The organism is Deinococcus psychrotolerans (genome assembly GCF_003860465.1).
Lineage (GTDB): Bacteria > Deinococcota > Deinococci > Deinococcales > Deinococcaceae > Deinococcus > Deinococcus psychrotolerans.
In genome coordinates this window covers 2,187,501-2,244,932 of record NZ_CP034183.1, presented here as the reverse complement: position 1 = coordinate 2,244,932, position 57,432 = coordinate 2,187,501, and the positions used below count along the sequence as shown (strand labels likewise).

The 57,432-nt window shown below is 59.7% G+C and carries 50 protein-coding genes and 1 tRNA gene (2 of these 51 running past the window's edge); 17 read left to right on the top strand and 34 right to left on the bottom strand.

Going from position 1 to position 57,432, the window contains the following annotated elements; all coding sequences use genetic code 11:
- The 10 genes from EHF33_RS11080 to EHF33_RS11035 form a co-directional block, all read right to left on the bottom strand.
- On the bottom strand, positions 1-197 hold the beginning of the coding sequence (locus EHF33_RS11080; protein WP_124871331.1) for a tyrosine-type recombinase/integrase. 988 nt of this gene lie to the left of the window's left edge; 197 of the gene's 1,185 nt are visible here — the first part of the coding sequence; it begins with the start codon at positions 195-197; the stop codon falls past the left edge of the window.
- A 462-nt stretch (positions 198-659) separates the two neighbouring features.
- Positions 660-944 carry a helix-turn-helix domain-containing protein gene (locus tag EHF33_RS11075; protein WP_164473458.1) on the bottom strand — a complete coding sequence of 95 codons (285 nt, stop codon included), beginning with the start codon at positions 942-944 and terminating at the stop codon, positions 660-662.
- Between the two features lie 391 nt (positions 945-1,335).
- On the bottom strand, positions 1,336-2,046 hold the full coding sequence (locus tag EHF33_RS11070; protein ID WP_124871325.1) for a M48 family metallopeptidase: 711 nt from the start codon (positions 2,044-2,046) through the stop codon (positions 1,336-1,338).
- Positions 2,043-5,225 carry a type I restriction endonuclease subunit R gene (locus EHF33_RS11065; protein WP_124871322.1) on the bottom strand — a complete coding sequence of 1,061 codons (3,183 nt, stop codon included), beginning with the start codon at positions 5,223-5,225 and terminating at the stop codon, positions 2,043-2,045. Before EHF33_RS11065 ends, EHF33_RS11070 begins: the two co-directional genes overlap by 4 nt.
- Positions 5,222-7,168 carry an AlbA family DNA-binding domain-containing protein gene (locus tag EHF33_RS11060; protein ID WP_124871319.1) on the bottom strand — a complete coding sequence of 649 codons (1,947 nt, stop codon included), beginning with the start codon at positions 7,166-7,168 and terminating at the stop codon, positions 5,222-5,224. The genes EHF33_RS11065 and EHF33_RS11060 overlap by 4 nt, the downstream gene beginning before the upstream one ends.
- Complete coding sequence (locus EHF33_RS11055; RefSeq protein WP_124871316.1) at positions 7,165-8,337, bottom strand: restriction endonuclease; 1,173 nt, start codon at positions 8,335-8,337, stop codon at positions 7,165-7,167. The genes EHF33_RS11060 and EHF33_RS11055 overlap by 4 nt, the downstream gene beginning before the upstream one ends.
- A complete protein-coding gene (locus tag EHF33_RS11050; protein ID WP_124871313.1) occupies positions 8,334-10,298 on the bottom strand; it encodes a restriction endonuclease subunit S in 1,965 nt (654 codons plus the stop codon). Before EHF33_RS11050 ends, EHF33_RS11055 begins: the two co-directional genes overlap by 4 nt.
- Positions 10,288-12,714 (bottom strand): type I restriction-modification system subunit M, encoded by a 2,427-nt coding sequence (locus EHF33_RS11045; RefSeq protein WP_206431580.1) that lies wholly within the window; start codon positions 12,712-12,714, stop codon positions 10,288-10,290. The genes EHF33_RS11050 and EHF33_RS11045 overlap by 11 nt, the downstream gene beginning before the upstream one ends.
- Before the next feature lie 528 nt (positions 12,715-13,242).
- On the bottom strand, positions 13,243-13,575 hold the full coding sequence (locus EHF33_RS11040; protein ID WP_124871309.1) for a hypothetical protein: 333 nt from the start codon (positions 13,573-13,575) through the stop codon (positions 13,243-13,245).
- A 45-nt stretch (positions 13,576-13,620) separates the two neighbouring features.
- Entirely contained in the window at positions 13,621-13,881 is a 261-nt protein-coding gene (locus EHF33_RS11035; RefSeq protein WP_124871306.1) for a helix-turn-helix domain-containing protein, read from the bottom strand.
- Between the two features lie 496 nt (positions 13,882-14,377).
- On the opposite strand from EHF33_RS11035, the gene EHF33_RS11030 reads away from it, so the two are divergent.
- The 3 genes from EHF33_RS11030 to tkt all read left to right on the top strand — a co-directional run bounded on the left by EHF33_RS11030 (position 14,378) and on the right by tkt (position 19,656).
- Positions 14,378-16,024 carry a hypothetical protein gene (locus tag EHF33_RS11030; protein ID WP_124871303.1) on the top strand — a complete coding sequence of 549 codons (1,647 nt, stop codon included), beginning with the start codon at positions 14,378-14,380 and terminating at the stop codon, positions 16,022-16,024.
- A gap of 1,407 nt (positions 16,025-17,431) precedes the next feature.
- Positions 17,432-17,508, top strand: a tRNA-Met gene (locus EHF33_RS11025).
- 171 nt (positions 17,509-17,679) lie between these two features.
- Positions 17,680-19,656, top strand: a complete 1,977-nt coding sequence (tkt, locus tag EHF33_RS11020; protein ID WP_124871300.1) for a transketolase — start codon at positions 17,680-17,682, stop codon at positions 19,654-19,656.
- A 58-nt stretch (positions 19,657-19,714) separates the two neighbouring features.
- Here the strand turns inward: tkt and ilvA are convergent, their stop codons facing one another.
- A complete protein-coding gene (ilvA, locus tag EHF33_RS11015) occupies positions 19,715-21,220 on the bottom strand; it encodes a threonine ammonia-lyase, biosynthetic (protein WP_420889960.1) in 1,506 nt (501 codons plus the stop codon).
- A 298-nt stretch (positions 21,221-21,518) separates the two neighbouring features.
- Positions 21,519-22,163, bottom strand: coding sequence for a nucleotidyltransferase family protein (locus EHF33_RS11010; protein ID WP_124871293.1), 645 nt, complete (start codon positions 22,161-22,163; stop codon positions 21,519-21,521).
- Between the two features lie 63 nt (positions 22,164-22,226).
- On the opposite strand from EHF33_RS11010, the gene EHF33_RS11005 reads away from it, so the two are divergent.
- A complete protein-coding gene (locus EHF33_RS11005) occupies positions 22,227-23,138 on the top strand; it encodes an AAA family ATPase (RefSeq protein ID WP_124871290.1) in 912 nt (303 codons plus the stop codon).
- 46 nt (positions 23,139-23,184) lie between these two features.
- Here EHF33_RS11005 and EHF33_RS11000 read toward each other — a convergent pair whose 3' ends face one another.
- The 4 genes from EHF33_RS11000 to EHF33_RS10985 form a co-directional block, all read right to left on the bottom strand.
- Complete coding sequence (locus EHF33_RS11000) at positions 23,185-24,360, bottom strand: mechanosensitive ion channel family protein (protein WP_124871287.1); 1,176 nt, start codon at positions 24,358-24,360, stop codon at positions 23,185-23,187.
- Positions 24,361-24,461: 101 nt separating this feature from the next.
- Positions 24,462-25,514 (bottom strand): phosphate acyltransferase PlsX, encoded by a 1,053-nt coding sequence (gene plsX, locus EHF33_RS10995; RefSeq protein WP_124871284.1) that lies wholly within the window; start codon positions 25,512-25,514, stop codon positions 24,462-24,464.
- Positions 25,504-26,124, bottom strand: coding sequence for a LabA-like NYN domain-containing protein (locus tag EHF33_RS10990; protein ID WP_124871281.1), 621 nt, complete (start codon positions 26,122-26,124; stop codon positions 25,504-25,506). Before EHF33_RS10990 ends, plsX begins: the two co-directional genes overlap by 11 nt.
- A gap of 214 nt (positions 26,125-26,338) precedes the next feature.
- On the bottom strand, positions 26,339-26,680 hold the full coding sequence (locus tag EHF33_RS10985) for a DUF309 domain-containing protein (protein ID WP_124871279.1): 342 nt from the start codon (positions 26,678-26,680) through the stop codon (positions 26,339-26,341).
- 134 nt (positions 26,681-26,814) lie between these two features.
- Between EHF33_RS10985 and trxA the strand changes: the two genes are divergently transcribed.
- On the top strand, positions 26,815-27,147 hold the full coding sequence (trxA, locus tag EHF33_RS10980; RefSeq protein WP_124871276.1) for a thioredoxin: 333 nt from the start codon (positions 26,815-26,817) through the stop codon (positions 27,145-27,147).
- Between the two features lie 64 nt (positions 27,148-27,211).
- Here the strand turns inward: trxA and EHF33_RS10975 are convergent, their stop codons facing one another.
- Complete coding sequence (locus EHF33_RS10975; RefSeq protein ID WP_124871273.1) at positions 27,212-28,198, bottom strand: sugar-binding transcriptional regulator; 987 nt, start codon at positions 28,196-28,198, stop codon at positions 27,212-27,214.
- 138 nt (positions 28,199-28,336) lie between these two features.
- On the opposite strand from EHF33_RS10975, the gene glpK reads away from it, so the two are divergent.
- Positions 28,337-29,836, top strand: coding sequence for a glycerol kinase GlpK (glpK, locus tag EHF33_RS10970; protein ID WP_124871270.1), 1,500 nt, complete (start codon positions 28,337-28,339; stop codon positions 29,834-29,836).
- Between the two features lie 159 nt (positions 29,837-29,995).
- Complete coding sequence (locus EHF33_RS10965; RefSeq protein ID WP_124871267.1) at positions 29,996-31,558, top strand: glycerol-3-phosphate dehydrogenase/oxidase; 1,563 nt, start codon at positions 29,996-29,998, stop codon at positions 31,556-31,558.
- A 217-nt stretch (positions 31,559-31,775) separates the two neighbouring features.
- On the opposite strand, the gene EHF33_RS10960 is transcribed toward EHF33_RS10965, so the two are convergent.
- On the bottom strand, positions 31,776-31,991 hold the full coding sequence (locus tag EHF33_RS10960) for a hypothetical protein (protein ID WP_124871263.1): 216 nt from the start codon (positions 31,989-31,991) through the stop codon (positions 31,776-31,778).
- Positions 31,992-32,356: 365 nt separating this feature from the next.
- On the opposite strand from EHF33_RS10960, the gene EHF33_RS10955 reads away from it, so the two are divergent.
- Complete coding sequence (locus tag EHF33_RS10955) at positions 32,357-33,094, top strand: metallophosphoesterase family protein (protein WP_124871259.1); 738 nt, start codon at positions 32,357-32,359, stop codon at positions 33,092-33,094.
- Between the two features lie 134 nt (positions 33,095-33,228).
- Here the strand turns inward: EHF33_RS10955 and EHF33_RS10950 are convergent, their stop codons facing one another.
- The 4 genes from EHF33_RS10950 to pgeF are packed head-to-tail and all read right to left on the bottom strand — an operon-like array spanning position 33,229 to position 38,534.
- A complete protein-coding gene (locus tag EHF33_RS10950; RefSeq protein ID WP_124871257.1) occupies positions 33,229-34,476 on the bottom strand; it encodes a type IV pilus twitching motility protein PilT in 1,248 nt (415 codons plus the stop codon).
- 43 nt (positions 34,477-34,519) lie between these two features.
- Positions 34,520-37,186 (bottom strand): type II/IV secretion system protein, encoded by a 2,667-nt coding sequence (locus tag EHF33_RS10945; RefSeq protein WP_124871254.1) that lies wholly within the window; start codon positions 37,184-37,186, stop codon positions 34,520-34,522.
- On the bottom strand, positions 37,183-37,779 hold the full coding sequence (locus tag EHF33_RS10940; RefSeq protein WP_124871252.1) for a YqeG family HAD IIIA-type phosphatase: 597 nt from the start codon (positions 37,777-37,779) through the stop codon (positions 37,183-37,185). Before EHF33_RS10940 ends, EHF33_RS10945 begins: the two co-directional genes overlap by 4 nt.
- Positions 37,776-38,534, bottom strand: coding sequence for a peptidoglycan editing factor PgeF (gene pgeF, locus EHF33_RS10935; RefSeq protein WP_124871250.1), 759 nt, complete (start codon positions 38,532-38,534; stop codon positions 37,776-37,778). The genes EHF33_RS10940 and pgeF overlap by 4 nt, the downstream gene beginning before the upstream one ends.
- Before the next feature lie 104 nt (positions 38,535-38,638).
- Here pgeF and trmH point away from each other — a divergent pair, with 104 nt between their 5' ends.
- The 8 genes from trmH (at position 38,639) to EHF33_RS10895 (ending at position 46,225) form a co-directional block, all read left to right on the top strand.
- A complete protein-coding gene (gene trmH / locus EHF33_RS10930; RefSeq protein WP_124871247.1) occupies positions 38,639-39,319 on the top strand; it encodes a tRNA (guanosine(18)-2'-O)-methyltransferase TrmH in 681 nt (226 codons plus the stop codon).
- A gap of 166 nt (positions 39,320-39,485) precedes the next feature.
- Positions 39,486-40,061, top strand: a complete 576-nt coding sequence (locus EHF33_RS10925; RefSeq protein ID WP_124871244.1) for a TerD family protein — start codon at positions 39,486-39,488, stop codon at positions 40,059-40,061.
- 108 nt (positions 40,062-40,169) lie between these two features.
- On the top strand, positions 40,170-41,561 hold the full coding sequence (locus EHF33_RS10920; RefSeq protein WP_124871242.1) for a TerD family protein: 1,392 nt from the start codon (positions 40,170-40,172) through the stop codon (positions 41,559-41,561).
- Between the two features lie 7 nt (positions 41,562-41,568).
- Positions 41,569-42,840: a VWA domain-containing protein gene (locus EHF33_RS10915; protein ID WP_124871238.1), complete on the top strand. Its 1,272-nt coding sequence runs from the start codon at positions 41,569-41,571 to the stop codon at positions 42,838-42,840.
- 131 nt (positions 42,841-42,971) lie between these two features.
- A complete protein-coding gene (locus EHF33_RS10910) occupies positions 42,972-43,547 on the top strand; it encodes a TerD family protein (RefSeq protein ID WP_124871235.1) in 576 nt (191 codons plus the stop codon).
- A gap of 186 nt (positions 43,548-43,733) precedes the next feature.
- Complete coding sequence (locus tag EHF33_RS10905) at positions 43,734-44,777, top strand: DUF475 domain-containing protein (protein WP_124871232.1); 1,044 nt, start codon at positions 43,734-43,736, stop codon at positions 44,775-44,777.
- Positions 44,778-44,859: 82 nt separating this feature from the next.
- On the top strand, positions 44,860-45,423 hold the full coding sequence (locus EHF33_RS10900) for an RBBP9/YdeN family alpha/beta hydrolase (RefSeq protein WP_124871229.1): 564 nt from the start codon (positions 44,860-44,862) through the stop codon (positions 45,421-45,423).
- Between the two features lie 115 nt (positions 45,424-45,538).
- On the top strand, positions 45,539-46,225 hold the full coding sequence (locus tag EHF33_RS10895) for a lysophospholipid acyltransferase family protein (protein WP_241191144.1): 687 nt from the start codon (positions 45,539-45,541) through the stop codon (positions 46,223-46,225).
- Between the two features lie 20 nt (positions 46,226-46,245).
- On the opposite strand, the gene ahbA is transcribed toward EHF33_RS10895, so the two are convergent.
- The 7 genes from ahbA to EHF33_RS10860 form a co-directional block, all read right to left on the bottom strand.
- Positions 46,246-47,301 carry a siroheme decarboxylase subunit alpha gene (gene ahbA / locus EHF33_RS10890; RefSeq protein ID WP_124871226.1) on the bottom strand — a complete coding sequence of 352 codons (1,056 nt, stop codon included), beginning with the start codon at positions 47,299-47,301 and terminating at the stop codon, positions 46,246-46,248.
- Positions 47,302-47,407: 106 nt separating this feature from the next.
- Positions 47,408-47,926, bottom strand: coding sequence for an Rrf2 family transcriptional regulator (locus EHF33_RS10885; RefSeq protein WP_124871223.1), 519 nt, complete (start codon positions 47,924-47,926; stop codon positions 47,408-47,410).
- A gap of 97 nt (positions 47,927-48,023) precedes the next feature.
- On the bottom strand, positions 48,024-48,422 hold the full coding sequence (locus EHF33_RS10880; protein WP_124871220.1) for a RidA family protein: 399 nt from the start codon (positions 48,420-48,422) through the stop codon (positions 48,024-48,026).
- A 79-nt stretch (positions 48,423-48,501) separates the two neighbouring features.
- Positions 48,502-49,590 carry a PP2C family protein-serine/threonine phosphatase gene (locus EHF33_RS10875; RefSeq protein WP_420889941.1) on the bottom strand — a complete coding sequence of 363 codons (1,089 nt, stop codon included), beginning with the start codon at positions 49,588-49,590 and terminating at the stop codon, positions 48,502-48,504.
- A 341-nt stretch (positions 49,591-49,931) separates the two neighbouring features.
- The gene (locus EHF33_RS10870) at positions 49,932-50,189 is read right to left on the bottom strand and encodes an antibiotic biosynthesis monooxygenase family protein (RefSeq protein WP_124871218.1); all 258 of its coding nucleotides are present in this window, start codon (positions 50,187-50,189) and stop codon (positions 49,932-49,934) included.
- A 15-nt stretch (positions 50,190-50,204) separates the two neighbouring features.
- Positions 50,205-50,900 (bottom strand): Crp/Fnr family transcriptional regulator, encoded by a 696-nt coding sequence (locus tag EHF33_RS10865; protein WP_124871216.1) that lies wholly within the window; start codon positions 50,898-50,900, stop codon positions 50,205-50,207.
- Between the two features lie 115 nt (positions 50,901-51,015).
- Entirely contained in the window at positions 51,016-51,627 is a 612-nt protein-coding gene (locus EHF33_RS10860; RefSeq protein ID WP_124871214.1) for a DNA-3-methyladenine glycosylase family protein, read from the bottom strand.
- A 126-nt stretch (positions 51,628-51,753) separates the two neighbouring features.
- On the opposite strand from EHF33_RS10860, the gene EHF33_RS10855 reads away from it, so the two are divergent.
- Positions 51,754-52,248 (top strand): YbaY family lipoprotein, encoded by a 495-nt coding sequence (locus EHF33_RS10855; RefSeq protein ID WP_124871212.1) that lies wholly within the window; start codon positions 51,754-51,756, stop codon positions 52,246-52,248.
- A 33-nt stretch (positions 52,249-52,281) separates the two neighbouring features.
- On the opposite strand, the gene EHF33_RS10850 is transcribed toward EHF33_RS10855, so the two are convergent.
- From EHF33_RS10850 to EHF33_RS10830, 5 genes are all read right to left on the bottom strand, one after another.
- Entirely contained in the window at positions 52,282-52,572 is a 291-nt protein-coding gene (locus EHF33_RS10850) for a hypothetical protein (protein WP_124871209.1), read from the bottom strand.
- A gap of 10 nt (positions 52,573-52,582) precedes the next feature.
- Positions 52,583-54,310, bottom strand: a complete 1,728-nt coding sequence (locus EHF33_RS10845) for a copper amine oxidase N-terminal domain-containing protein (RefSeq protein WP_124871206.1) — start codon at positions 54,308-54,310, stop codon at positions 52,583-52,585.
- A 73-nt stretch (positions 54,311-54,383) separates the two neighbouring features.
- Positions 54,384-56,765: a transglycosylase domain-containing protein gene (locus tag EHF33_RS10840; protein ID WP_241191143.1), complete on the bottom strand. Its 2,382-nt coding sequence runs from the start codon at positions 56,763-56,765 to the stop codon at positions 54,384-54,386.
- Positions 56,766-56,808: 43 nt separating this feature from the next.
- Entirely contained in the window at positions 56,809-57,186 is a 378-nt protein-coding gene (locus tag EHF33_RS10835; RefSeq protein ID WP_124871204.1) for a response regulator, read from the bottom strand.
- A 62-nt stretch (positions 57,187-57,248) separates the two neighbouring features.
- Positions 57,249-57,432, bottom strand: the end of a protein-coding gene (locus tag EHF33_RS10830; RefSeq protein ID WP_124871201.1) for a long-chain-fatty-acid--CoA ligase. 1,556 nt of this gene lie beyond the right edge of the window; only the last 184 of its 1,740 coding nucleotides appear in the window; the start codon falls outside the window, past its right edge; its stop codon occupies positions 57,249-57,251.

Here is a 57,432-nt window from a genome sequence, read left to right as displayed (position 1 = left end):
CCATTACGGTGTTGTACCTCAAGGTCGCGCAGGTACTGCTGCGCTTGCTTCCGGCTGGCGAACGTGCGACTGAAACGCCTCGGCTTACCGCAATCATCATTGCCCAACATCACCTGGGCACGATACTTTCCTACGCCATTGCTGTTAACTTCAACGTTGATGCTGCCTTGTCCGTGAGATTTCTTTTCATTAACCATAACGAAAGCCTATAAGTTTTACATCTGGTAGTCAATATTGACATCTGTCAAGTTTCCTATCGTGTAACTGGTCAATCTCGTGAAATAATTATTCCACATTAACTAAGGCGACTCTTAAACGTGCGGGAACGTTTTAGCAACAAGCGCTGATTGGAATATTGAATGCGGAGTTGCAGTGAGTTGGTTGCGAAAGTCAGGTGGCTGGTTCTGCCAACAGGGCTGTAGTGATGACCTTTCAAATTTATTTCACCAACCACCTCTTCACTTTGCCCAATCACTTAGAGCAAAGCCGGTGACTGCGGTAGAGGTTGAGGAAGGTAGGAGGCGAAGACCGGGCGTTGGTGATTCTCAATGGGCGTCGGGGGGATGGATGCGGGTCTAGCGCCCCGACGCCTCTTCACACCGCTGTCCATCATGCAAGACAGCACGGCGGCTTAGCTGTTTGAGGCGTCGGGACACGGCTCAGCTCTGGGGAGCGGCTGCGTTGACTGCGCTGGGCCTGAACATGCAGCGCGAGATGTACAGCATCAGGTCATCGAAATCGACCCGGTAGGTGGCTCTGCGGGAGGCGCAGTCTCCGCTGGGCACAATGGTGCGTGACTGGAGGATTTCACGGCGGATGAGACGCCGAACTGTTCGTGCGCTGACGCCCAGGTATTTGGCCACCTGTGCCGTGCTGAGCAGTTCGTTGCTAATCAAGCTGACGGGATACTGGTCAGCGGTCGGAAGGGGGGGTTTTGTTTCCACATTAAAGCTTAGCGTGTTCACCGTCTGGACTGAAATGACTCTTCAGCGCGTGACGCGCAGCCCAGTGGACTCAGGCTTGGGCTTTCATCCGCCGCTGACTTGCAGAGTCTTTCAAAGCGTCGGAAAGGTGGTGGATTGGCGACAGAGACGACAGTCGCACGTTCAATCCTGTTGAGGCCCGTTAACGGCTCTCATGCGGTAGCACTCCAAGAAATCGTGAATGTCAGGAACGAAGGCACAGAAGCTGGCAGTGGGGCCAAGGTATGAATTCAAGATGCACAAATCGTCCAGCCTATGAAGCGGCTGCCTGGAATCGTTTACCAGCTTACACCAGCCAGCTCATCCTTTTTCCCCTTCAATTGTTCGTTTTCAACCTCTTCATGGGGTTTCTTCAGAGGTCATACTCTGCACCGTTCAAAGCCAGCCAAGCTTTCCGCTCGGCGTAATCTGGAAGTAAAACCTCCAGCCGCGACCAGAACTCGGCGCGGTGGTGATGATATTCCAGGTGAACGAGTTCGTGCAACAAGACGTATTCAGCCATCCGCCGAGGCAAAAGAGCGACGCGCCAGTGCAGGTATAATTCCTGACTACTGTTGCATGACCCCCAGCGTTGTCCGAGGTCTAAAACCCGTAAGGCTCTCGGCAAGCAATGCAGCCGGGAGGCATGCCGGGCAAGCGTGCCCTGTGCCCACGCTCTCAAGTGGGCTTTGTACCAAGCGATGAATGCTGCCCGGCCACTGGGAACGCGGTCACGGGTCAGTTCAAATCGGCCTTGATGGAGACTCAGCTCAGCCCCCTGAGCAGTGCGAGAAACCAGTTGGAGCCTGTACGAGCGTCCGGCGTACCAGAAGCCCTCTCCTGTTACGAATTCCCGCCTAGGGCGCTCGCGGTGGTGCTGTTTGAGGGCGAGCTTGCCATACAGCCAGTCCTGCTTGGCCTGAACCAGCGCTTCAAGTCTGCTCGGGCTGATGCCAACGGGCGCAAGGATAACCAATTGTCCGTCACGCTCCACGCCCAGGGACACGGTCGTGCGGCGAGGACTTTCCTTCACTGTAAAGGTCAGCTCGCCACGGCTCAATTCCCAGTGGGTAGCAGAGGTCATTGGGGCGTAGACCAACGGTTATAAAGATGCTTGGCCAGGTTCATTAGCTCGTCGGCGGTTTTAGCACACGCGTCATAAGGGACAAGGTCGTGCTGGTCAAGGAAAGCAAACAACCAACCCTTGACCTGTTTCTGTTGAACCGCGTTGCGCCAGAAGTCCGGTCTGACAGTGCGGTTGCGGAGTTCTTGCACTACAGTGACCGTCCCCTCAATCAAGCGCTCTCTTTGGGCTTCACTGAGGCCTTGAAGCTCCGCAGCTTGGGCCGCCAGCAGCAAACTGAACAGGGGCGCTTCGGTGAGGGGATTGAGGCCAGTGGTGTCGGCGGGCCTTCCAGTTTGCACTTCACCAATGAATGTCTTCAAGGCACTGACGAGAGCATCCCAGTGCTGAGCGTGCAGCTTGAGAAGCTCTTCAAGTTTTTCGCTGAGTTTTTGGTAATACACCGGGTCCTCGTCAGCATGCAGGGTAATGAAGTGCTTAGCGGCGTGTTCCATGGCAGCGGCCTGCGTCTGCTTGGAGAGGTAGCCGCCGACCTGCTGACTGAAATTCGGGTTCAGCACCTCAATGGGCGGCACCTTGACTTGGATAGCGCTGACATCCACGTATTGGGCTATAAGCGCCCGCACCTTTTCTCCGGCTCCAAGCATCTCGTCTTCATCGCCGTCCTGATAAACTTGCCGGGCCGTGGATTGAATGCGACTCAGCAGAGCGGCGTCTTCCACGTAGCGCAGCGCCTCCGGACGTGGCAACACGGTATCCAGCGCGTTTAAGAATAAATTGAGCTTGACCTTGAATTCCGCTCGCAGCTTGGAGTCATTCAGCGCGTTGACACAGTCTTCGCAGTCCGTCAGGGGAAGAGCCGTGCCACTGAACAGGCTCACCACGGCGTAGTGGGCCGTATCCAGCAGCGGCAGGCTGTCCTTGATGGAGGACATGACTCCCTGCACTTCTGCTTGCGTGTAATCGCTCAAGGCTTGGGCGAGGTGATGCCCTACCCCGTAGTAATCGACCACCAGACCGTGACGCTTACCAGGATGCGTGCGGTTGACGCGGGCGATGGCTTGGAGCAATTCGTGGTTGCGAATGTTTCGGTCGAGATACAGCACCTGCTCGACCGGCGCGTCGAAGCCCGTCAGCAGCATGCTCTTGACGATGAGCAGGCTCAGGGGATGTTCACGGGTCTTGAACTGTCCCTTCTCACCAGTACGCAGTTCCTGCTTGAGTGGGTCTGACCACTCGGTCCACTCCGGCGGGTCTGTGCCGTCAGCAGAGATGACGGCGGCAAATTCCAAGACCCGCAGGCGGTCCAGATATGGATATGCCATGACGAGGGCGCGGGTGTGTTCGTCCAAGCTGGCGAGTTTTGCTGGCAGCAGCCTCATGAACATGGAGTCGAGGTGTTCAAGCTCATCGACCAACTCCACCTGGGCTTTCCGGAAGGCGCGTTGGTACTCGACTGCCGCCCGGCGGCTGGGAGCCACCACCTGACCCTTTAACCCATTGGGCAGCACCTGGCTGGCGTAATGCAGCAGCATGTCCCGCGCCTTGAGGGCGATGAGCCTGGGAGATTCCAGGATGTCGCCCAACGTGCCGTATTTTTGTTGAAGCTTCAACCGTGCCGCTTTGCTCAGTTCACCGAAGAAAGTATCAAACAGGCTGTCCAAGTTCTGCCCATCTTTCAGGTAGGCATTCACGGTGCGGCCTTCGTAGAGAATGGGGACGGTAGCTTTATCTTCCTGACTCTCCAAGAGGGTGTAGGTGTCAAGCATCGGCCCGAAAATCTCGTGGGTCTTCTTCTTCTGGCCTGTAATGATGGGCGTACCGGTGAAACCAATCATGGCTGCGTTGGGTAAAGCGGCCCGCAGGTGTGCATGCTGCGTGTTGGTGTGTGAGCGGTGTGCTTCGTCCACCAGTACAAGAATGTTCGGGCTGGCGTTCAGGACGGCCTGCTGCGGGTCGAATTCCGTACCGATTTGCCCCCGCAGCTTCTGCACCATCCCGAAGACAAAGCCTGTTCCCTGCTTGGCCAGCTCGGTATTCAGCTTTTTGACTCCTTTGGCAACCGTAACTGGTTCGCCTGCAACCTGCGCGGTGTTCACGAGCTGTCTTTCCAAATCGCGCCGGTCGGTGACGACCACAATCTTGAATGTACGAAGTTCCGGTACTGTACGAAGGGCACGAACCAGAAACATCATCGTCAAACTCTTCCCAGACCCCTGCGTGTGCCAGACGATGCCGCCGCGCCCATCGACCTCCGCCCCCAGCAGCCGGGTCTCGCCGGATTTGAGGCGGGCTAGCGCTTTGTGAACAGCCCGGTACTGCTGGTAGCGCGCCACCCGCTTGCTCTCCGGGTCAGTGAGTGTGAAGTTTTCCAGCAAGTCGAGGAGGGTGTGCGGGTAAAGCACGCCTGCGGTTAGAACCTGCTGTGGATGAAGCTGAGGCTTGTCCAGCTTCTCTTGGACCTCCTGACGGGTCAATGGGTAGGTGTCCTTCCAGGTCAGGAATTCTTCAGCGGGTGCACCGACGGTGCCCAGCACAGCCTTGTAGAAGCTGGTACCGACCAGCAGTTGCACAGGATGGAAAAAGCGTTCCACGCCCTCGATTTCAGCGCTGTCACGCAGATTCTGGTAGCCCAGCAGGTCGCTGACGGCGTGTGCCATCGGTTCGGCGATGCCTGGCGACTTGCATTCCACCACGACCAATGGAATGCCATTCACGAATAGCACCACATCCGGAATGATGTATCCAGGTCCAGCCACGTACCCTGGGGGGTCTATGCGGAACTGATTGATGGCCAGAAAATCATTCCTGCTCAGTGTCCGGAAATCGATGAAGCGAAGAGTATGCCCTTTGCCGTCCGGCCCCGTGACTTGGACGCCCTCTAGTAGCAGGCTGGTTAGATGAGCATTGACTGGACGCAGGCCCACCAGCCCGGCAGGCAAGCGGGTCAACTGGCTCAGAGCCTCGTCCAGATGCGAGTCAGTCAGCCAGGGATACTCCGGTGCGTTGATGCGGCGCAGGGCCTCACGCAGGCGGCCTTTCAGCAACGTTTCCTTAAAGCTGTTGCGTTCCGTGAAGGCTGGGACGTACCTGTCTCCCACCAAGTGATTCCAGCCCATCCCGACCAGTTGACCGATGAACGGAAACTCGACCTCGTTGTACTCACGGCCCTGGGTCATGGTTGCTCCTCTGGCAGGGTAGGGGATACAACTGCGCGGTACGCCTGCCCCTTGCGCGTTGGGACGTTGGGATACTGCAACTCTAGAAGTCCCACTCTAACGAGCCTGGATAGGTAGTGGCGACTCAAGGTTTCTGCGGAGCGGTTGAGAGACTGGGCGAGTTCAAGAATGGTCTTGAACTCGCCTTGACAGGCTCGCAAAACAGCCTGCTCCATTTGGGCGCGGGAAGCTGCACGCCTGCCCAGATGCTCGGGAGACTTCTCCGGCACAGTGAGGACATCATCCGACACAAGGGTCTGCTCTTCCGACATAGGGGCAGGGTCATCCGACATAGGGGCAGGGTCATCCGACATAGGGGCAGGGTCATCCGACACAAGAGGATGTTCTCCTGCTACAACTTCTGCTGCCTGCCAGAGGCTTGGGATTCTAGACTCTCCAGTCTCCGGTAGACGGTATTTCGTCCACCGTCCTTTGCCTTCCGGGTGGAGCATACGCCGGGTCGTTAAGTCGGCCAGCAAACGGGTGATGTCCGCCGAGTGAAGCTTGGTAATTCCCTGGAGCCGCTCATTGGTAACAGCGTCCTCGACATCTGCCGTTACCAATGCCAACCGTTCGTCGTGACTCAGGGCTTCAAAATCGTTGCCGAAACGTCTGCGGAGGTCCTGAACAGCCGCTTCAGGCAACAAGCTCTGCATGGTCAACTGCAACGTCACTGTGTCGGGTTTGACGCCCTCGACTAGATTGGGCGCACGCCAATGCTCGTCATCCCAGGCTCCGAGAATCTTCGGGATACCGGAACCCGCCCGCTCGCCTGCGCCCACCATCAGAAACATCCGGTGGATGCTGTTGTTGCGCGGGTCGGTATGACCTCCTTCAAGAACGAGTTCTAGCGGCAGCCTCAGCAGTCCAGGATTCTTGAAACTGAAGCCGTCCTTTTCCTTGATGATGACCACCCCACCGCTACCCCAGTAATCTGCATGGGCCAGGGCATTGGCCAGCGCCTCCCGCAGCGCCTCGTGGACCGGTGTATCGTCAATCCGTTGCCCGTCCTGAACGCGGAACGGTACTTTCAGGTCACGTATCAGCCGACGATACACCTGACGGTAGAAGTCGTAAACGTTCCCTGACCACTTGCCGTCCATAGTCAGGCGGTCACTCCAGCGCGCGCTCGCGGGTAAAGCAGGGTCGACCTCACGGTAATCCAACCAGAAATTGGGGATGACTTCTCGAATCACCTCGTACTCGGAAAACATCACCAGTCCAGCGACCGTCAGTCCCTCTACCTTCGATTCTCTGTCATATCGCCAGCCGCCCAGCTTTTTCATCAATTCGAGGTCGTCCAAATCAAGGTAACGGTGATTGGGTTGTGCCGCTTTGAAGGCATTCCGATAGGCTTTGAGGCTGTCTCTGTTCAGGTCGTGCAGGCCATAGTTGGGCAAAATGCGACTGTCAGGCCAGCCATCGCCCTGCGCTTCGGCCATCATGCGCCGCACCTCGTCGGGTTCACATATGTAGTCGCCAGTGTAGTTGCGCCGGTAAGTGCCGGTCAGCGGATGCTGACCCACATAAACGGGACGCTGCTGCCGTGACGCTCTGGGGACCCAGACCAGAAGAAGAGACTTGTCGTCCTCTGTAAGAATCTGAACGTTCTTCTCTGTCAAGAGGTTGGCGCTGATTTTTTGACGGTTATTCAGCAGGTTCCACAAGTCGGTGCGCACCCGTTCGATGTCGGACATACCGAGAGGCTCAAACGAACCGTCAGACCGTTCCCTGACACCTAGCGCAATCAATCCTCCATCGGTGTTGGCCAGCGCCGAGTAGGAGGGCCAGAAATCGTGCGGCAACTCGCCGCGCCCGCTCTGTCCTTGTGCTCGCTTGGCCTCCACATCTACCGCTTCCCGGAGCAGCAGCAGTTCAGCAAAGGAATTGACGTGGGAGGTCATATGAGTTCTGCCGCCTCCTGGGTGGGTGGGGTGTCGGCGAAGAATGCAGACTCCACCGCCAGCAAGTTCAAAGTGGTCGATGTGACGCCGATTTTGTACTCCAGCAGCAAGTCCAGCAGCGTCTCGCCATCAATCAAGGTGATGGGCGCAGCGTTCAAAGGAAAGGCCATCTCTTTGGCTTCCTTGGAGAAGGTCCCCAAAGTTATCACCATGCCCTTGATGGCGTTCTGGGTGTGTAGGCTGCCCCTCAACTGGCTGATGACGGGCGCACCGGTAGTTCCAGCTACCCGTTTGACCTGCACCAATTCCTTGACGGTGGTGATGCCAAAGCGGGCAGTGGCCACCACATCTATCCCTTTGTCGCCGCTCTGCTTGGTCACGGTGACGTCGCTGTAATCCATCGCTTCCAGCAGCCCAGCTACCAGATGCTCGAAGCGGTAAGGATGCATCTTCGAGAGCAAGCTTCGGAGCAGTTCGCGCTGCTGCTTTTCGTATTCCTGTGCCAGCACCTTGAGTTGCCGGGCCAAGCTCGTGTCAGGGGACTGGAAGGTGTCGGCATAGGTTTTCCCAGAACCTGTCAGCTCATATTTCTGACCTTCACGCCGCACCAGACCGCGAGCGATGACGTTGTTGAGCCGTTCGTAGAGCTTACCCATCATCGTGGACTCGGTACGGAGTTCACCGGCAGGCGAGAGAAGTTGCAGCCACCCTGCCAGCAGCGCTTTACGTTTAACGCCCGCAGAACCGGATAGGGCCAGCAGCAGGGCCACCACGCCCTCCTCCTCGTCGATGTGACGCAGAACGTCAGACTTGCTGCGCTGGAATTGTTGGCCACGCTGAGTGACGACGTACTTGCCGTCTTGCTCGGCCAGCAATTGAAAGTTTTTGGCCAGCGCCAGCTCGCCGTCCATGTACCTTGGATTGAACGTCTTTCCACTGTCTTCCCAGACCCGCCGCGCTTGCTGATGCTGCTTACCAGTCAGTCGCTCGGTAATCCAGGCATCAGGCTCGCTCCAGTTGACAGGACTGGCCAAGGTACCCATCTGACCAGCGATAGCTTCTCGCAGCCCGTCAATTTCGGCCACGTTCTGACCGTTCAGCAGTTTGTAGAGCGTGCTGGCTGAGCTGTAAAGCGGGAACCAGGACGTTCGTGCTTTGTTGCTACTCATGGCATTAGAGTAGCGGCCAGCTCACGCAGCTCACGCTCGACGGTTGGCCGCAGGTCAGGTGCGTTGACAGCACCCCAGTTCCCCGTGTCATAGCCCACCCGTCCTGCCACCACCGCCGGATGACGACCCAGGCTCGTGGCCAACCGTTTGATACGTCCACTGCTGGGCATTCCATCGGCCAAGAAGGGCTGCCAGACGGCGGCGGGTATCAACAGTTCCCTGGCGAACGCATTCGCCGCCTGCTCATCGGCGCTGTATGGATTCTGGTCACCGGTTCCCAACGCCTCATCCAGCACGGGCGTGTGGTTGAGCCGGATGTGGCCCAGCTCGTGCAACAGGTTGAACCAGAACACGTCCAAGTAAGGCAGCCGGAGCGACAGCCCCACCACGGGTTGCGTCCGTCCTGGTTCGTCCAGGTAGAAGGCGGCTCCGTTGGCCCGGCTCCCTTTGGGGTGGGGCAGCAACATGAACCGCACGCCCGCACGTGCCAACAAGCTGGGAACGAGCTGGATACTTTCGCGGTCAATGGTGGCGGCCAGTAACTCCGGCAAGACCCCGTCCAAAGCTTCTGGTGAGTAGAGGCCCACCTGCTGCCCCTGCACGGCCTCCTGAAGCTCCCGCGTCCACTGACTTATGGCCTGAACGTCTGCACTAGAGGCAGTGCGGAACATGGCGTGAGGCTGTGGCACGACTGGAGGCGGCGGCGGCATGATGGGCAGGTCGGCGGGTGCATCAGGAATTACGTCAGAGCGAACACCAGCACGTGCGAGGCTGTCTTCATGCTTACTGACAGCCGCCTCCGGCACCCGCACCCGCCCCGTCAGCAAGTCATCCATCAACCCGCGCTTGAGGGATTTGAGCTTGAGGAGTTGGGCGGATTCGGTTCTTATGCGTGCTGAATCACCTTTCAGGGCATATATGATAGCGTATTGCTCAGAAATCGGCGGAACTGGAACTTTGATTGCTGCCATAATATTGTTCATTAGTTTCGGATTACCTACGTAGCTGACGTGCGCTTGTGTACGATTGGCCAGCGCCAATGCCAAATAATGTAGGTTGAGTTGATTTTTAGCTGATAAAATACCACAAACATTTGTACAGTTGAATTGACCTGTACGAAAAAAGACCGTCCCAGCATTAGCTCCGTCAGTTGTCCATGTCACATGGTCGCCCTCAAAGTCAAATGTGTCAATTTTACCGAATAAGCCATCATCCTTCGTCTGTGAGGAATAAACAGGGTAAATCCCGCGATGAGTTTCGAGATAAGGCTTACTGATTACTCTTCCACGTCCAAGCTCACAAATATTTCCGATACGCTCAACACTCCATTCCCTCGGCACTCGCCCCAGCTCGGTATCTTTGAACTTCTCAGGGTGGCGCACTGGGTCGCGGAGCTGGCCGGTCTCGTCTAGCCCCCGCGTCAGCAAGTCGTGAAGGAGACCCTGTCGGGTCACCTTAAGCTTGGTGATGATGTGCTGCGTGCCTTCTATGGTGCGGTCTAACATGTCAAGGATGGCAGCAATGCGGCGCTGTTCGGGGAGAGGCGGGAAGGGAATATGTAGACGTCCCAACTCAGTTTTACCTATAGCTTCAAATGTAGAACCCTGAGCCACTTTATTGAGTTGGGGTGCGGCAAACTTGACAGCATGCCAGCCGAAATTGGCATCCATATCATTAAAGCGGATGGCAGCTAAGCCACGTCCAATCGCGTACTGAACGTTAGATAGATTGATGGCACCGACGGGGGCACGAACGCTGATTAAGACATCGTTCTCTTCACTGAGTTTTGTGGGCTGAGAACATACGAGCTTAGGAACTGGATAGCGTGTTCCAAACTCAGCATTGCCCTGTAGAAATGGCAAACCTCTTCCATCCTCACTAACGAAGCGTGACGATGGAGCTTGTCCCATTTCAAATTCAGCTACTTCGCCGAGCTGAATATCTCTCCACTCACCCGACATAACCCAGCTCCTGCAAGAACCCGTCTAACTGAGCGGCTGCACCGTCCCTATCCCGCTCCAACTCGCGCAGGCTGACGTGGTACTTGTCGTGCCAACGCTCCAACACACCGATAATCTGGTTGCGGTGCGCGGTGACGACACGGCTCAGGGCAGCCTCCAAATTCTCACGCATGAACGTCAGGGCCACCGCCTGCCGCTCGGCGTCGGTCATGGCGTCAGCACTGGCCTGAAGGACACTCAGGGCTTGCACCAGCGTGGCCTTGTAGGTCTTCTTGACCTCATTCAGCTTCTTCTTCACCAGCTTGGCTTTGGCGGCGCTAGCAGCGGCTTCCAGCGGGTCATGCTCGGCCTCGTCGTCACCTTCCTCAGCGCTCTCACCCTCAAGCTCGCTGAGTTGGGCTTCCAGCTCGGCACGGCTTTCCTCAAGCTGCTGCAACTTGCTCATGGTTCTGGGCGCGAGAGCGTGTAGCAGACGGTCACGGTCAATGCCGCCGGTCGTGCTGGTGTCGTTGTCGTCGCCCACCGCGTTCTGTATCCAGCCGTTCAGGAGTTCGCTCCAGCCATTGGCGGCCAGCGTCTTGAGGTTGTATTTGTTGTCGTCCCACCAACTGGCGATAATGCCCGCGACTTGGAAGGGAGTGAGCATGGCAACCTGTCCCACTGGAACGGCCAAGGCCCGCTGAAAGCTGCCGAGGAGTTCAGCACGAACGGTCTGCAAAGCTTCCGTTTCAGGAAGTGTCGTGATGTGCTGGTGCTGCTCCTGCCACCACCGGTCAAAGCGGGCTGTGATTTGCTCCTCTGCCGCTGTGACGCCGGGGAAGGTCTCCACGAGTTCGCGCAGGAACTGACGGGTTGTGGCATGTTCACCAAACTCAACGTAACTGGAGGTGGCTCTGGGAGAGTAGAAGACGTGCGCCATGGGGTCGAACCCGTGTGCGGCAAACAACTCACTTTTTGCCGTGACTTCAGCTCTCGGCACACCGCCTTGCAGGTGGGCGCGGACGTCCTGCGGCTCGGGAGCGGGGGTGTTGTCGGCGTACCGGCGGATGTTCAGATTGTCGTCGTTCTCAGCCAGCTCTTTCCGGCTTACGACGCGGGCATAGCCAGGCACATCCTGGAACGCGGCATAGATGCTAGCAATCTTCTCGATGTGTTCTGGACGCAGGTAGTTCTGGGCGCGGCCTGAGTAAAACTCGGCGTCCGCGTTGATGAACAGTACCTTCCCCTGCCGCTCGGCGGGCTTGCCCCCTTCGTGCCGCAGTATCAGGACGGCGGCAGGAATGCTGGTGCCGTAGAAGAGATTGGCCGGAAGACCTATCACCGCCTCAAGCACGTCGTCATCCAGCAAGCCCTTGCGGATGGACTTCTCCTCACCGCCCCGGAACAGCACACCGTGCGGCATAACGGTAGCGACCATGCCATCTTCTCGTGTCACCTTCAACATGTGCTGCAAGAACATCAAGTCAGCTTTTTTACCGGACTCAGGGGTATAGCCGTACTCGAAGCGGTCGGTGAATTCCAAGTCATTTCGGCTGTAGTTCAAGCTGAACGGCGGATTGGCAATGACTCGGTCGAAGAAAAGAAGCTGTCCCTTCTCGTCGCGGTGTTGAGGCTTAGCCAGAGTGTCTTCGTTTCGCAGGTCAGCGTCATGAATACCGTGCATGATGAGATTCATTTTGGCCATGGCCCATGAACTGCCGCTGGAATCCTGCCCGTAAAGAGATACCGTGCTGGGGTCACCGCCATGCTCCTCAACAAACTGACGACTCTGGATAAGCATGCCACCGGAGCCGACCGTCGGGTCGTAGACGCGCATGCCCGGTTGTGGGTGAATCAGACGCACCATCAGGCGAACGACTTCACGGGGCGTGTAGAACTCTCCCCCCTTCTTCCCGGCGCTGTCGGCGAACTGCTTAACGAGATATTCGTAGGCCGCACCAAGCAAGTCGGGAAACTCAAAGTCCTCGTCACGCAACGACATTTCACTGAAGTGACCAATCAGCTCGCGCAGCTTGGTGTCAGGAATGCGGGTCTGGCCGACCTTTCTGTTGAAATCGATGTGGCCGACCACACCTTCAAGAGCGTCGTGATTGCTTTCCTCCAAGGCACCGAGGGCTTTGTTCAGGCCGCTGCCGATGTCTCCATGCAGTTCATCACGGATAAATGTCCAGCGGGCCTTGGATGGAACGTAAAAGACGTTTCGCTCGGCGTAGAACGCCGGGTTATCCGCTCGCTCTCTGGCCTGCTCAGGCGTGCGACCTTGCACGAGTTGCTGCTTAATAATGCGGGCATGCTGTCCCTCAAACACGTCAGAAGCGCGTTTGAGGAACAGCATGCCGAAGATGTATTCCTTGAATTCTGAGGCGTCCATCTTACCGCGCAAAATATCTGCGGCGGCGAACAGATGCCGTTCCAACTGCTTGAGTATAATTCGGGCCATGATAATCACGTCAACAATACGTTGTTGCCGTGCTACTAGATGTGACGAGTTGCGCCCTGCGAACTCGACGTGGCTCTAGACCATTCAGTTAGGTCTCTCCGTCGGGGAAGCCTAAATATCATCATGGATTTTCATGGACATTTCGACTGCCCTTGAGAAGATGAGTCACCGTTTCAAATCTCACGGAAGCCATACCGCACGGAATTGCACCCTAATGAAGATATACCCCCCCTGTCACGAATACCTGTAATGGGGGGTAACTGCTCAGACTAATCCGATTGAACTGGACGCCGATGCGTGGATTACAGGTCGAGAAAAAGATGTAGAAAAGTTTTGTTCAATGCCTATCATTTGAAGACCCTGCACTGACTGCAAACTCTTTTGCTGGAAAGGAAGAAGAATCTAACGCGATATGTTGGCCACTAAGAATAACGGAAATGAAAAATCGAACAACCACGCTAGTACGAAGTTTACCGTAATGCAGACACTGAAATGACTACAAATTTACGAGTGGTAAATCACTCTGGCGAGCGTATGGTACATCTGGATAGCATCTGATTTACTTTTAGACATAAATTCTATACCACCAGCGAGCGAAGTGTAGAGCTCTACTTTTTCTTCCTGTTCTTCAAGTGAGGGAAGTCGAGTCAAGTCTAGAAGAATGCATTCACAAAATTTTCTGAGCAACGGCGTGTCAGCCATTTTCAATGTGACATCATTAAAGAGGCAGTCAATTGCTTCGATGGAGTAGCCCACAATTCCAGATACATGCAACTCGCTCGAACGTTTGTTGTCTGTCAATGCTACACACGCCAAATAAAAGTATCTTCGCAGCATTTTTACCGCCTTTCCCAAGAAGTTTGAGCCACTTCTTAGAACAAGCTAAAAGACTTGCGTGGCCCTTTGCACGTTTCCGAGACGTTTACGGGCAGTCTTCGTATTGGTCAAAGTTTCTGGCAAAGCAGCGGCGACCAAGTTGATATTGATATCAAGATGACGGCAAAAAGCCAGCAAAATATCGCCACGAGGTGCGGACTCGTCCGATGGGTTAAGCATGTTGAGCACGGTCGCGTAGCCAACACCAATTTTATCTGCCACTTCCACTAATGTCGTCTGTTTCTCGGCAATTTTTTCGTGACTCATGAATCTCAGACTAGACTTCCATCCTACCATAGTGTTTTCCCCCTTACCGAACGTTTCTTGGATACCAGTCGCCAACCGTTCAGCTTCGTCTAAGACTGTAATCGATAGGCAGTTGTTTGTCAAATTCCACTCGACTTCTCTTCAATCTTCTCTTATTTGAAATAACTATTCCACATTTCTTTCCGAACGTCAAGGAAAAGCTGCCCTTTTGCCTTTATTTTAGACGGAGTGCAATTCAGTCTATCTATCAGAACCATTTGGGGGTAAAAATCTCTGATATGTTTCGATAACCAGCGATTACTCACGCTGAATTGGAGGGAAAAGCAGAATCAGAAGAAAACTTTAGGCTCACAAATCGAATCGAAATACAAAAATTTCCCGACCGCGTTAACGGTAGGGAAAGTGGACATCGCATGGACGCATCGCCGCATGTGCTTTTACTTGACACTTGAGCATACTCTATGGTGACGGCGTCTGCAACAAGGAGTGCAGGCAGATGCAAAATGAAACTCAAGCCTCGGACGTCACTGACCACAAGCTCGCGCACCAGCGGAACAAGAAGCCAGTAAAGGCTAACCGCGAGAAAAAGGCCGAGCAGGTCATCAAACCTTGGATGGAAGACTTGAAGCTACTGAGGATTTCAAAAGAAATAAGAACTGAAATCTTGTCGAAATACCCGATTTTGAAAGAAAACGAGGCATTCCGGTGGCTCATGGCCTACCTGCTTTGGGACGGGTGGCGAGATAAGAGGACTCCTGAACGTATCGTCCTCCCCGCAAAACTCGTGACTTTCGTCGTCAGCGAATGGTCAGCCGATAATAAGAAGCACTGGAGGCAGGCTTGGGGTGTGAAGGCAGGCAAGCCAATCACTGCGTCCTTAATGTTCCAGCAGTTCAGCACTTCGGTCTTGCCCTTGCATTTGAATCCTCACCGGATTGCCGAAACATGCCGTACCTGTTTGCCCGCCTGTTGCAACCTTCTCATAGAAGCGCGTACCGAACATCTGGGCACCACTGCAACTTGCCCAGTCTACTTTGTCAGTGGGAGGCCAGCTCTGACCCCACAGCATCACAGAAAAGTCTTACAGGCCCAGGGTGCGATGCAGGCCGCTCATCTGGAGCGCTTGCGTCCCGATTATCAGCGGCGTTTCTTTTGGCCGCTCTTGGAACTGCTCAACAACACGAATACGCAGCAGGTCAGTACCGTTCTGCACGACAACTTCAGCCATGCCCAGGAAGCTTTGTCCAAGCGAGTGAGCAACTCGGCTTCACTCTCTTACAGCACAGCTCTTCTCCTCCAAATCAAACACACTTCAATGCCTGTTCTCTACGAACCGAGCCGTAAGGGAAAGTCGCCCAGGATTTCTCCGGTCGATGGAAGCGGACCAGCCCTGGCCTTGCCCAAAGAGGTGCGCCAAGCTCTGATGCGGGGCTGCTGGGAATTCGACTTGGTGTCCGCCCAACTGGCGGTGGTCGCAAGACTTTGGAATATTGAAGCCCTGCAAAGCTTCTTGGAACAGGCTTGTGACGGTAGAGGTCACAGCATCTGGCAGGAATTGATGGACGCGGCTGGGCTTCCGCAGAATGGCTCCTACAAACCTCTCCTCAAGGAATTCGTGTACGCCTGCTGTTACGGCATGCGCCTCCCTGCGCTTAAAGATTTGCTATTAGGTCGGGGGAAAAACCACAACGGGCGGAGCGTGCGTCTCACCCAGTCTCAGTACGGCGCTTTGATGCTGCATCCACTCCTGCGCGAACTCCTTAAGGCTCGGGACAACGCATTGGCTAAGGCTGAGCAAAACGGTAAGGTGGTAGTGCCATTTCTGCCCAAAGCCGAACAGCGCTTTGCCCTCAAAGCAACCGACAAAGCGGCGAAGAAGTACAGCAACGAGAGACGAGCAACAGCACGTTCTGCATTGGCCTGCGCTTCACAAGCCGTGGAACTGTGGCTCCTTATGCCTACCGTGGAAGTTCTGAAACGGTTTCCGGCTACCCAAATTATTGCCCACCAGTACGATGGGTTTACCGTCGCCGGGCCGGAATACACCCTGAAAGAAATGGCTCCACAGTTAATAAAAGCCGTAGATGAACAGATGCGGCGGTACGGCATTGCCTCGAAATTGGATGGAAAACTGCTGACCTAAAGTCAGCCGCTGAAGTTTTTCGTGCCCGGCAGTTTTTAGGCAACCACGCTGAAAGGCACCTCTCCAGCGCTGCCGGGCCTCAACCACTCCCTCTCCCTCTCCCTCTCCTCTCCACCACCTCACCTCACCACCTCTCCACCCCTCTCCTCTCCACCACCTCACCTCACCACCTCTCCACCCCTCTCCTCTCCACCACCTCACCTCACCACCTCTCCACCCCTCTCCTCTCCTCTCCTCTCCATAGTGCTTAACTCTCAGGCTTAATAGCGTAGAGAACCAGCACTGAGACGCAGAAAACTGCCGTACGGAGGAAAATTTCCTTGCGTGACCTACCTTACATATCGGTTTGACATCTACAAACCATAAATACAGTTTAATCCGCACTGGGAGGGCATCCAACGCCTTCATCAGGTTGGAACTGGCGTGCCGGATGGATGTCGAGGAGCTGGCCGCCAATTGGCTTAGCAGACTGCACACCGAAGATTTCCCTTAAGCTGCATTGGACAGATAGGTGACTGACTTCCAATTCGTTTAATATGTCGACGTCTCAGAAACACCATTTAACCTGCGCTGGGAGGGCATCCAACGCCTTCATCAGGTTGGAACTGGAGTTCCGAATGGACGTCGAGGAGCTGGTCGCCAATTGGCTCGGCAGACTACACACCGGAGATTTCTTTTAAGCGGCATTGGACAGATAGGTGACTTAACTTCCAATTTGTTCGACATGTCGACGCTTCAGAAACGCCGTTTAACCTGTGCTGGGAGGGCATCCAACGCCTTCATCAGGTTGGAACTGGAGTTCCGAATGGACGTCGAGGAGCTGGTCGCCAGAGAGACATTTCAGCGATAGAGGTGAGCATAAACCAGCCTCACCGTTCAGACTGATTTTGGAGCAGGGTAGATGAAGATAACACTGAACCAAACGAGACCGGTGGACCGTTTGAACCCTCAACTGAAGAATCTCCTGATTTAAAGCATGGGTACCCTATTTACGGAAAGAAGACTGGGGGCGGAGTAAATGCCCCTCTACCCCCCTCTGTCCCCAAAACCTGTTCGTGAAAAGTCAATCGGATTTGGAAAGTGCTACAAGCGGCAACTCATTGCCAAGCACAATCTGAATTTTGGAAGAAAGATGTGCTGGAGCAGCTTGACAAGTGGTAGAGCAATTCAATCCTGCGGGTAATCGGCGGGTAATACGTTCGCCGACTTGGAAACGAATTAAGGTGACAACGTAAACAATTAACATCGTTATGTTTAAAAGTACCAGCGCCAATAAGCAGCCCAACGGCGTGATTTCAAGCTGTGAATGGCATTACTGTGTACCTGCCGCTGCAAAAGCCGCTGGAGGCTTGTATTTTGCCCGCGCCTCCGCTAAAGTCTTGAAGCCTGCTGCGTGCAGGGAAGTAAGGCGATGTAGCTCAGTTGGTTAGAGCGAACGACTCATAATCGTTAGGTCCCCGGTTCAAGTCCGGGCATCGCCACCAAGACCAAGAACCCTGTCTGAGACGGGGTTTTTTTGTGTCTCGTAAAAAATTTACTCTATGCAGCCAACTGTAATCGTTCGCTCTCCAGACCCATCTGAAGCCGCCTATCAAAGCGGCGTTCATGGTAGATAACCACGCGTCTTGTCCCAAAGAGGCAGTAAACTGAGCGGCATGACCACCCAACCGTCCGTGGAGCAACTCAGCGTCAACACCATTCGCACCCTCAGCATTGACGGCGTGCAGGCGGCCAACAGCGGCCATCCCGGTGCGCCGCTCGGCATGGCCCCAATGGCTTACGTGCTGTGGCAAGATTTCCTGCGCCACAACCCCAAGCACCATGAGTGGCTGGGCCGCGACCGCTTCGTGCTGTCGCCGGGGCACGCCAGCATGCTGATCTACTCGCTGCTGCACCTGACCGGCTACGATTTGAGCTTGGAGGAACTCAAGAATTTCCGGCAGTGGGGCAGCAAAACCCCCGGCCACCCCGAGTTCTTCCACACGCCGGGCTTAGATGCCACCACCGGCCCGCTGGGTCAGGGCGCGGCGATGTCGGTGGGCATGGCCCTGGCTGAAGTGCATTTGGCCGCCCGTTACAACAAACCCGACCTCAAGATTTTTGACAACCACACCTACGCCATCGTCTCGGACGGCGACCTCCAAGAAGGCATCAACCACGAAGTCGCTTCACTGGCCGGACACTTACAACTCGGCAAACTGATCTGGATGTACGACGACAACGACGTGCAGCTTGACACCGGCACGTCCAAGACGTTTACCGACATCACCCCGCTGCGCTACGAAAGCTACGGCTGGCAAGTGCTGGAAGTCCACGACGGCAACGACTTGGTGGCCATCAAAAACGCGCTTGAATCGGCCCGCAACGACACCCGCCGCCCCAGCCTGATCAAAATCAAGACCATCATCGGCTACGGCAGCCCCAAGGCCGGAACCAGCAAAGCGCACGGCGAGCCGCTGGGCGAGGAAGGCGTGGCCGCCACCAAAGCGGCGCTCGGCTGGGACTACCCGCCGTTTACCGTGCCGGAGGAAGTGGCCCAGCACATGGACGCCACCGAGCGCGGCGCGGCGCAGGAAGCCGAGTGGAACACCTTGATGGACAAGTACCGCGCGGATTACCCTGCCGAGGCCGCCGAACTCGACGCCATGATCGCCCGCAAACTCGCGCCCGACTTCAGCGACACGCTGCCCAATTTCGAGGTTGGCAGCAAGGGCATGGCCACCCGCGCCGCCAGCGGCAAAGTCATCAACGCGATTGCCGCCAAGGTGCCGTCGCTGCTGGGCGGCAGCGCTGATTTATCCGGCAGTACCAAGACCACCATCGAAGCCTCAGAGGCCATCCAGCCGGATGACTACGGCCAGCGCAACATTTACTTTGGCGTGCGCGAGTTCGGCATGAGCGCCATTGCCAACGGCCTGAGCCTCTACGGCGGCCTGCGCCCGATGGTCGGCACCTTCTTGGTGTTCGCCGATTACCTCAAGCCGGCGGTTCGTCTCTCGGCCCTTCAGATGCAGCCGGTGATCTATGTGCTGACCCACGACAGCATCGGACTGGGCGAGGACGGCCCCACCCACCAGCCGATCGAGCAGCTCGCCATGCTGCGCTCGATTCCCAACACCTTCGTGATGCGCCCCGCCGACGCCAACGAAACCGCCGCCGCTTGGCAAGTCGCCTTGGAGCGCACCGACGGCCCCACCGCCCTGATCTTGACCCGTCAGGATTTGCCTACCCTGCCGCGCAATTACAGCGGCGTGCAAAAGGGCGCTTACGTGGTCAAAGACGCCGAGAACGCCCAGATCATTCTGGTGGCCTCGGGCAGTGAGGTGGCGCTGGCCATCGACACTGCCGAGAGCCTGGCCGCCGAGGGCACCCCGGCGCGGGTGGTGAGTATGCCGTGCATGGAAGCCTTCCGGCAGCAGGATCAGGCTTACAAAGACAGCATCCTGACGCCGGGCGTCAAGCGGGTGGCCATCGAAGCCGCCTCGCCGCAGCCCTGGTACGAGTGGGTCGGCTTAGAAGGCGCGGTGGTGGGCATGACCACCTTTGGCGCGTCGGCCCCCGCCAAGACCTTGTTTGAGAAGTTCGGCTTCAGCGTGGCGAACGTCAGCAAAGTGGTCAGGAGCGTTCTCTAAATTCAGCCACCCCAACAAAAAAGCCGCCCCATATCGGAGGCGGCTTTTTTGTTGACACTTACTTCAAAAACAACTTGTACGCTGCGTTCTGGCTCATATCGTGCGCCGGGTAACCGAGCGCCTCCACCGACGCCAAGAAGTCGGGCAACTCGGCGTCCGGCACCTGAATGCCTGCCAGCACCCGCCCGTGTGCGCTGCCGTGGTTGCGGTAGTGAAAGAGGCTGATGTTCCAGCGGGACTGCAACTGAGTCAGGAAGGCCAGCAGAGCGCCGGGGCGTTCGGGGAAGTCGAATGAGTAGAGCCGCTCATCCTGCGCTTCGGGGGCGCGGCCTCCGACCATGTGGCGCACGTGGACTTTGGCGAGTTCATCCTCGGTCAAGTCGGTGACGGGGTAGCCCTGCCCCTCCAGCGCGGCCACCAACTCAGGGCGCTGGTCAGGATGGCCCAGTTGCACGCCGACGAAAATGCGGGCCTCGTTGCGCGGCGCGTAACGGTAATTGAATTCGGTGATCTGGCGCACGCCCAGCGCAGTGCAAAAGGCCTTGAAGGCTCCGGCCCGCTCAGGAATGGTGACGGCCAGAATAGCTTCGCGCTGCTCACCGATCTCAGCCCGCTCGGCCACGTGGCGCAACCTGTCGAAATTCATGTTGGCCCCGCAGGTCAGCGCCACCAGCGTTTCACCCTCCAGCTTGTGCTGCCGGGCGTACTTCTTGAGGCCCGCCACTGACAATGCTCCGGCAGGCTCCATCACGGCGCGGGCGTCGTCATACACGTCCTTGATGGCGGCGCAGACTTCATCGGTGCTGACCGTCACCCAGTCGTCGACGTACTGGCGGGCGAGATTGAAGGTATGTTCGCCGACCATCTTGACCGCCACGCCGTCCACGAACAGGCCCACCGTGTCGAGGCGCACCCGCTCCCCGGCCCGCACACTCCGGGTCATGGCGTCGGAGTCGTCAGGTTCGACGCCCACGATTCGCACATTGGGCTTGAGCGCCTTGAGAAAGGCCGCCACGCCTGCGATCAGGCCGCCGCCACCGACTGGAATGAATACCGTGTAGGCGTCAGCTTTGACTTGCGACAAAAGTTCCAGGCCCACCGTGCCCTGACCGGCGATCACGTCGGGGTCGTCGTAAGGATGCACGAAAGTGAGGCCGAGTTCGCGCTGCAACTCGTAAGCGTGGGCCTCAGCGTCGCTGAAAGAATCGCCGAACAGGACGACCTCGGCTCCCCTTGCTCGGCAGGCCCGCACCTTGATTTCGGGAGTCGTCACCGGCATCACGATGACGGCCCGCACGCCGAGTTTCTGAGCGCTGAAGGCCACCCCCTGCGCGTGGTTGCCCGCCGAGGCGGTGATGACGCCTCTTGCCTGCTCCTCGGCGCTGAGCTGGGCCATCTTGTTGTAAGCGCCTCTAAGCTTGAACGAAAAGACCGGCTGCTGATCCTCGCGCTTGAGCAGCACGGTGTTGCCGAGTCGGGCCGAGAGCTGGGGCGCGGGCTGCAAATCGGTTTCAATGGCCACGTCGTACACGCGGCTGGTGAGGACTCGGCGCACCCAGTCCATGTTCGTTGGAGTTGTATCGTTTGGCGCAGATTGGAGAAGAACGGTGGGTTCGGTCATAGCGGCTCCTTTGGAAGTTGGGAAGTTGGACAGACAAAAAAAGCCCCCAACACGAAGTCAGGGGTCACGTTAGGCGCAAAAAACCGCCCGGTTTACCCGGTGGTGAGAATAATTCGCGCCTGCATGGTGCTGAGCATACGCTCTTGGGCGGAGCGTGTCATCTTCTCGCCAGCTTGCCTGCCCAGCGGGTGAGCAAAGCCGGGCCAATCCGAACAGTGAGGATGTGGCCGAGTGGCCGCATTCACCCGTCCCACTCGGCCTGAAGACGCGCCCAGTCCTGCGGCGTGTCCACATCTCGCAGCGCTCCTTGCGGCAAGTCCACCCACACCGCTTCCTTCCCGTACTTCTGGATGAGGTGCTTGGGGCCGTGATCGCCCGCTTGGGTAAAACCGCTGAATAGATCGACCCTGAATAGATGCGGCGGGGCGCGGACACCAGCTTCACCAAACCTAGCCAGCACCAGCGGCGCACCGCTCTCCACAAACGCTTCCAGCACAGCGCGGTGATGCTCAGCCGTCACAAACGGCATATCGGCCAGCGCGAAGTGAGCCGCCGCCACATCCGCAGGCAAAGCGGCCAGCCCCGCCCGAAAGCTCTCCGACAACCCGAGTTCGGGGTGGGGGCATTCGGCCAGGGTCAGCGGCAACCCGGCGAGGGCGGCCCGGACTTGTCGCCCCAGTTCGCCCGGCGGAGTCACGACGATCACGCCCGCGAATCCGGCGTCCAGCACAGCGCGGGCGGCTCTGCGCACCAACGCTTCACTCTCCAAAATTAGCAGTTGTTTGGGCTGTCCCAAGCGGCGACTCTGACCCGCCGCCAAGACGACGGCCCACACTTCTGGCCACACCTCCGGCACTGTGGTGGTGGTTGGTACAGTGGCGGTCATTGGCACACGCTCAACATGCCGAACAGTCTAAAGCGGCCCGCGCCTGCTAGCCTAAGCTCATTCATGTCTGCCCCCAATCCCAGCGCCCCTGATCCCAGTGCATCCAGCCTTGGCGCAGCCCTGATCGCCACTGGTTATTTGCCCTCAGCAGCACTCGGCACGGCGCTGCGCCTCGTGACCTTGCTGGGCAAGCCACTGCTGCTCGAAGGCCCCGCCGGAGTGGGCAAGACGCAGGCCGCCAAAGCACTGGCACAGGCGCTGGGCACCCGGCTGATTCGGCTGCAATGCTATGAGGGCCTAGACGCGCAGTCTGCCCTCTACGAATGGAATTATCCGCGCCAGTTGCTTCATCTGCGCCTCTTGGAAGGCCAGCACGCCCTGGAAACGAACCCAGAAACTGAGCAGGATTTGTACCGCCCAGAATTTTTGCTGCGCCGCCCACTTTTGGAGGCCATTACCCAAGACGCCCCGCCCGTCTTGCTGATTGACGAGGTGGACCGCGCCGACGAAGCTTTCGAGGCTTTTTTGCTCGAACTGCTGGCCGAGTGGCAAATCAGTATTCCCGAACTCGGCACCATCAGCGCCACGCACCGCCCCCACGTCATCCTGACCAGCAACCGCGAGCGCGACCTGAGTGACGCCCTGCGCCGCCGCTGCCTGTATTTGTGGGTGGATTACCCCACGCCGGAAGCTGAACTGGCCATCGTGCGTGCCCGTTTGCCGAACGTGGAGGCCAGCCTCGCCCAGCAAGTCGTGAACGCGGCAGCGTATTTGCGGGCCTTGCCGCTGAGCAAAACCCCCGGCATTGCCGAAACGCTCGACTGGGTGGAAGCGTTGGTGGCGCTCCATAGGGACGCGCTGACCCCCGAGACCGTGGAGGAAACGCTAGGCTGCGTGATCAAGCTGCGCGAAGACCAAGCGGTGGTGCGCCAGAAATTACAGGGCTTGATGACAGCGGCACTGCAACAACTTTGAATGGACAACAACTTTGAGCAGGCATCAACAAGTCTAGATTTTACCCTCACTCGTCTTCGCCTTCCGGGTCGCGGGTTTCGCTGGGGCGCGGGTGCGGGGCGTCCACTTCCTGCTTGCTGAGATCCGTTTTGGGGGCGCTCCGCACCAACCGAATAGAAATCGGCGCGTCGCCCAGACTGATCGAGCGCTGCGGAAAGGGTATTTCGATGCCGGCCTGATCCATGGCGATTTTGATGCGGCGGTTGAATTCGCGCTGCAAAGCGTACTGGGTTTTGGGCTGCACCTTGAAGAGCGCCCGCAGCTTTACGCCGTCGGCGGCCAGACTGGTGACGCCCTGAACCTCGGGAGCGTCCAGAAAGTTGCCGCTCCATTCGGAATCGGCGTAAAGGTCGTCGCAAACTTTTTGCAAAACCTGCAAGGCCTCGTTGACGTTGGCGCTGTAGGTCACGTCTACAGTGGCCACCACCCGCGACCAGTCCTTGCTGCTGACGCTCACGGTGTTGATCTGGCCGTTGGGCACGATATGCACCGTGCCGTCGAGGGCACGCAGGGCCGTAACCCGCAAGTTCAGCTTTTCCACCTCGCCGCTGAGGGTGCCGCTGTTAACCGTAATCACGTCGCCCACCCCGTACTGGTCTTCAAGCAGAATGAAAAAGCCGTTGAAGACGTCTTTGATTAAGCTCTGCGCTCCGAAGCCCACCGCCAGACCGAAGACCGAGACGCCCGCCAGCAAGGTGGTGGCGTTGATGCCCAGCGCCTGCAAGATGCTGATGGCGGCGATCAGCACCACGATGACGCGCAGCGTGCTGTCGACCACGCCGCGCAGCGTGCCGAGGCGCACCGCCCGGCGGCTGAATTCGTCGCCCGGTACGATCCGCGACGACAAATTGCCCACCAAACGCCAGCCGATCAAGCTCAGCGCCACGATGACCACCAACTGTCCGGCGCTGGCCCTGAACCAAGACGTGATGATCTGGCCCGCGCTAAACAAAATCGGCACCGGCACATAAACGGCGTACACCGCCACCGCCAGAGCGCAAAAAATGCAGGTAAAGAGCCACAACCACCTGAGCAGCACCAGCAAACCGGGCCGGATGTGAGGGGTGAGCTGGCGCAGCAGTAGGCGGCCAAAGCGCCAGACGGCATAGACCACCACCAGAACCAAAATGACCTTGAGCCAGATCCAAGGCTTGGAAAGTTGTGCAACGAGGAGGTCAAACATTAAGCGCTAGCCTGTCACGCGCCGATGAGATGAGTGGGTGAGCGAGCGGCCAAGCCTACCGGCGGCGCGGCCAGCCAGCCACAATTCTCAGCCAGCAATGCTCAGGGCTGCGCCGAATTTGAACCCGCCAAACCCTCACTCAGCCGCTCGATGAAGCGCGATTGGTGCGCCCGTGAAGCCCGCAGCAAAGCGTTTTTGACCGCAACCGCGTCGGCGCTGCCGTGACCGATGTAGCTCAGGCCGCGCACGCCCAGCAAAATACTCGCGCCGTAGGTGCTGGGATTCATCCTTTCGCTGATGGCCCGCAGGCCATCGCGCACCAACAAGCCGCCCAGCTTGGCACGCGGGCTGGAAGTCAGCGCGTCTTTGACCCAGCCGAGGAGCACCCGCGCTTCACCTTCGGCCAGCTTCAGCACGATATTGCCGGTAAAGCCGTCGGTCAGCACGATATCGGTGGTGCCTTTGAAAATGTCGCTGCCCTCGATGTTGCCGTAAAAGTTGATGCCGGCTTGTTGTCTCAGCAGAGCGTGGGCTTCCAAAGTCAGGGCGCTGCCTTTGTGGGCTTCCTCGCCAATGCTGAGTAGGCCCACCGTGGGGTTCTCGCGCTCCTCGATGACCCGCAAATACAAGCTGGCGAGCTGCGCCCACTGCGCCAGATAACTGGCTTTCACGTCGGCGTTGGCTCCGGCGTCGAGCAGCGCCACCGGCCCGGTGCGGGCGGGAATGTAGGTCAAGATGGCGGGGCGGTCGATGCCGGGCAAGCGGCCCAAGATCAGCAGTGAGGCGGCCATCGTCGCGCCACTGTGGCCCATGCTGACCAGCGCCGCCGCCTGACCCGCCTTGACCAGGTGGGCAGCCACGTTGATGCTGGCTTCCTTGCGCCCGCGTACGTCGCTGGCGTGCTCATCCATTCCGATCACGTCCGGCGCGTCAACGACTGTCAGCGGCAGCGCCGAAATGCCGGAATGTTTACTGAGTTCGGCGTGCAGCTTGACCTGATCGCCCACCAGCGTGACCCGCACGCCCGCTTTGGCGGCCATCACCGCGCCTTCCACGTTCGGCACCGCGCCGTGATCGCCGCCGACAGCGTCTAGGGCAATAGGTAAACTTGCAGCGGTGTCGGGTGCTGCCTTGATTTCAGACTCAGCCGTCATCTTCTGAATCCAGAGCGCTGCTCACATAAAAGGGGCGCGGCTCGAAGCGGCCTTCGCTGCGGTTGCCCGTCCCGCCCTCGCTGGGGAGGCGGTAGCCGGGGCGCTCCACCGAGGCGCGGATGTCTTTGAGATCCACGTATTCGTCGGCGGCGTTGCGCAGCTCGTAACTGGTCATCTCGGGAATCGAGGCGACCACCACCCGCTTGCCGCGCAGCCGCAGCGCTTCGACGGGGCGCTCGAAATCGCCGTCGCCGGTCAGCAGCACGGCAGTGTCGTAGAGGCCGGCGGTGGTCAGCAAATCGGTGACGATCTCGATGTCGAGGTTGGCGCGGCGGTGGGTGTCGCCGTGTTCGTCGGTATTTTCGCGCAGGGTGCGGGTTCTCACGGTGTAGCCCATATAGGTCAGCGCGTCGATGAAGCGCTTTTGCTTGTCGTCGACCGGCGTGGGAACGGCAGTGTAATAAAAAGCGTTGTAGAGCCGCCCCATGCTGGCAAAGTGCTCCAAGATCTTGCGGTGATCAAAGTTCCAGCCCAGCCGTTTGGCCGCCGCGTAAACATTTGCTCCATCAATAAAAAGTCCAATCCGCTCTAAATACTGTGGTTGTTCCATCTGTCCTCCGGGCGCGGCCAAATTGGGGAAGCGCCCATCTATGTGGTGCTGAAGTGGTGTTCAAAGGGTCAATGAGAGTTGAGTATGCCCGCAGTTATGCGTCGGCAGTTGCCGCCCGCCAAGACAGTGGCCTTAGGCGGCTGGCCTTAAGATACCGGCTGCCCGCCCCGAAATGTCAATTCAGGTTTTTCTGAATAAGGTGTCGCTGAACTCACTATGGGTTTGAATGCAACGGCAACTGGGGCCGCTGGCCCTCTTGGTGCAGCGCGGCCCACACGTCCTGATTGAGCTTGAGTAAATCAACGCCGCCGTATTCGGCTGGCAAGGCCTGGAGGTATTTCTGGGCTTTGTCGAAATTGCGGTGGGTGAGACTGCCGTATCCCCAGCGCCTGTGCAGCGCGGCGGCCAGCAAAATCAGGGACTGCAAGAACGCCCGCTCCTCACCGGCAGCGATCAGCCAGCGGCCTTCCCAAGCTTCGTGGGCTTCCCACCACAGGCCGGCATTAAACAGCCGTGCTCCCTCATTCCACTCCTGACTGCTCTGGGCCGACCACATGTCCTCAGTGTGGCGCATTCCTGCCGCGCCGCCCCCTCACCCTCCCCGAGACTAAAGGCCGCCTGAAGGTGTTCACGCCGTAATGCCAACTTGTCACACATGTGATTACAGGTTAAGCGGCGTAAACTGTGGACATGAAACCCGTAGAACTGAGCGACAGCAATTTTAAGAGTGAAATCGAAAGTGGACTGACCTTGGTAGACTTTTGGGCCCCCTGGTGCGGCCCCTGCCGGATGGTCGCCCCCGTCATGGAAGAAATCGCCGGGCAGTACAGCGGCAAAGTCAAAGTCGGCAAGCTCAACGTGGACGACAACCAGCAAACCGCCATGCAGTTTAAGGTCATGAGCATTCCCACCGTGATTTTGTTTAAGGACGGCCAGCCGGTTGAGGGCGTAGTGGGCGCACAGCCCAAGCGGGCCTTCGAGCAACTGCTCAACAAGCACGTCGAGAACGCCGTCAGCAACTGAGTTTTAAGCGTGACTGCCGAGCCGCTCCTGTTATGGGGGCGGTTTTTGATTTGGCCGCAGGATTTTAACCCAGCGCCAGCACCGCCCGAGCAGTAGGTTCGTCGACCACCAAGACTTTGGCCAGCCCGCCCAGCAAAGCGGCGTGCAGGGCGCGGGCTTTGCCGACACCGGCCACCACGCAGATGGTTTGCGGCGCAGCCCGCACCAACCCCAAATCGGGGCCGCTGGCCCGCGCGTTCATGGGAATGCCTTCAAAGCTGCCGTCGGCGCGGAAAAATACGGTGGCAAGGTCGCCCACCACCCCCGCCGAGATGAGTCCAGCTTCCTCGTGGGCTTCCAAGTAGCCTGCCGTGTAGACGTAGCTGGGCATTTCAGCCTCGGTGCTGCCCAGCGAGTACAGCAGCACGTCGGCCCGCTCTTGGAGTGCGAGCACGTGCCGCACGCTGCGCTCTTGCCACATCATCTTCTTGGTTTCGGCGCTGTCGAAAAAAGTCGGCACCGGAAAAAGCTGTGCCCTGCCGCCGTAATTGCGGGCAAAGCGGGCCACCGTATCGGTGACAAAGCCGCTCATGAAGTCCTCGGCGTTGGCCGAGCCGTTGAGCTGAACAAAAGTAAGTTCCGGAATGGCGCGGGGCTTCAGCGCCCGGCTGACCGCTTCCACTGTGTTGCCCCAGGCCAGGCCCACGATCTGCCGAGATTGGAGGGTATTGCTGAGCAAGTTGGCGCTGTACGCCGAGACGCGCTCCAAGCTGACGGCCTCGCTGCTGCCGGTGGGGACGTCCACCACATGCGGCGAGAGGCCCGGAAAACGCTGACGGAGCTGAGCTTCGAGAACCTGTGGATGCTCGGCGGGGTCATGAATCCGAATTTCAACGAGGCCGCTCTGCTTGGCCAGCGTCAGCAGCCGCGAGACTTTGGGGCGCGACACGCCGAGTTCGGCAGCAATTTGGCCAGTGGTCAGGCCCTGATAAAAGTACAGCCGCGCCACCTGCACCGCTTGGGCAGCTTGGTCGGGCAGCGTTTCGGGAGGGGCGTGATCTGGGTTGGCCATGGTGTCTCAGCATAACGACTGGGCCGAGGCAAAAACTTGCACAAACGTTCAGCGCAGTATTGACATTTGTTCAGTCGCAGTGAACACTAACCTTCAACCCCAGCCCCCTCCCTCTCCGCCCTTTGACCAGGAGACTCGATGCCTCAGTACATTCTCGCGCTCGATCAAGGCACCACGTCCAGCCGCGCCATCGTGTTTGACCAGTTGGGCAACATCAAAGCGCAGGCCCAAAAAGAGTTTCATCAGCTTTTCCCGCGTCCGGGCTTGGTCGAACACGACGCCCAAGAGATCTGGAGCACCCAAATCGGCGTGGCGCAAGAAGCCATCACGCAGGCCCGCTTGCGTCCTAGCGACATCGCCGCCATTGGCATCACCAACCAGCGCGAAACGGTGGTGATTTGGGAGCGGGCCAGTGGCAAGCCGATTCACAACGCCATCGTCTGGCAAGACCGCCGCACGGCTGGGTGGTGCGACCAGCTCAAAGCGGCGGGCAAAGAGGAATTGATTCAGCAAAAAACTGGGCTGATTCTCGACGCCTACTTTTCCGGCACCAAAGTCAAGTGGATCTTGGACAACGTGCAGGGCGCACGCGAAAAAGCCGAGAAAGGCGAGCTGGCTTTTGGCACCCTCGATTCGTGGCTGGTTTACAACCTGACTGGCGGTGAGTTGCACATCACCGACGCTAGCAACGCTTCGCGCACCATGCTCTACAACATTCACACTGGCGAGTGGGATGACGAACTTCTTGCTCTGCTGGACGTGCCGCGCGGCATTTTACCGGAGGTGCGTAATTCTAGCGAAGTCTACGGCGAGACCGCCGAGGGCTTACTGGGCAGCCGCATCAAAATTGCCGGTATCGCGGGCGATCAGCAGTCAGCCACCTTTGGGCAGGCCTGTCTGGAGCGCGGCATGGCCAAAAACACTTACGGCACCGGCTGCTTTTTGCTGATGAATACCGAAAGCGACGCGGTGCCCAGCCAAAACCGCTTGCTGACCACGGTGGCTTGGCAACTCGGCGGCGAGCGTACCTACGCGCTGGAAGGCGGCGTGTTTGTCGGCGGCGCAGTGGTGCAGTGGCTGCGCGACGGCCTGGGTATCATCCGCAGCAGCGGCGACGTTGAAACGCTGGCGGCCAGCGTGCCGGACAGCGGCGGGGTGTTTTTGGTTCCGGCCTTCGTGGGACTGGGCGCTCCGTACTGGGACCCCTACGCACGCGGCAGCATGCTGGGCCTGACGCGCGGCTCGACCGCCGCCCACATCGCCCGTGCCGCGCTGGAAGCGGTGGCTTACCAAAGCGCCGAACTGGTTGCCGCCATGGAAAAAGACAGCGGCGTGACCCTGAGAGAACTGCGGGTAGACGGCGGGGCCAGCAACAACGACCTGATGATGCAGTTTCAAGCCGACATTCTGGGCGTGCCGGTGGTGCGGCCCAAAATCACCGAAACCACTGCGCTAGGAGCCGCTTACCTGGCAGGCTTGGCGGTGGGATACTGGCAAGACACCAGCGAGATTTCGGCTCAGTGGCAAGAAGAGCGCCGATTTGAGCCGCAGATGGAGCCAGCGGAACGCGGGGCCCGCTTAGCCAAGTGGAAAAAAGCGGTGGAGCGCTCCAGAGCATGGGAAGACGCCGACGCCTGAACGGGTGCGCTGATTAGGCCGACCCTTCCGCGCTGTCCAGCTTTATTGCTCTGTGAGTTGCCTCGCTGAACATCTGTTCAAACCGTGCGAACATAAGTTCAGATCTTTTGCTCTCATCCGTAAGCGCCGATTCACCCACCGACTCAAAAGGAATCACCCATGACTCAACCTCTTCCCAGCACCCGCGCCCAGCACCTCCAAACCGCTGCTCAAGACACCACTTGGGACGTTGTGGTCATCGGCGGTGGCGCTTCAGGCCTCGGCGCGGCAGTCGAAGCGGCCACGCGCGGCTACAAGACTTTGCTGCTCGAAGCTTATGACTACGCCAAAGGAACTTCGAGCCGCAGCACCAAACTGGTTCACGGTGGGGTGCGCTATCTGGCGCAGGGCAATGTGTCGCTGGTGCGCGAGGCGCTGCACGAACGCGGCCTGCTCAAGAAAAACGCGCCGCACTTGGTTCACGACCTCGGCTTTTTGATCGCCTCGTATACGTGGTGGTCAAAGCCGTTTTACGGCATCGGCATGAAGGTGTACGACGCGCTGGCGGGCAAGCTCAATTTGCAGCCGAGCCGCTTGGTCAGCAAAGCCAAAGCCTTGCAAATGGCTCCCACTCTGCAAAAAGCCGGTATCAAAGGCGGCGTGTTGTATTTTGACGGCCAATTCGATGATTCGCGCCTCGCCATTACCTTGCTGCGAACTTTTGAAGATTACGGCGGCGTGGCGCTGAATTACACGCCGGTGGTGGGCCTGACCAAATCCGGCAGCAAGATTTCAGGGGTCAGCTTCCAAGATTCCGAAACAGGCAAAAGCTACGCCGTCAAAGCCAAAACGGTGATCAACGCCACTGGGGTTTTTGTAGACAGCGTCCGCAAGATGGACGACGCGCAGGCAAAGCCCATGCTGTCACCGAGTCAGGGCGTCCACGTGGTGGTGGCCCGCCAATTCTGGCCGAGCGACAGCGCCCTGATGGTGCCGCGCACCGACGACGGACGGGTGCTGTTCGCGGTGCCGTGGCACGACCATGTGGTCATCGGCACCACCGACACCGCCGTGCCGGAAGTCAGCTTGGAGCCGCGTGCTTTGCCTGAAGAAATTGATTTCATTCTCAAAACCGCTTCGCAGTACATGAGTCCAGCTCCCACCCGCGCCGACGTGCAAAGCGTCTACGTGGGCCTGCGCCCGCTGGTCAAGGCGGCACAGGGCAGCGACACCAAAGCCATCTCACGCGACCACGTGATCCGCATTTCTGAAAGCGGCCTGCTGACCCTGACCGGAGGCAAGTGGACGACCTACCGCCGGATGGGCGAGGACGCCGTCAACCGCGCGGCCAAGCTGGCAAATCTGCCCGAACGCCTGACCCTGACGCCGGGCCTGCGCCTACACGGCTGGAGCGAGGATGAGCGGGCCGACCACTGGAAGGTTTACGGCAGTGACGCCGACAAGATTCAGAAGCTGGAAGGCGCGACCACGCCGCTGCACCCCAAGCTGCCGTATATGGAAGCCGAAGTGCGCTGGGCCGCCCAAATGGAACAGGCCCGCACGGTGGAAGATGTGCTCTCGCGGCGCTTGCGGGCGCTGCTGCTGAACGCCCAGTCGAGCATTGAGGCGGCCCCTCGCGTGGCTGAGCTGCTGGCCGAAGAACTCGGCCACGACAAAGCTTGGCAAGCCGCGCAGGTGGAACAGTATCGAGACTTGGCGAAGGGTTACTTGCTGCCTGCCTAAATCGAAACTGAAGTGAACGGGGTCAGAGCTGCGGCTTTGACCTTTTTTAGCAGCTGAATCCAAAGAACAGACAACAAAAAATCCGCCTTTTTGGGCGGCCGTCTTTCTCGAATCTCTTTAAATTGATAAAAAAAGTATAGCGCGGTATTTAGGCGCTGTCAAGTTTATGCACTGGAAGGTAGGGGATTTTCGGGCATGGTGGGGCTTTACTCACCCATCAACGATCTGACGTGTAGACGCTGCGAGTCCGTTGCCAAGGCCCAAGCGCTGTGTTCATTTCGCTGAGTTTGCTGTTCTCGGCGGAGTTGAGACTGACGCCGAGTTTGCCCACGTACTTGAGCTGAAAACCTGCACTCTGGGTCTGACCCGTCAGGGCGTAGCGCCGTGCCGGGAACAGCACGCAGCAGCAAGGCCACAGGCGCAGCGGGCGCACTCACCGCCGCTTGGGCAGGCACGGCGACAACTGGCGGCAGAGCTATTTGAGCTTGCCCCACGCTGAGCAGTAACCCCGCAGCCAGAAGGGTGAATTTTTTCATATCGCCCAACATACTCAACCTGCCCCCCCGAAACAGTACGGTTTGACGGCGTGGACTGAGCGACCCCATCACCAAAAGCCTGTCCGTTTTAGGGTGAAACGGGGCGGGCTGATTGGTGAGCAGGAGCGTCAGCGTCTCTTGTTGCCAACAGCGGCTTCTTGACCACAACGGCGAGCCTCTCAACTCGTCCTCATCCGCCCCAAGCAGTGGCGCGAACACTAGCGGGCCTCCCCCATCCCCGCTTGGCGCTAAACTGCTCGCCATGAGACTCGCCGTCATTGCAGATTTGCACGCGAATCTGGAGGCGACCCTCGCCGTTCATGAAGACCTTCGCCGCCGTGAACTTTCCGAACTCTGGGTACTGGGCGACATCGTCGGCAAAGGGCCGCGCCCACGTGAAGTGCTTCAGTGGGTGCAGGAGCACGCCAGCCGCACCGTGCAGGGCAACTGGGACGCGCGGGTGGCCGGCGTCACCAACCGCCCGCAGGATTTGTGGCCGCGCAGCCGTCTGAGCGCTCCAGAGCTGCGCTACCTCGCCGAGTTGCCGTTCGGGATCGAGGAGCAGTTCGGCGGCGCGTGGTGGCGCTTTGTCCACGCCAGCTCCAAAGGGGTCTTTCACCGCCTTTACCCGCACAGCAGCCTCCACGAGCAGCTTGAAGCCTTCGCCCCGCAGCCGCACCTCGGCCTGCACGAGTACGCCGACGCTCTGGTGTACGCCGATATCCACGAAACGCTGATGCTGGACGTAGAGGGCCGCCCGCTGATCAACTGCGGCTCAGTGGGCAACCCCCTAGACAGCACCTTGCCGAGTTACCTGATTTTGGAATTTGCCGAAACTGGCCCGAGTTACAGCGCTCAGTTCGTGCGACTGACCTACAACCGGGACGCTGAAATTGCCGCCGCCGAGCAAAGCGGAATGCCTTTCACCCGCGAGTACATCGCTGAACTCCTGACTGGCGCGTACCAAAAACGCCGGGCACGCGGTGAGGGCACCGGATAACTCCACGTACCGTCACCCGACTTCAACCTCACCGACCAGCTTAGGAGCAGGCCGCTCCGCACCGGTTGAGGCGGCGCGGGGGTGCTTCCCGAGACAGGAGAGTGCCAGAGAAGCTCTCCTCCGCCCCGCCGCCCTTAGCGCCGCCCAAACGGTTTGTCGCTGCCGCGTGCATCTGGCGTGCGGGCGTCTGGAGCGCCGTAGCTGGGGGCCACTTCACGGCCTGCGCCCGCAGCGCTGCGGCCTGCTGGCGACGTGGTCGAGCCGTTGTACGAGTTGCCTAAGCCCGCGCTCGGTGCGGCGTTGGGGTTCGCGCCGCCGGGATCGTTGGCGAGGCGGGCAAATTCTTTGGCGTCAACGGCCCGCTCGAGGCCCGCGTCGTAGCTGATGATGCGGCGGCGAAATAGACCCGCCAAATAAGCGTCCATCGTGACCATGCCTTCCCGTGAGCCGGTCTGCATCACCGAGACGATCTGATAGGTCTTGCCTTCGCGGATCAGCGCCCTGACCGCCGGATTGGCAATCAAGAGTTCGTAGGCCAGCACCCGCCCACCATCAAGGCGCGGAATGAGCTGCTGGGTCATCACCGCGACCAGGTTGTTGGCGAGCTGCACCCGGATCTGCTCTTGCTGCTCTTCGGGAAACACGTCCACGATGCGGTCAATCGATTCGGGGGCCGAGTTGGTGTGCAAAGTTCCCATCACCAAGTGCCCAGTTTCAGCGGCGGTCACGGCGGCCTTGATGGTTTCGTAATCGCGCATTTCGCCGACCAGAATCACGTCGGGGGCTTGGCGCAGCACGGCCCTGAGGGCATTGTCAAAGCCGTAGGTATCGCTTCCCACCTCGCGCTGATTGATGATGCTCTGCTTGTGCTGGTGCATGAACTCGATCGGGTCTTCGATGGTCATGATGTGCAGCTTTTTGTTGACGTTGATGTAATCGATCATGGCCGCCAGCGTCGTGGACTTGCCGGAGCCGGTGGGGCCCGTCACCAGCACCAAACCGCGCGGAGCGTTGGCAACCTCGATGACGTTTTGCGGCAAGCCCAGATCCTGCACACTCTTGATTTTGGTGGGAATGAGGCGCATCACGCCGCCCACCGAGCCGCGCTGCACGAAGGCATTGACGCGGAAGCGGGCTTGATCGCCCAGCGCGAACGAAAAGTCGAGTTCGCGCTTGTCTTCAAATTGGCGCTGCTGCTTGTCGTTCATCATGCTGTACATCAGCTTGCGTGTATCGGCGGGGGTGAGCGTCTCCATATCTTCTTGGGTGTAGACCCCCGAAAGCTTGAACTGCGGCGGCAAACCCACCGTCAAGATGACGTCGGAAGCGTTTTTTTCGGCGGCGATCCGCAGAATGTCGGTAATATCGGGGCCAAAGGTCATGGAGTCTCCTTAGAGGTGTGAATGGGGGACAGGCAAAATTAGGTCAGTTACTGGTGACGGCCAGCACTTCTTCGAGAGTGGTCTGGCCCAGCAGCGCTTTCTCGATGCCGTCCTGGCGCAGGGTTTTCATGCCGCTTTGCTCAATGGCGATTTCACGAATTTCGGCGGCAGTTTTGCGTGTGCCGATGGCGCGGCGAATCGGCTCGTCGACGACCATCAGTTCGTGAATACCCATCCGGCCTTTGTAGCCGGTGCCGCCGCAGCGTGGGCAGCCTGCGCCACGCTGCAAGTTCGCGCCGCGCATCTCGCGCTCTCCGATGCCCAGCCGCCGCAGCACTTCGGGGTCGGCATTAGTGGGGCGCTTGCAATCCGAGCAGACTTTGCGCACGAGGCGCTGAGCCAGCACACCCACTACCGAGGCCGAAATGTTGAACGGTTCCACGCCCATCTCGTCAAGGCGGGTAATCGCGCCGGGCGCGTCGTTGGTGTGCAGAGTGGCCAGCACCAAGTGGCCAGTGAGCGCGGCTTCGGTGGCGATTTTGGCGGTTTCGGTGTCGCGAATCTCGCCAACGAAGATGATGTCGGGATCTTGGCGCAGGAATGCTCTGAGGGCGCGGGCAAAGGTCAGACCCGCTGCCGTGTTGACCTGCGACTGCATGATGCCGGGGATCTCGTATTCGATCGGGTCTTCGATGGTGGTGGTGTTCTTGTCGGGGCGGGCGATGCGCTTTAAGGTCGAGAAACTGGTAAACGATTTGCCCGACCCCGTAGGGCCAGTCACCAAGATGATGCCGTTGGGCTTTTCGATCAGGTCAAGAAAGCGCCCGAAGTTGTGCTCAGAAAACCCCAGCTTCTCGACTTCGGGGATGTTGCTGGCTTTTTGCAGCAGACGCATCACGGCTTTTTCGCCGTAGACGGTGGGCAACGTCGAAAGGCGCAAGTCGAGGTCGATGCTGCCCTTCTTGAAGCGCACCCGTCCGTCTTGCGGTACGCGCCGCTCGGCAATGTCGAGGTTGCCCATGATCTTGATGCGGGCCAGCAAACTCTGAGCCGCGCCTTTGGGAAGTTCGGTGTGTTCGCGCAGCAGGCCGTCGATGCGGTAGCGCACCCGCACGCTGTTTTCAGTGGGTTCGATGTGAATATCCGAAGCTTCTTGCAGGGCCGCTTCACGAATCAGCCCGTCCATCACCCGCACCACCGCGTTGTCGTCGAGTGAGCTGAGATCAGCAGAGACGTCCTTGTCTTTTTCCTTCTGGCGGCTGGTTTTGGCGAGTTCCTCGTTGAGCTTGGCCATGTCCTTGTCGCCGAAATAGCGCTCGATAAGGCGGATGATGTCCTTCTCGGCCATCACAGCGGGCAAAATCTCGCGTCCGGTAATCAGTTTGAGATCGTCGAGCGCAAAGACGTTGCGCGGGTCTTTCATGGCAATGACCAGCGACTCGCCCTGAAGACGCATCGGCACCACCGTGTAGCGGCGGGCGGTGGCTTCGGGAATCATCAAAGCCACTTTGGTGTCCGGCGGCGACGTAACCGGATCGACGAACTCGTAGCCGAGCTGCGAAGCCAGCGAGCGGGCCAGCATCTCGGGGCTGAGCTTGCCCGACTGCACCAAGGTGTCTTCGAGCCTGCCACCGCCGGCGTTTTGCTTGATCAGCGCGACGTCGATTTCCTCGCTGCTCGCAAAGCCCAGATCAATAATGACCTCGCCCAGCGGCTTGACTTTGCCCTGGCGGGCCTGCACCTGCAAGGCTTCGCGCAGTTGGTTGCGCGACAAAGTTCCCTGCTGCACCATCGCTTCGCCCAGTCTGCCCTTTTGCGGATAGGTGCGCTCAATCAGGTTTTCAACGTCGCTGGGACGGGCCAGCAGCAAGTTGACTGGGCGGCCAATCAGCGCCCCGATGTCCTCGCGCCGCCGCAAGTCGCCGGTGATCACGTTGACGCCGGCGGCGTCTTGGCTGATCGGCACCGAGCCGAGCCGCAAGGCGTCGGAGCGCAGCAGCAGGCCCAGCACTTCCTCAGGAGGATTGTATTCGCGGGTGTCGCGCACGTACTGACTGCCTTGCTGCTCAGCCAGCGTGGCGTAGAGCTGCTCTTCGGTGATCAGTTTGAGGCCCAGCAGCACCGTACCCAGCGACACGCCGCTGCTGCGCTGCTGATCGAGCGCCGCCATGATCTGCTCTTCACTCACGAAACCGCGCGAGATCAGCCGCTCACCCAGCATCACCCCGCCCGTCGCTTTATTTTCCTCAAGATTGGGCACGGGCAAGCCGAGCTCAGGATAAAAGCTGGCAATCGCCCAGTTCACTTGCTCGCGCAGCGCCTGATAAGCTTCGACGGTGTACCCGCTCTCGTCTTCCATCAGTTCCAGCGAGGCGTTGTTGAGCGCGTCCACGAAGGCCACCCGCAAGGTGTTGTCTTCCAAGGCAAACGGCACGCCCCGCGCCTGCACCGCCGCCGAAGCCGGAATGCTGGCAATCGCCTGCGGATCGGGTGTCAGGGCCGTCAGATCGACCAGCGGCAACCCGAAGGCTTCTTCGAGGGCGCGGGCGATGCGTTTTTCGCCGATCACGCCGCCGTCGATCAAGATGTCGGCGAGGCGGCCTCCCACCTCGGTGTGGCGGTCGAGGGCTTTTTGCAAGTCCATGTCGTTGACGTAGCCTTGCTCCAGCAAAATGGCTCCGAGGCGGCGATCACCAATCGAAAGGGTCATTTTTTCAGCTCCTTATTTGTTATGGGCGCTTGACTTGATGTTCGGCGCTCTTTGCCGTACCAATCGTGGCCGTAGCGCTTCAAGACCAAGCGCTCCAAGCGGCGGGCGAGGTGGGTGTGCGGCAGCGAATTGTTGACGATGGGATGAACCATCAGGGTGTAAAGTCCGGCGATATTGCCGCCCAGCACGTCGGTAAACAGCTGGTCGCCGACCATGCCGACTTGCTGCGGGGGCAGCTGCATATGGGCCAATGCCGTTTTGTAAGCGCGTTGGAACGGTTTCCCAGCCATGCCGACGCCCTCGAAGCTGAGCTTGTCGAGCCAGAAGCGGGCGCGTTTGGCCGTGGCGTTGCTCAGCAAGTAGAGTTGCACCTCGGCGCGGCGCAGTTCGGCGGCCCAAGCGATGATTTCGGCCCGCTCCTGATAGCTGCCGTAGGGAATCAGGGTGTTGTCGAGGTCGAGCAGCAGGCCGCGCAGGCCACGCGCCGCCAAAAAGTCCGGCGTGATGAGCTCGATGCTCTCCAGCACTTCACGGGGCCGCAGCAACCCGCGCCCGGCCTGCGGCGGAATGAGGTTCGGCGGCTCGGTGCTCATGCCCGCACCCCGATCAGCGCCAGCATTCTGCCGGTGCGCCCGGCGTCTCGGCGGTGTGAATAAAAAGCGGGTTCGGAGGTGCAGCGCCCCGAGAGCCAGATCTGCTGAGAACTCAGGCCCGCTTCGCGCAGCACCTGAGCATTCACGCCCGCCAAATCGAGTTGACTGCCGTCCAAATGCGCCCCGAAGCCCGCCGCCGCGAACTTGCCGGCGACTTCTGGCCCCACTGCATACTGCTGGGCACTGATCCCCGGCCCCACCGCCGCCCGAATCCGCTCTGGGCGTGCGCCGAGGCGCTGCATGGCCTGTACGGTGCGCTCGGCAATACGGCCAAGAGAGCCTTTCCAGCCCGCGTGGGCCGCGCCGACGACGCCCGCCTGGGGGTCTTCGAGCAAAATCGGGTAGCAGTCGGCGGTCAAAATGCCCAGCACCACCCCTGCCTCGGCGCTGACGTGGGCATCGGCCATTTGAATCTTGTTGGGACTGGCCTCTACTACTTCCGTGCCGTGAACCTGGTCGAGCAAAGCCAGTGCGCCGAGCGCAAAGCCCAGCGGCTCCAGCGCCCTGCGGCGGTTCTCGGCCACCGCAGCCGGATCGTCTTGCAGGCCGCTCAGTAAGCGGTCATCGAGGTTGAGGCCGCCGCCCGCCGGAGCGCCGTAAACGCCCGACGACACGCCGCCGAGACGGGTTGTGAAAGCGTGGGGAGCACTCAGGTGCGGCGCGTGAAGCATCAGAAATTCAGTGTAGAGGTGCATGTCTCACTGGATTCTGTCAAGACCGGGCGGTGGGGGGGGTGGCAGGCGTCACGGTGCAGTGCTTCCAGCGCGTGACAGCGCGGCCCGCCTGTTACCCTACTCGGATGACGCCGGAACGCTATGCCAAAATCGTGCGGGTTCTCTCCCTGCGCCAGCCCACCCTCAGCTTGCTGATGGACGAAGTCAACAAGCCGCACAACTTCAGCGCCATCCTCAGAACCTGCGACGCGGTGGGCGTACTGACCGCCCACGCCGTACCGCCCAAAAATGGAGTGAGCGGCAACGGGCTGCTGCCCACCTTCAATGCCACGTCCGGCAGCGCCGAGAAATGGGTGGCGGTGCAGCCCCACGCCAGCGCTCTAGAGGCGGTGGCGACCCTCCAAGCCCAGGGGATGCAGGTGCTGGCCACTCACCTTTCGCAGCGCAGCGTGGATTACCGCGAGTTGGACTACACCCGCCCGACGTGCGTGCTGCTCGGTGCAGAAAAATGGGGGGTTTCGGATGAAGCCGCCGACGCCGCCGACGCCAACATCATCATTCCGATGTTCGGGATGGTGCAGAGCCTCAACGTCTCGGTGGCCGCCGCGACGATTTTGTTTGAAGCCCAGCGCCAGCGCCTCGCCGCGGGGATGTACGCCGAGCGCCAGCTCAGCGACGCCGAGTTCGAGCGCCTGCGTTTCGAGTGGGCTTACCCCGAGCTGGCACCTCTTTACCGCGAGCGCTCAGAACCTTATCCGGCGCTGGGCGCAGCCGGCGAGTTGCTGAGCCCCGAAGCGCCAAGATGAGAGGGCCGCTCAGTAGAACATGATGGTTTTCAAAATCTAAAAAGTGTAGCGATTCTTTACAATGAAATTCGTACTGCATTAGCGCTCTTCATCCGACAGCGGTTCGCGCCGCGCTGCACGTGGGGCCGCCCCGCTCCCACCCCCGACCCTACAAGGAGGAATTTCAATGCCCGTATCACTCACCAAAGGCGGCAATGTCAGCCTGAGTAAAGAAGCGCCCGGACTTAAAAAGATCAACGTCGGTTTGGGCTGGGATACCCGCCGCACCGACGGCGCAGATTTTGACCTCGACGCGATGGTGTTTTTGGTCAACGACGCTGGAAAAGTCCGCAATGACCAAGACTTCGTGTTCTTCAACAACAAAACGTCGGCAGACGGCTCGGTGGTTCACCAAGGCGACAACCGCACCGGCGCGGGCGAAGGCGACGACGAAGTGGTCAGCATTGACCTCGAGAAAGTGCCTGCCGACGTGCAAAAAATCGTGATCGCCGTGGTGATCTACGAAGGCCCGAGCCGCAGCCAAAACTTCGGCATGGTCGAAAAAGCCTACGCCCGTGTCCTGAACGGCGACGGCGGCGCAGAAATCGCCCGCTACGACCTGACCGAAGACGGCGGCACCGTGACCGCCATGATTTTCGGCGAAATTTACCGCAACAGTGGCGAGTGGAAGTTCAAGGCGATTGGTCAGGGCTTTAACGAGGGCTTCGAGGCTTTGGTCAAAAGCTACGGCGTCAACGCCTAAGCCGCCACAAACGCAGACAACTCAGGAGCCGCGCCCCCGGTGCCTTGCCTTTAGCGGCGAGGCGTTGGGGCGCTTTTTTAATCGCTGAGACTTGCCCAAAGGAGAACCATGCAGCTCATCACCGGCCAGCGCGTGCCGCTCGCCACCTTGAATATCCAGCAGCAACTCGACCTTACCTTCGACGTTGCCGGCTCCGCGCCGCAGTACGCCGCCCTCTGCTTTCTGCTTGGGGCAGACAGCCGCTTGATCTCGCCCGACGCCACCATTTCGCCCAGCCAGCCCACCGCTGCGGGCGGCGCAGTGACTTGGCAAACCGGACAACCCGGCCAGCGCTTCAGCCTTGATTTGGGGCGCTTGCCCGCCACTGTGGAACGCCTCGCCTTTGGCCTCGTACCGGAAGGCGGCGACCTGCGCGGGGTGCAGCGCGGCACCGTCAGCTTTGGCACGGCAGGCAATGCGGCGGCCACTTGGACGCTGAGCGGCCCAGATTTCAGCAACGAAAAAGCCATTATCGCTGCCGAGATTTACAGGCATCAGGGTGCTTGGCGCTTGATGATCAACGGTCAAGGCTTTTCGGACGGCCTGAGCGGCTTGGTGCGGCACTTCGGCGGCACCGGGCTGCCCAGTTTGCGGGCCGCCCCGCCGCCTGCACCAATACCACCCCCGACACCACCTGCATCACCCCCCAGCGGCGGCGGCCTCGACCTCTCACGGCGCGGACGCCCAGACGCTGCGCCTGCGGGCCAGCCACCAGCGCCAGTTCAGCCTCCAGCCAGCGGCGGCATGAGCCTCAATAGGAACCGGGGCACCTCGCCCAGTTCAACCAGTCCCAGTTCAACACCTTCCAATGCCGCCCCCAGCCGCCCGATCTCGCTGACCAAAATCACTTTGGAAAAGCAGGGTCAAAGCGCCCGCATCAGCCTTCAGAAAGCGGGCACGCAGCGCATTCACGTCAACCTGAATTGGGAAGCCAAGCCCAGCAGCGCGGCTCCCAGCGGTGGCGGCGGCTTTTTGAGCAAGTTGCTGGGCAGCGTGACCGGCGCGGACAAAGCCGCCGACCTTGATTTGGGCTGCATGTACGAACTTGCCAGCGGTGAAAAAGGCGTGATTCAGGCGCTCGGCGGCAATTTTGGCAAGGCGGACGGCCCCCCTTTCATCAAGCTCGACCAAGATGACCGCTCCGGCGCGTCGGCGGGCGGCGAGAACTTGTATATCGAGCGGCCCGATTTGATCCGCAAAGTGCTGATTTTCGCTTTTATTTACGAGGGCGCGGGCAACTTCAGCGAGGTCGGCGGGCGGCTGAGCTTTAACGATCCGCAGGGCAACGAAATTAAAATGAGCCTTTCCAACCCCGCCGCTCTGCCGTTTTGTGCGGTGGCACTGGTGCAGGCGCACGGCAATGAACTGGTGATCACCAAAGAAGAGCGCTATTTCTCGGGCCACCGAGACTGCGATCAGGCGTTCGACTTCGGCTTCAGCTGGAAGGCAGGCCGAAAGTGAGCGCCGTATGACCCAGCTTCAAGCCGGTGAAAAACGCAAATTCTCCGAAGTCGGCTTATCGAGTCCGCTGACGGTCACGGTCAAGCACGGCTTAGACGGCCTAGACATCAGCGCCTTTGGGCTCAGCGCCGACCGGAAAATGGTCGGCGACAATTACATCGCCTTTTACAACAACCCCCACACCCCACTCGGCGAAATTGTTGCCACGCTGGACGCGCATCAAGCCAGTTTCAAAATGGATCTCGCCAAATTGCCCGCTAACGTCGAGCGGGTGATGTTGACCGCCACTCACGACACGGCTCCGGTGGCCAGCGCTCCGCAACTGCTGATCGAAGTGGGCCAAGTCAGCTTTGACGCCAAGCCCGCGCTGAAAAGCGAGAAGGCCGCCATGCTCCTCGAACTCTACAAGCACTCCGGCGAGTGGCGGGTCGGCGCAATCGGGCAAGGCTTTAACGGCGGTTTGGGCGATTTGATCGTTTATTTTGGCGGCGAAGTGGAAAACCCTGGCGCTCCGGTGACTGCGCCTAGCTCACCTGTGGTCAGTCTCAAAAAGCAGACCCAGGTGAAGCTCGACAAAGAAATTGCCGAGAAAGCCCCACAACTCGTCAATCTGGTCAAACAGGCCGAGATCAGCCTCAAAAAGCGCGGCCTCGACGAGCACACGGCGCGGGTGGCGCTCGTTCTCGATATTTCGGCCAGCATGAGTTCGCTTTACCGCAGCGGCGTGGTGCAGCGGGTGGCCGAGAAAACCCTGGCGCTGGCCAGCCGCTTTGACGACGACGGACGCATGGACGTGTTTTTGTTTGGTCTCAAAGCCCACGACGCCGGCGACATCGGCATCGAGGGGATTGGCGGCGCGGTTGAGAAGCTGATCAAGCGCCACCCCTTGGAAGGCGGCACCATGTACGCCCGCGCCGTGCAGAGCGTCAGGACGCATTACTTCGGCTCAGCGGGGCCCCGCAAGGAGCCACTCAAGGAAAAAACGCCCGTCTACGTCATCTTTATTACCGACGGCGAAACCTTCGACAAAAAAGAATCGGAAGCGCAGATCAAAGAAGCCAGCAAGGAACCGATTTTCTGGAAATTCGTGGGCGTAGGCAAAGAGCGCTTTGAATTTTTGCGAAAGCTGGATGATTTGTCGGGCCGCTTCATCGACAACGCCGACTTCGTGCAAGTCGAAGACATCGACACCTTGCCAGACGGGCAACTCTACGAAATGCTGCTTCAGGAATACGACAGCTTTTTGAACAATGCCAAGAGCAAAGGGCTGCTCAGTTAAGAGCGGTTAAAGGCAGCGTGGCAACTTTTCACCCTGAATTCCCGTAATGCTGTACGTTGACGGAACCGCGATTTTACCGGCTCAAGTCTTCAAGTCTTTTGCGCTTTCACTCTCTTTAGGAGGAACCACTTATGCCTATTACTCTCGCCAAAGGCGGCAACCTGTCGCTGAGCAAAGAAGATCCCAACTTAACTCAAGCCATTTTGGGCCTCGGCTGGGACGTGCGCTCAACAGACGGCCAAGACTTCGATCTTGATGCCAGCGCCTTTTTGCTGACCGCTTCCGACAGAGTGCGTGCCGACACCGATTTCATTTTTTACAACCAGATGCGCAGCACCGACGGCTCGGTCGAACATACCGGCGATAACCGCACCGGCGAAGGCGAAGGCGACGACGAGCAGATCAAGATTGACCTCTCCAAAGTGCCCAGCGACATTCAAAAAGTAGCGTTTACCGTGACCATTCACGACGCCGAGGCCCGCCGCCAGAGCTTCGGACAGGTTCGTAACGCTTTTATCCGGCTTATCAACGAAAAAACCAACGCCGAAATCGTGCGCTTTGATTTGGGCGAGGACTTTTCGACCGAAACCGCCGTGATTTTTGCCGAAGTTTACCGCAACAACAACGAATGGAAGTTCCGCGCCGTGGGCCAGGGCTTCGCGGGCGGCCTCGGCGCACTGGCCCGCAACTACGGGATCAACCTCTAAGATTTAGGCATTTTTGAGCCGGAGTGAAAGCTCATTTCATCTCACGCTAAACAACTTATGCTGTAGCTCACGCCGTAACGGAACGTGTTTTGTCCGTGCGGCGTTTATGATAGGTGAGCAAAACTGACCTCACGGCAAAGCAGGCCCTCTGCACCGGTTGAGGAGCAGTGGGGAGTATTTGTAAAAATGAACAACACCATCCGCAAAGAATTTGGTTTTGCCGGCATCATCACGGTTGTGGCAGTGGCTCTGGCCATGTGGTACGGCTTTCGTACCGGCGGCTGGGAGCGTGCCCTCAACGATATGTTGATCGTGCTGGTGCTGGGCGTCATGGAAATTTCGCTGAGCTTCGACAACGCCGTGATCAACGCCTCCGTCCTCAAAAACATGTCGGCCAAGTGGCAGCAGCGCTTTTTGGTGTGGGGCATTTTGATCGCGGTGGTGGGCATGCGCTTGGTGTTTCCGCTGGCCATTGTGGCCATCAGCTCTGGCCTCGGCTTTTTTGAAGTGGGCAACCTGGCCCTCAACAGTCCAGAGCAGTACGCCCTAGAACTCGAGAAATCCGCCGTGACCATCAGCGCTTTTGGTGGGGTCTTTCTTTTGATGGTGGCGCTCAATTACTTTATCGACACTGAAAAAGACGAACACTGGCTGATGCCCGAAAGCCGCCTGGCAGGGCTGGCCCGCGTCGAAGCGGTGCAGGTCATTATTGCCATGGTCGCGCTGATGGGCCTGATCTTTACGGTGGTGCCGGTCGAGCAGCGCTTGGCGGCCATGTCGGCGGGTCTGGTGGGCTTGCTGATCTACTTGGCGGTCAATGCCCTCGGCGGCCTGTTTGACGTGGACAATATGGCGGCCAAGGCGGGCGCGGCGGGATTTGCCTCGTTCATGTATTTGGAAGTCCTCGACGCCAGCTTCTCGCTCGACGGCGTGATCGGGGCCTTTGCCATCACCAAAGAAATCGTCATTATTTCGGCCGGATTGGCGATCGGCGCGGTGTTCGTGCGTTCGATCACCCTGTTTTTGGTTCACCAAGGCACGCTGGCCCAGTACCGTTTCTTAGAGCACGGCGCTCACTACGGCATTCTGGCGCTCTCGCTGATCATGCTGTATTCCATGAGCGGCGCTCATGTGCCAGAAGTGGTGACCGGACTGATCGGTGTAGCGTTTATCGTGGCGTCTATTTTGGCGAGTTTGGCGGCCAACCGGCGCGAAAAGAGCCCAGGCTAAACTCACTCTCTGTTGCGAAGGTCGGACACCCCCAAGGTGTTTCCGGCCTTTTTTATTGCGGCGCAGGCGCTAGCATCAGCTGATGACCCCTCGACTCCTCTTCTTGCCCGGAATGGGCGGCGGCTCTCCTCAGCACTGGTACAGTCTCTGGCAAGCCAAATTCGGCGGCGTGCGGGTCGAGCAAGCCGACTGGAACGCGCCGACACCTGAAAGCTGGGCGGCCCGCTTAAACGAAGCGGTGGAGGCCACACCCGGCGAGGTGGTGCTGGTGGGCCACTCTGCCGGAGCGCTGACGATTGCCCACTACGCCCGCCTCTACACGGTACCAGAGCGGGTGCGCGGCGCTCTTTTGGTTGCGCCCGCCGACGCCGAGCAAGGCGGCATGCTGGAAGCCGTGAGGGCGATGGCCCCCATCCCGAGGCAGCCGCTGCCTTTTCCGGCGCTGATGATTGCCAGCGAAAACGACCCTTACCTGACGTTTGAGCGGGCCGGGGCTTTTGCCGAGGCTTGGGAAGCCGAACTGGTCACGGTGGGCGAAGCGGGCCACATCAACCCGGAGAGCGGGCACGGCGAGTGGGAGGACGGCGAAATCCTGCTCAGTGAAGCGCTGCACGCTTGGACGCCGCCGGACATCGTGCGCTTCTGAAAGGCAGGGTGTAGGCACAGCGTCACTGGCCTAAGCTTCGGGCAGCCTTCACCGCTTAATCACCTGCGCCGCGCCGCGCAAGCACAACGCGGCGGCACTCTGTATTCTAAAGGGCATGACCGCATCTCTCCCCGACCCCCAGACTTCTGAACCTGAGCGGCCTGAAGCCCAAATACAAAAAAACCAGTCGCCTGTCACCGCAACAAAGATGCCGAAACCCGCCGATGAGTTGCAAGCGCCGACGGTCAATCCGCTGGTGTATCAGTTCGTGGTCTTGGGCATGAATTTGCCCCGCGTGCTGCGCGGCCAGTACATCCATACGCTGGGCCGCGAACATATTCCGCCGCCCGGCAGCAAGTTGATCGTGGCCGGAGCGCACGTTTCCTCGCTCGATCCGTTCCTGATCGCCAAAGTGATGCCGGGGCACTATGTCCAGTTCATGTCCAAAAAAGAACTGTTCGGGCCGGTGATGGGCGACATCATCCGGGCGGGCGGCAGCTTTCCAGTAGACCGCTCCATTACTGATCTGGTGGCGATTCGCACCGCCCTGAGAATTCTCAAAGAAGACGGCACGCTGGGACTCTTTCCCGAAGGCACACGCGGCGGCGGCAACGGCCAGATGCAGGGTGGGGTGGGCTTGCTGGCCCTGCGCGGCAAGGCCCCGGTGTTGCCGGTGGGCCTGCGGCAAGAAGGCAAGCGCTGGCTGGTGCGCTTCGGCCCGCTCATTGAGCCAAAAGGCGGCATCAAAGACCTGACCGCTCAGATCGGCGCAGAGATCAGCCGGCTGAGCGGGCCGATTTAAAAGGAATTGGCTTCAGCAGCTCATCTTAACTGCTGTGCCTGCTCCCATTCATAAAAATCCGGCTTGTAGAACTCCAAGCGCACTTTTTTATATTCTTTGGTGGAATACAAAATGGCGTGATCAAACGGCGCGACCTCGTCGTGAATGGCCTGAATCTTGCCAAAGGCTTCCTCCTTGCTGCGCCCGTGAACCATCGTGAAGATGGTGTAGGGCCATTCAGGATAAGTGGGGCGCAAATAACAGTGCGACACTGCCTTGAAGCCGGCCATCTCCTGCCCGATCTCAGCGACTTGTTCCTGCGGCACCGCCCACACGCCCATAGCGTTGAAGGTAAAGCCTGCCGACTGGTGCTTGAGCACCGCGCTGATGCGCCGCAAAGCACCGGCGGCTTTCATCTGATCGGCGTGGGCAGCCACTTCCTCGATGCTCAGGCCCAGCGCGGCGCAGGCGTCGGCGTAAGGCTCCTCAGTGATCGGCAGGTCTTTTTGGAATTCCACCACGAAACGCTTGTCCAGCTCGGTCACGACGTAGCCGATGTTGCGCTGGGCGCTGGTGTACTGCGGCTTGCTCTTGGCATTCCAGGCTTCGTTGCCGGTCATGTCAAACTCCACCCCAATTTTGTAGAGGTGCAAGGTAGGCATCAAGCGGGTGAGTTTGGCCCCTGACAGCTCGTGTAGGCGGTCAACGTGGGCGGCGAGGTCGCTCTCCGGCGGCACGGCGATGGTGTACCACAAGTTAAAGTCGTGGTTGCGCTTGTAGTTGTGGCTCACGCCGGGGTGCTGATTGACGGTTTCCGCGCCCGCGTCCAGCTGCGCTTCGTCGTAGACAGCGGCCACCAAACTCGACTGGTAGCCCAGCGTGCGGGTATCGAAAATAGCGCTGACTTGGCGCAGCACGCCGCTGGCCTTGACTTCGCGCAAAATGGTGAGCGCTTCGGCTTCGCTCAGGCCCACTTCCTGCGCCAGCACCGCGTAGGGGCGCTTCACCAGCGGGATGTCTTTTTGGATGCGGTTGAGCAGCAGTTCGCGCAGCGTCGGCGCGGCGACCGGCGTGGGAATCAGAGCAGGAGCAGTCATGCACTCAGCTTAACAGCCTCCTCACAGTAAAACGTCCTTGAATCCTCTGCTTACGGAGCCGTTCTCTTGGGTGTTCAGCCATTTTGAGCAATTCTTGACCGAACGTTCAGTCAGCCGACACATCCTGAATGCGGCCCATATTATCGATATGACGCAGACTTTGTTTCAATTGATTCAATTCTAAATCGCCCAACTTCAAGTTCCCCAGCTCCATTTGGTGCAGTTCTTGGGCCAGCGCCGCTAAAGAAGTCTGGGCCAGCCGGGCTTCCAAAGCCGCTTGTGCCTCGGCGCAGATTTGGCCCAGCGCAGCCTGAATGTGCCGGCCCACCGTGCAGTCTTGGCTGGGATGCTCATGGAGAGCGATCAATCGCTCTGGGGGCTGCACCGCTTGGTAAATGTCCAGCAAGCTGATCTGGTCGGCGGCCCTCGCCAGCTTGAGGCCAGTCACGCCCTGCTGCGAGCACACCAATCCGGCGCGGCGCATCATGCTGCTAATGCCGCGCACGATCACCGGATTGACGCCCACGCTGCACGCCAGCTTTTCGGAGCTCATGGCCTGTTCCGGATAAAGACTGAGCAGCGCCAGCACGTGCGAGGCCACGGAAAAGCGGCTGGAAACCGTCATAAGTTGCGCCTCAACATGTCAGCATGTTACTTACAGGCTGCGCTGAAGTCAAGCCAGTGCAGTCAAAGCAGCGGAGCCGAGTGAGCGCGGCAAAACGTTACTGGAGCTGCGCCATCACTTCGATCTCGACCATCACGTCACGCGGGAGGCGGGCCACCTGCACCGTCGAGCGGGCCGGGTAAGGAGCCTTGAAATACTCGGCGTAGACGGCATTCATGGCCGCGAAGTTGTTCATGTCGCTCAGAAATACGGTGGTTTTGACCACGTCGCCGAAATCCGCGCCTGCTTCTGCCAGCAGAGCCGCCAAGTTGTCCAATACTTGCTTGCTCTGCTCGGCGATGCCGCCTTCGACCAGGTCGCCTGCGGGCGTCAGCGGAATTTGGCCGCTGGTGATGAGCAGGTTGCCGAAGCGTACCGCTTGGCTGTACGGCCCGATGGCAGCGGGGGCTTCGGCAGTCGAGATCACACGTTTGGCCGGGCGAGATGAATCGGTCATGGCTTCATTGTAACGGGCGTGCGTAGCCTTCATCCAAACTCGCTTTCTTCCCGCAACCTGCCGCCTACTTTCCCAAACCTCAATTCAAGTCTTGCTGGTCTTTTGGCGGGCCCGCAGTTTTCTTCAGCCGCAACGCTTGAGGCAGGGCCTGCTGAAGGCGGCGTTGGCTGTGCCACTTCATCCAAAGCAGCACGCCGATGAGCGCCGCCGCCGAGACCGACAAAATAAAGGTGCGCTCCTCTTGAAAGAGCAGCGCTCCCATCAAGGCGAAGTACACCAAGGCCAGCGCCGCGTAGACCAGCGGGCTGCTGCCTTTGCGGCTGCCCAGCAAGACATCGACATAAATGGGGCCGTCGTTTTGGCGCGGCGGCAAGCTGTAGCTCGGTAGGGGCTGCTGGCAGTCCACGTCGACCACCACCGCCGTGACGTTGTCGGGCCCGCCCAGCGAATTGGCGGCGTCCACCAAGCGCTGCACCGTGATCGCCGGCGGCAGCCCCCAGCCCAACATGGCCTTGAGATCATGCTCCTCGACCACGCCGCTCAGGCCGTCACTGCACAGCATCAAGCGGTCGCCTTGTTTGAGCGCAAACCCGTACAACTCTAAGCGCACCCGTTCTTCACCGCCCAGCGCGTTGCTCACCACACTGCGCCACTGGTGCTCACGCGCTTCGGCCTCGGTGAGGTGGCCCAACCGCACCTGCTCGGCCACCCACGAATGGTCTTCGGTAAGGCGGGTCAGCTCGCCGCCGCGCAGCAGATAAGCCCGTGAATCGCCGACGTGGGCCAGCAACGCCGCGCCCTTGTCGATGGCCAGCGCCACCAAAGTGGTGCCCATGCCGACGTACTCGCCAACCGCGTGGTGCATCACTTCGAGGTTGGCCGCCTGCACCGCTTCGGCGAGCCGCTCCGGCGGACGCTTGCGTCCTTTGAGGAAGGTATTGCCCAGCGCGTCGAGGGCCAAATTGGCGGCCAACTCGCCCGCCGCGTGCCCGCCCATTCCATCAGCAACAGCGTAAAGCCCGCCCGAAAGCGACTCCACCGCCAAACCCGCGTCCTGATTGACGCTGCGCTGCCGACCCTTATCGGTCAGCAAGCCAGACAACAAAGGAGAAGTCGCGCTGCGGCGCATAAACAGAGTATAGATTGGCGGCGAGTGCGAGGTGGCCATACTGCTGCTCCTTTGAATGACGTAGAAAAAAGGCACTGACCATATACGGGCGCGGATCAGGGCAGGAAGGGCGGACGGCTCCGAACCTACGGGCAGCGGGCTTGTCAGAATTTTGACAGAACTAAGCTTGATGATAGAGGGTTAGGCCGCTGGCGGTGTGGGCCTCCTGACGGTTGGCCCTGAATCCAGCGGGGGAAGTGGGGGAGAAGATACGGCCTTGATCCTCAGCCGAGCATGAGCGCTGGCTGAGTCAAGGATAAACATTCTACCCTTTCAGATTTCTGAATGTCTTTTAAGACAGGCAATCCGGCACGTTCCCAGTCTTCACCCCAGATGCGAGATCACGTCGCTTGACCGCCTTCCCCGAGCGCTGCCCGCACCTCAAAGCTCCAGTGCTGATAGCCCTGCGGGATGTCGAGCACCGGCACCTCACCTTCCCAGTGACTTTCAAGCAGCCACACATCCGGCTGCGTGGGCGCGGCAAGCAAGTACGCGCCAAGCAGACCCGGCTCTGAGCCGAGCCGCTGCAAAAAGGCCAGCAAAAGGCCTTCAGCTTGCTCGCCCCGCCCTTCGAGGTAGTGAATGTGTTTGGGATGCATTTGGCCGCGCCGCTCTTACTGGCCGGTTTCGATGTAGCGCTTGAGGGCGTCCATCCGCACAATGATCGGCGTTCGGGGACGCACGATGGCTCCGCCCTGCTTGAGCTTACTCAGGCTGTGGCTCACCGTTTCGCGGGTGGCTCCCACCATCCGGGCGATGTCTTCCTGGTTGAGGCGCAAGCTCAGCTCTACGCCCTGCGGATGTGGACGGCCAAACTCACGCGCGAGGCGGTAGAGCAAGCTGGCGACCCGCTCAGGTGCGCTGTAGGCGCTGACCTCGGCGCTCCAAGACTGGGCCTCGAACAACCGGGCGGCCATCAACCGAATCAGCTTCATGGCAAGGTCAGGCTTGGCAATCAGCAATTTTTGCAGCTCTCCACGCGGCAAGACAATCAAAGTGGTTCGCTCAAGCGTTTCGGCCTGGGTGGGGCGGCGCTCTTCGGGTTGCAAGAGCAGTTCGCCGAAGGTGTCATGCTGACCCACCACGCTGAGAATGGCTTCTTTGCCGTTGGGAAAAAGCTTGCTGATCTTGACCAGGCCGGAGCGCACAAAGTAAAGGGCGTCCGCCGGATCATCCATGCGGTAGATGACTTCGCCGGACTGGTAAGAGCGGTAGGGCGTCGCAGCAGCCACTTTTTCCAGCTCAGCCAGCTCCAAATCCGCGAACAGCTCCGTGCGCTTGAGATGCCATACCAGACTGGGATAATTCATGATTGTCCTTAGGATAGCTCACGCAGGCTTAAAAAATCCGAAGTGCAGCGGCTTCTTCAAGTGTACAGGTCGTCAGTCTGCCGACTGGCCTGCGCTGCCGAGGTGGCCGAGGCGCTCATGCCAAACGCCTGACCGCCCCGGCCACCTCCGGCGTGACGTGAAAGGTGCGCCACAGCAACCGGGCCGCGTAACTGCGGTGCGGCTGCCAACCTCGCACCACCGCCACGTGATCTTGGTCAGGGTAATACTGCGCCAGCGCTTTTCGCAGCGCCAAGTCCCCGAAACTAAAAACGTCGGGGCGGGCCAGCGCGAAGAGTAAAAACATCTCGGCCGTCCAGCGACCAATCCCCGGCAAGACGGTCAGTGCGGCAATCACCGCTTCATCGTCCAAGCCGGCCAGGTGAGCGAAGTCAATCTGGCCGCTTTGCTCGGCGGCGGCAATGGCCTGCACGGTGCGGACTTTGGCCCACGACAGGCCCAGCGCCCGCAGCGTTTCCGGCGCGGCGCTGAGCAGAGAAGTGGAGTCAAAATTGTCGGTGGCCGCCGCCACCCGCTCGGCAATGGCCGCCGCCGCCTTGACAGAAAGCTGCTGGGCGTTGACGCTGCGGATCAGCGACGCCAGCGGGTCGGCGGCGGGCGGCAACTCCGGCAGCGGGCCAGCTTCCAGCAGTGGGATCAGCGCCGGGTCAAGGGCGAGGGCGAGGTGGGCAGTGGGCAAACGGGGCATGCAGGCAGTATGTCAAAAGCAGAGCGCCGAGCAGTCGCGCCTGCCGTAAGTAATGAACTGACGGTTTCCTGACAGCATTGCAACGCGCTGCGCTTTTTCCTCACCTCGGCTTGTTACCCTAGACACATGAAGATTTTCTCACTTTTTGCCGCCACCTTGCTGCTCAGCGCCGCGCCCACCACCCAAGCCCAGACCGTCATCAACGGCGTGACCATCACCAAACCCGGCCAGAAAGCCGCCGCGCCTGCCCGCCGCACGGTTCCGGCGTTTGTGGATCAGAACATTCCTGCCGACTGGGTAGACGTTCGCGGGCGCGTCGCCACCGGCAGCGCCGGACGCACCGATTTACCGGCAGGCAGCAAAGTGACGGTGGAACTGCGCGACATTACCGTCCCGACTGCCGCCAAAACCTTGGTGAGCACCACCTTTCCCAGCGCCTCGTTGCCGGTCAGCTACCAAATCGTCTCCAGCCCGCGCCGCTTTACCAGCAGCGGGCAATATGCCGTGCGGGTGAGCGTCAACAACGCTGCGGGCAAACTGATTTATAGCAATACGGTTCAGCAGCTCATCAATCCCGCCGCCAAGCGCATTCTGGCCGACGTGCGGGTCAGCGCTCCGTAATACAGCAACCCTAGCGCAACCAACCGCTCCGTTTCACTCCAAGTGTTCGGGGCGGTAGTCTTTTTCCACGTCTACACGCACGGGGCCGCTCAGCCGGACGCCCTCGGTGTGCGGGTCGGCCAGTTGAGCTAGGCTGCCTTGCAGACCCACCGTCAAGCGCGGCCCGTCGCCCACCACTTCAGCGCTGTGGGGGTCGAGCACCACCCGCCAGCCGCCGCCCGGCCAGTTCAGCGCCGCTTCCAAGCGCTCACCGCCGAGCAGGGCCGCCACTTCCAGGTCGTCCAAGCGCACCCGCAGGCTGCGGGATGTCCAGCGAAGTTTCACGAGGTCAGCTTCATGGGTTGTAGGTTTTGGTGAGGCTGCCCAGCGTGCCGGGGGCGCGGGCCTGATAAAATACCAAGCTGATCGGCAAATTGCTGCCGCTGGCCGGAACGAAATCTATTTTGAGCTGGTCACTTTGAGAGCGCCACAGCAGCGTGGGCTTGTCCGGCGTAATGGCCACTCCACTGCGCGGCAGTTTGACGGTTTGGCTGATCGGGCCGTCTTGCACGTTCATGGCTCCCCTGTAAAGGCCGCCCCGAGGACTCAGCGCCACCGCCACGCCGCTGGTGCCCATGATCTGAATGTCGTACAACACGCCGTAATTGCCGCTCAGCCGTACTGACTGGCCGCTCAGCACGTCACTACCGAGAATGGCCGGGTCGATCTGGCCGTCGCCGATGAGCATCCGGGCAGGCAGCGAGCTGAGCTGCGCCCGAATGATTTTTACAGCGTTGGGAAAGGTGCCGCGCACGTGTTTGCCGTCGGCAGGCAGGTAAGGAAGCTGCTGCAAAACGGGGGAACTGGGCGGCAGCTTGTCTTCGAGCATGGCGAAAGTCAGCTCGACGCGCCCGGAAGTAGTGATGTCTTGCAGCACATTCACGCCGCTGCCCGGATTCAGGGTCGGGCTGGCGTAGAGGGCCACGCTCTCGCCAGGCTGCAAGGTAAAGCGCTGCTGAGCCGAACCCGCAAAGTAATCGAGCAACGTGACTTGGCCGAGTTGCCCCTCGATGCGGGTGGGAGCCGTTTCGCCGAGGCGCTCGGTGCTGATCTCCACCGGACGCGACTCGAGGTTGCGGGCCACCGTATAAAAACGGGCGGGTTGGCTCAGCGCGTTGAGGTGGTAAGCCAGCAAACGGGCGCGGCCCGACACGGTGTCTTGGTAGAGCAGGCCGCTTTGAACGGGCGCTTCGGGGCTGTTGGAAAAAATCAATGTGGTGGCGGCAGTAACCATAGACTGGGTGCCCACCAGCGGATAGGTGTTGACCAAGGTGTCGGGGAAGCTCTCGCCAGGGTCGGCATACTTGAGGGCGTAGCTCAGCGGCGTGTCCATCAGCGGGCCAACCACAGTGAGCGTGCGCGAATAAGGAGTGCTGACTTGGCCACGCGAGTTGGTGACTTGCAAGGTCACGGTGTAGCTGCCCGGCTCGAAATACACATCGCGCTTGTTGCTCCATTTGCGGCTGACGATATCTGCGCCGTCAGGGTCGAAGGGATAGTCGGTGTAAATGACTTTTTCGCCCGGCGCGTAAACCGCTTTATCGGTGCTGAAGCGGGCCTGAGGCAGCAGCGGGTCGCCACCGAGCGGCAGCGCGGTCAGCGAGAAGCTGCGGCCATCGTCGGAGAAGCTCAGGTTGGCGTTCAGGCCATCGGCCAGCACCCTGGCGTTCAGATACAGCACGTCGCCGATCAGCGCGGCGCTGCCGGTCGGCTGGGGCGCGGCGTCAAGCGTGACGTTGAGCGACGTGGGGTCAATCACCAAGCGCCCCACCGCGATTCGCCCCGGCGTTTGGCTGACCAGCTGGCCCAGCAGCGCCGAAACTTCGAGGAGCGGCAACACCGTGCGGCCCTGCACCAAGCGTGGCGGGTTGGTGAGCTTGGTGGGCTGGCCGCTGAGCTGCGCCGCCGTCTGGTCGGTGCCGCCCTGAAGCTGCGCCGAGGCGGCGGCTGACGCCGAACTCAGCAGCAGACCTGCGCCGAGGAGAGCGGGGAGGAGAAAAGAAAAAGACAGGCGAAAAGGCATTCGGCGAGTATACGCAGCCAAGCTGATGCACTTCTGGCTGCATTGTCCCGCCGATGGCTCTTTGATAAGGGAGCTAGCTGCCGGGTTTGGGCGGTGTTGGCGGCGCGGGCGGCGTCGTGATGGGCAAATTGCCATTCGACTGATGAAAGGCTTTGACGGCGGCGGGGTCGGCGGTTTCGTCGGGCAGCGGCGTCACGTCGCCGTCGGAAGCGTAGCTGGCGATTTGCGACGTGTAAATGCGGCGCGGCGCGATATTGGCCGGCTTGGTGAACTCGGTGGCCAGCCGCCCGGTGGTGATGTCCACATAAATCACGGTGGTCGAGGGATCGCTGCTGCCGAGGCCTACCTCTTGATACTGGGGCCGGGCGGGAATCTGCTCTGGGACTCCGTTGGCGGCGTCGCGGAAACGCGGATCGAGCATGGCTACCTGAACCGTTTGCAGCGGGCCGATGGGCGGAAGCGCCGTCTTGTAAATGCCGGGCGGCGGCGGCCCGAAGTCACGGGCAGTTTTGCCAGCCAGAGCGCTGACCATCATGTTGTGCCAGATCGGCGGTGCCCAGACGCCTGAATAGATGTTGGTGGCCATGTTGCCGCCCTGCTGAATGCCGATCCAGACTGCCCCGACGTAGTACGGATTGACACCCACGAACCACAAATCCTTGGGGCCGTTGCTGGTGCCGGTCTTGCCACCCACCGGCCAGCCCGGGATACGGGCCGGTTCGGAAAAGCCGCCTTGGCTGGTGGTGAGGTCGTTGACCACGCCCTGAATCATGTCGAGGCCCAGATACGCCACTTGCGGCGACCAGACCCGCTTGGGGCGCTCGACTTCGTTGACCACGTCGTAGAGCACTTCGCCGCGTGCAGTGGTGACGCGGGTGATGTAGCGCGGCGGATGATACAGGCCGCCGTTGGCAAACGGCGCGTAAGCCGCCGCCATCTTGACTGGGGTGGTCTCGACCGCGCCCAGCGCCGCCGCGAGGCCGGTGCCGTCATTGGGCGGAATGCCAAGTTCCTTGAGCTTGCCGAAGAAGGTCGGCAGTCCGACATCGTCGGCAATTCGCACGGTGGGCAAGTTGAGCGAGCGGTCGAGCGCTTCACGCAGCGTCATGTTACGGAACGTCATCTCGCCTTCAAAGTCTTTGGGCGCGTAAAAGCCGCCCTTGCAACTGGGGCAAGGAAAGCTGATCGGCTTGTCGTCACGGGTGGTGAGCTGGGTAAATTTGTCGGTAGACAGGGCAGTGGTGTAGAGCAGCGGCTTGATGGTAGAGCCGATCTGGCGCTGGCCCTGCGCGGCGTTGTTCCACTCGGGCGGCGTGACGCCGGGGCGCAGCTTCTGACCGATCATCCCCAGCACGTCGCCGTTGAACGGATCGCTGATGACGGCGGCCAGCGTCGTTCTGGGCGGAATCTGGGCATTCAAACTGGCCTTTTCCACCGCCGCCTGAATACGCGGGTCAATCGTGGTGTAGACCCGCAGACCGCCGGAGCCGTAAACCTTGTCGCGTCCCAGGCGGGCGACGAGTTCCTGCTCGACTTGCTGCACGAAATCGGGGTAGCGCACGGTGGTCACCGCTTTTTGGTAGACCGCCGTTTTGTCCACCAGTTTGCTGCTGGTCAGCTTGCCTTGGTCGTCGTAAGCGACTTGCCAGCCACGCGGCACCAATTTTTCTTTCCAAGCGGCGTTGGCCTGCTCCTGCGTCACCCAGCCGTCCTGCACCATGCGGGTCAGCAGCGAGCGCATGTAGCCGCGCTGATTGGGGTAGTTGTTGTAGCGCCCGCGCGGACTCGGCACCAAGGTGGTCAGGTAAACGCTCTGGGCCAAGTCGAGGTCACGCGGGGCTTTACCGAAATAAGCCTGCGAAGCGGAGTAGATGCCGTAGAGTTCCACCGGCCCGCCGTCACCCCAGTAAATGGCGTTGAGGTAGTCCTGCAAAATCTCTTCTTTGGTAAAGGCCCGCTCCACCAGCACGCTGAGCATCCATTCTTTGATTTTGCGGTCTGGGGTGCGGGCCAATTGGTATTCCTTGAGCAGCAAAGTATTGCGGACAAGCTGATTGGTCAGCGTGCTGCCGCCCTGCACATCTTCTTTTTGCGATAACCGCCGAAACTGACGGGCAATGCCGTAAGGATCAAGGCCGTAATGCTGGAAAAAGCGCCGATCTTCGTTGGTAATCAGCGCCGCCGTCATAAACGGGCTGATCTCGTCGAGCTTGACCAGGGTGCGGCTGACTTTCTGATCGCCGACTTTGGGCACCAGCGTACCCAGCGGGCTGTTGTCGCGGGCGTAGACGCGGGTAATCGCCCCGAGACTCAGCGTATCGAGCTGGCGAAAATCCGGCAACTCCCGCGCCCATTTGGTGCCGTACGTGGAGGCGATCCCCACACCAATAAAAACGGCGGCGACGATCAGTGCGCCCACAAATTTCAAGAACTGCAAAAACAACCTCAAGACCATGTGTTTCTCTCCCCGATAGCTCGGTTCACTGCACTCTTCACCGTTACGGTTGGCGTCCGCTCAGCAAATGGGTGATGCGGCCCCGCAAATTCTTGCCTGACAGCGGCTTGGACACGATGTCATCGGCCCCGACCAACTTGGCGTGGTCGCGGGTGTGGTCGTCATCCATAGCGGTCAGCAGCAGCACCGGCGTGTTGCGCAGGCGCTTGATGCGCTTGACCCGCGAGCAAATTTCAAAGCCGTCCATATACGGCATGTTGATATCGAGCAGCATCACGTCGGGGGTGTGGGTCTGGAGATATTCCAGCGCGGACTTGCCGTCGGCGACCGCCACGATCTCGTGCCCATCTGCCGACAAAATGACTTCCAGCATGGTACGGATGGCCGGTTCATCGTCCGCGACGAGGATGGTATGCGACATATTGGCTCATCATAATGCAGGGCTGGGGTGGAGAATGCGAGGTTGGGTGAGAGCGCGGGCGTTTAAGCTCCGGCGCTCGCCGCCACTGTGGCTTGCTCCATTTTGGCCTTCTCTTCTTCGGCCAGTACGCGGCGCAGCACTTTGCCCGCTGCCGAGAGCGGCAACTCGCTTCTGAACTCCACGCTGCGGGGAGCTTTGAAAGCGCTGAGCTGCTGTTTGCAAAAAGCGGTGATCTGCTCCGGCGTG

Bases quoted from the DNA above. Each gene is read 5' to 3' on its own strand.
- EHF33_RS10965 (WP_124871267.1), top strand. From the start codon at position 29,996: ATGACTCAACCTCTTCCCAGCACCCGCGCCCAGCACCTCCAAACCGCT.
- EHF33_RS10845 (WP_124871206.1), bottom strand. From the start codon at position 54,310: ATGCCTTTTCGCCTGTCTTTTTCTTTTCTCCTCCCCGCTCTCCTCGGC.
- plsX (WP_124871284.1), bottom strand. From the start codon at position 25,514: ATGACGGCTGAGTCTGAAATCAAGGCAGCACCCGACACCGCTGCAAGT.
- EHF33_RS10835 (WP_124871204.1), bottom strand. From the start codon at position 57,186: ATGTCGCATACCATCCTCGTCGCGGACGATGAACCGGCCATCCGTACC.
- EHF33_RS10905 (WP_124871232.1), top strand. From the start codon at position 43,734: ATGAACAACACCATCCGCAAAGAATTTGGTTTTGCCGGCATCATCACG.
- EHF33_RS10875 (WP_420889941.1), bottom strand. From the start codon at position 49,590: ATGGCCACCTCGCACTCGCCGCCAATCTATACTCTGTTTATGCGCCGC.
- EHF33_RS11035 (WP_124871306.1), bottom strand. From the start codon at position 13,881: ATGAGTCACGAAAAAATTGCCGAGAAACAGACGACATTAGTGGAAGTG.
- ilvA (WP_420889960.1), bottom strand. From the start codon at position 21,220: ATGGACTGGGTGCGCCGAGTCCTCACCAGCCGCGTGTACGACGTGGCC.
- EHF33_RS10915 (WP_124871238.1), top strand. From the start codon at position 41,569: ATGACCCAGCTTCAAGCCGGTGAAAAACGCAAATTCTCCGAAGTCGGC.
- EHF33_RS10950 (WP_124871257.1), bottom strand. From the start codon at position 34,476: ATGACCTTTGGCCCCGATATTACCGACATTCTGCGGATCGCCGCCGAA.
- EHF33_RS11055 (WP_124871316.1), bottom strand. From the start codon at position 8,337: ATGAGTAGCAACAAAGCACGAACGTCCTGGTTCCCGCTTTACAGCTCA.
- EHF33_RS10885 (WP_124871223.1), bottom strand. From the start codon at position 47,926: ATGACGGTTTCCAGCCGCTTTTCCGTGGCCTCGCACGTGCTGGCGCTG.
- EHF33_RS11030 (WP_124871303.1), top strand. From the start codon at position 14,378: ATGCAAAATGAAACTCAAGCCTCGGACGTCACTGACCACAAGCTCGCG.
- EHF33_RS11050 (WP_124871313.1), bottom strand. From the start codon at position 10,298: ATGTCGGGTGAGTGGAGAGATATTCAGCTCGGCGAAGTAGCTGAATTT.
- EHF33_RS10945 (WP_124871254.1), bottom strand. From the start codon at position 37,186: ATGACCCTTTCGATTGGTGATCGCCGCCTCGGAGCCATTTTGCTGGAG.
- EHF33_RS10870 (WP_124871218.1), bottom strand. From the start codon at position 50,189: ATGCATCCCAAACACATTCACTACCTCGAAGGGCGGGGCGAGCAAGCT.
- EHF33_RS10900 (WP_124871229.1), top strand. From the start codon at position 44,860: ATGACCCCTCGACTCCTCTTCTTGCCCGGAATGGGCGGCGGCTCTCCT.
- EHF33_RS11040 (WP_124871309.1), bottom strand. From the start codon at position 13,575: ATGCTGCGAAGATACTTTTATTTGGCGTGTGTAGCATTGACAGACAAC.
- EHF33_RS10975 (WP_124871273.1), bottom strand. From the start codon at position 28,198: ATGGCCAACCCAGATCACGCCCCTCCCGAAACGCTGCCCGACCAAGCT.
- EHF33_RS10860 (WP_124871214.1), bottom strand. From the start codon at position 51,627: ATGCCCCGTTTGCCCACTGCCCACCTCGCCCTCGCCCTTGACCCGGCG.
- EHF33_RS10855 (WP_124871212.1), top strand. From the start codon at position 51,754: ATGAAGATTTTCTCACTTTTTGCCGCCACCTTGCTGCTCAGCGCCGCG.
- EHF33_RS10940 (WP_124871252.1), bottom strand. From the start codon at position 37,779: ATGAGCACCGAGCCGCCGAACCTCATTCCGCCGCAGGCCGGGCGCGGG.
- EHF33_RS11060 (WP_124871319.1), bottom strand. From the start codon at position 7,168: ATGACCTCCCACGTCAATTCCTTTGCTGAACTGCTGCTGCTCCGGGAA.
- EHF33_RS11005 (WP_124871290.1), top strand. From the start codon at position 22,227: ATGTCTGCCCCCAATCCCAGCGCCCCTGATCCCAGTGCATCCAGCCTT.
- glpK (WP_124871270.1), top strand. From the start codon at position 28,337: ATGCCTCAGTACATTCTCGCGCTCGATCAAGGCACCACGTCCAGCCGC.
- EHF33_RS11070 (WP_124871325.1), bottom strand. From the start codon at position 2,046: ATGACCTCTGCTACCCACTGGGAATTGAGCCGTGGCGAGCTGACCTTT.
- pgeF (WP_124871250.1), bottom strand. From the start codon at position 38,534: ATGCACCTCTACACTGAATTTCTGATGCTTCACGCGCCGCACCTGAGT.
- trxA (WP_124871276.1), top strand. From the start codon at position 26,815: ATGAAACCCGTAGAACTGAGCGACAGCAATTTTAAGAGTGAAATCGAA.
- EHF33_RS10990 (WP_124871281.1), bottom strand. From the start codon at position 26,124: ATGGAACAACCACAGTATTTAGAGCGGATTGGACTTTTTATTGATGGA.
- EHF33_RS10925 (WP_124871244.1), top strand. From the start codon at position 39,486: ATGCCCGTATCACTCACCAAAGGCGGCAATGTCAGCCTGAGTAAAGAA.
- EHF33_RS10920 (WP_124871242.1), top strand. From the start codon at position 40,170: ATGCAGCTCATCACCGGCCAGCGCGTGCCGCTCGCCACCTTGAATATC.
- EHF33_RS10840 (WP_241191143.1), bottom strand. From the start codon at position 56,765: ATGGTCTTGAGGTTGTTTTTGCAGTTCTTGAAATTTGTGGGCGCACTG.
- EHF33_RS11000 (WP_124871287.1), bottom strand. From the start codon at position 24,360: ATGTTTGACCTCCTCGTTGCACAACTTTCCAAGCCTTGGATCTGGCTC.
- tkt (WP_124871300.1), top strand. From the start codon at position 17,680: ATGACCACCCAACCGTCCGTGGAGCAACTCAGCGTCAACACCATTCGC.
- EHF33_RS10895 (WP_241191144.1), top strand. From the start codon at position 45,539: ATGACCGCATCTCTCCCCGACCCCCAGACTTCTGAACCTGAGCGGCCT.
- EHF33_RS10955 (WP_124871259.1), top strand. From the start codon at position 32,357: ATGAGACTCGCCGTCATTGCAGATTTGCACGCGAATCTGGAGGCGACC.
- trmH (WP_124871247.1), top strand. From the start codon at position 38,639: ATGACGCCGGAACGCTATGCCAAAATCGTGCGGGTTCTCTCCCTGCGC.
- ahbA (WP_124871226.1), bottom strand. From the start codon at position 47,301: ATGACTGCTCCTGCTCTGATTCCCACGCCGGTCGCCGCGCCGACGCTG.
- EHF33_RS10880 (WP_124871220.1), bottom strand. From the start codon at position 48,422: ATGACCGATTCATCTCGCCCGGCCAAACGTGTGATCTCGACTGCCGAA.
- EHF33_RS11065 (WP_124871322.1), bottom strand. From the start codon at position 5,225: ATGACCCAGGGCCGTGAGTACAACGAGGTCGAGTTTCCGTTCATCGGT.
- EHF33_RS10910 (WP_124871235.1), top strand. From the start codon at position 42,972: ATGCCTATTACTCTCGCCAAAGGCGGCAACCTGTCGCTGAGCAAAGAA.
- EHF33_RS11010 (WP_124871293.1), bottom strand. From the start codon at position 22,163: ATGACCGCCACTGTACCAACCACCACCACAGTGCCGGAGGTGTGGCCA.
- EHF33_RS10865 (WP_124871216.1), bottom strand. From the start codon at position 50,900: ATGAATTATCCCAGTCTGGTATGGCATCTCAAGCGCACGGAGCTGTTC.
- EHF33_RS10985 (WP_124871279.1), bottom strand. From the start codon at position 26,680: ATGTGGTCGGCCCAGAGCAGTCAGGAGTGGAATGAGGGAGCACGGCTG.